At 74.5% G+C, this 57671-nt stretch carries 49 protein-coding genes (2 of these 49 only partly in view); 30 read left to right on the forward strand and 19 right to left on the reverse strand.

Annotated elements, in window-relative coordinates; genetic code table 11:
• Positions 1 to 1252, reverse strand: the 5' portion of a protein-coding gene (locus ACFY2K_RS27350; RefSeq protein ID WP_380524435.1) for a TolB family protein. 137 nt of this gene lie to the left of the window's left edge; 1252 of the gene's 1389 nt are visible here — the first part of the coding sequence; it begins with the start codon at positions 1250 to 1252; the stop codon falls past the left edge of the window.
• A 269-nt stretch (positions 1253 to 1521) separates the two neighbouring features.
• Here ACFY2K_RS27350 and ACFY2K_RS27355 point away from each other — a divergent pair, with 269 nt between their 5' ends.
• Positions 1522 to 2433 (forward strand): LysR family transcriptional regulator, encoded by a 912-nt coding sequence (locus ACFY2K_RS27355; protein WP_375886478.1) that lies wholly within the window; start codon positions 1522 to 1524, stop codon positions 2431 to 2433.
• 69 nt (positions 2434 to 2502) lie between these two features.
• Here the strand turns inward: ACFY2K_RS27355 and ACFY2K_RS27360 are convergent, their stop codons facing one another.
• Positions 2503 to 2919: a GntR family transcriptional regulator gene (locus ACFY2K_RS27360; RefSeq protein WP_375886481.1), complete on the reverse strand. Its 417-nt coding sequence runs from the start codon at positions 2917 to 2919 to the stop codon at positions 2503 to 2505.
• 425 nt (positions 2920 to 3344) lie between these two features.
• Between ACFY2K_RS27360 and ACFY2K_RS27365 the strand changes: the two genes are divergently transcribed.
• From ACFY2K_RS27365 to ACFY2K_RS27395, 7 genes are all read left to right on the forward strand, one after another.
• Complete coding sequence (locus tag ACFY2K_RS27365; RefSeq protein WP_375886482.1) at positions 3345 to 3638, forward strand: helix-turn-helix transcriptional regulator; 294 nt, start codon at positions 3345 to 3347, stop codon at positions 3636 to 3638.
• A 145-nt stretch (positions 3639 to 3783) separates the two neighbouring features.
• Positions 3784 to 3978, forward strand: a complete 195-nt coding sequence (locus ACFY2K_RS27370; RefSeq protein ID WP_375886484.1) for an FDLD family class I lanthipeptide — start codon at positions 3784 to 3786, stop codon at positions 3976 to 3978.
• 200 nt (positions 3979 to 4178) lie between these two features.
• Complete coding sequence (locus tag ACFY2K_RS27375) at positions 4179 to 5516, forward strand: lanthionine synthetase C family protein (protein ID WP_387714846.1); 1338 nt, start codon at positions 4179 to 4181, stop codon at positions 5514 to 5516.
• A 5-nt stretch (positions 5517 to 5521) separates the two neighbouring features.
• Positions 5522 to 8638: a lantibiotic dehydratase gene (locus ACFY2K_RS27380; RefSeq protein WP_387714849.1), complete on the forward strand. Its 3117-nt coding sequence runs from the start codon at positions 5522 to 5524 to the stop codon at positions 8636 to 8638.
• Positions 8635 to 10419: an ABC transporter ATP-binding protein gene (locus ACFY2K_RS27385; protein WP_380524432.1), complete on the forward strand. Its 1785-nt coding sequence runs from the start codon at positions 8635 to 8637 to the stop codon at positions 10417 to 10419. The genes ACFY2K_RS27380 and ACFY2K_RS27385 overlap by 4 nt, the downstream gene beginning before the upstream one ends.
• Positions 10420 to 10517: 98 nt before the next feature.
• Complete coding sequence (locus ACFY2K_RS27390; RefSeq protein ID WP_380524431.1) at positions 10518 to 11459, forward strand: LLM class flavin-dependent oxidoreductase; 942 nt, start codon at positions 10518 to 10520, stop codon at positions 11457 to 11459.
• Positions 11460 to 11547: 88 nt separating this feature from the next.
• Positions 11548 to 12819, forward strand: a complete 1272-nt coding sequence (locus ACFY2K_RS27395) for an erythromycin esterase family protein (protein WP_380524430.1) — start codon at positions 11548 to 11550, stop codon at positions 12817 to 12819.
• A gap of 15 nt (positions 12820 to 12834) precedes the next feature.
• On the opposite strand, the gene ACFY2K_RS27400 is transcribed toward ACFY2K_RS27395, so the two are convergent.
• Complete coding sequence (locus ACFY2K_RS27400) at positions 12835 to 13338, reverse strand: hypothetical protein (RefSeq protein ID WP_387714854.1); 504 nt, start codon at positions 13336 to 13338, stop codon at positions 12835 to 12837.
• Positions 13339 to 13590: 252 nt separating this feature from the next.
• Here ACFY2K_RS27400 and ACFY2K_RS27405 point away from each other — a divergent pair, with 252 nt between their 5' ends.
• The gene (locus ACFY2K_RS27405; RefSeq protein ID WP_387714857.1) at positions 13591 to 14907 is read left to right on the forward strand and encodes a sensor histidine kinase; all 1317 of its coding nucleotides are present in this window, start codon (positions 13591 to 13593) and stop codon (positions 14905 to 14907) included.
• The gene (locus tag ACFY2K_RS27410) at positions 14895 to 15575 is read left to right on the forward strand and encodes a LuxR C-terminal-related transcriptional regulator (protein ID WP_387714859.1); all 681 of its coding nucleotides are present in this window, start codon (positions 14895 to 14897) and stop codon (positions 15573 to 15575) included. Before ACFY2K_RS27405 ends, ACFY2K_RS27410 begins: the two co-directional genes overlap by 13 nt.
• On the opposite strand, the gene ACFY2K_RS27415 is transcribed toward ACFY2K_RS27410, so the two are convergent.
• Positions 15553 to 16713 (reverse strand): glycosyltransferase family 4 protein, encoded by a 1161-nt coding sequence (locus ACFY2K_RS27415; protein WP_387714862.1) that lies wholly within the window; start codon positions 16711 to 16713, stop codon positions 15553 to 15555. The two genes, ACFY2K_RS27410 and ACFY2K_RS27415, sit on opposite strands and share 23 nt — an antisense overlap.
• A 36-nt stretch (positions 16714 to 16749) precedes the next feature.
• Positions 16750 to 18039, reverse strand: coding sequence for a hypothetical protein (locus ACFY2K_RS27420; RefSeq protein WP_387714864.1), 1290 nt, complete (start codon positions 18037 to 18039; stop codon positions 16750 to 16752).
• Positions 18040 to 18281: 242 nt separating this feature from the next.
• On the opposite strand from ACFY2K_RS27420, the gene ACFY2K_RS27425 reads away from it, so the two are divergent.
• The 3 genes from ACFY2K_RS27425 to ACFY2K_RS27435 all read left to right on the forward strand — a co-directional run bounded on the left by ACFY2K_RS27425 (position 18282) and on the right by ACFY2K_RS27435 (position 21888).
• Entirely contained in the window at positions 18282 to 19178 is an 897-nt protein-coding gene (locus tag ACFY2K_RS27425) for a Gfo/Idh/MocA family protein (protein ID WP_387714919.1), read from the forward strand.
• A 251-nt stretch (positions 19179 to 19429) separates the two neighbouring features.
• Positions 19430 to 21307, forward strand: coding sequence for an endonuclease/exonuclease/phosphatase family protein (locus ACFY2K_RS27430; RefSeq protein WP_387714867.1), 1878 nt, complete (start codon positions 19430 to 19432; stop codon positions 21305 to 21307).
• Positions 21308 to 21381: 74 nt separating this feature from the next.
• Positions 21382 to 21888 (forward strand): GNAT family N-acetyltransferase, encoded by a 507-nt coding sequence (locus ACFY2K_RS27435; RefSeq protein ID WP_375886519.1) that lies wholly within the window; start codon positions 21382 to 21384, stop codon positions 21886 to 21888.
• A 48-nt stretch (positions 21889 to 21936) separates the two neighbouring features.
• Here ACFY2K_RS27435 and ACFY2K_RS27440 read toward each other — a convergent pair whose 3' ends face one another.
• From ACFY2K_RS27440 to ACFY2K_RS27465, 6 genes are all read right to left on the reverse strand, one after another.
• Positions 21937 to 24297 (reverse strand): ATP-binding cassette domain-containing protein, encoded by a 2361-nt coding sequence (locus ACFY2K_RS27440; RefSeq protein WP_375886521.1) that lies wholly within the window; start codon positions 24295 to 24297, stop codon positions 21937 to 21939.
• A 148-nt stretch (positions 24298 to 24445) separates the two neighbouring features.
• A complete protein-coding gene (locus tag ACFY2K_RS27445; protein WP_350503315.1) occupies positions 24446 to 24859 on the reverse strand; it encodes a VOC family protein in 414 nt (137 codons plus the stop codon).
• 152 nt (positions 24860 to 25011) lie between these two features.
• Positions 25012 to 25755 (reverse strand): class I SAM-dependent methyltransferase, encoded by a 744-nt coding sequence (locus ACFY2K_RS27450; RefSeq protein WP_387714872.1) that lies wholly within the window; start codon positions 25753 to 25755, stop codon positions 25012 to 25014.
• 88 nt (positions 25756 to 25843) lie between these two features.
• Positions 25844 to 26614: a class I SAM-dependent methyltransferase gene (locus tag ACFY2K_RS27455; protein ID WP_387714875.1), complete on the reverse strand. Its 771-nt coding sequence runs from the start codon at positions 26612 to 26614 to the stop codon at positions 25844 to 25846.
• Complete coding sequence (locus ACFY2K_RS27460) at positions 26607 to 27110, reverse strand: N-acetyltransferase (protein WP_380524416.1); 504 nt, start codon at positions 27108 to 27110, stop codon at positions 26607 to 26609. Before ACFY2K_RS27460 ends, ACFY2K_RS27455 begins: the two co-directional genes overlap by 8 nt.
• A 121-nt stretch (positions 27111 to 27231) precedes the next feature.
• The gene (locus ACFY2K_RS27465) at positions 27232 to 27738 is read right to left on the reverse strand and encodes a nuclear transport factor 2 family protein (RefSeq protein ID WP_380591675.1); all 507 of its coding nucleotides are present in this window, start codon (positions 27736 to 27738) and stop codon (positions 27232 to 27234) included.
• 136 nt (positions 27739 to 27874) lie between these two features.
• Here ACFY2K_RS27465 and ACFY2K_RS27470 point away from each other — a divergent pair, with 136 nt between their 5' ends.
• From ACFY2K_RS27470 to ACFY2K_RS27505, 8 genes are all read left to right on the forward strand, one after another.
• The gene (locus ACFY2K_RS27470) at positions 27875 to 28771 is read left to right on the forward strand and encodes a LysR family transcriptional regulator (protein ID WP_387714879.1); all 897 of its coding nucleotides are present in this window, start codon (positions 27875 to 27877) and stop codon (positions 28769 to 28771) included.
• Between the two features lie 147 nt (positions 28772 to 28918).
• Positions 28919 to 30643, forward strand: a complete 1725-nt coding sequence (locus ACFY2K_RS27475; protein ID WP_387714882.1) for an acyclic terpene utilization AtuA family protein — start codon at positions 28919 to 28921, stop codon at positions 30641 to 30643.
• A complete protein-coding gene (locus ACFY2K_RS27480) occupies positions 30640 to 32238 on the forward strand; it encodes an acyl-CoA carboxylase subunit beta (RefSeq protein ID WP_380524412.1) in 1599 nt (532 codons plus the stop codon). The genes ACFY2K_RS27475 and ACFY2K_RS27480 overlap by 4 nt, the downstream gene beginning before the upstream one ends.
• An 8-nt stretch (positions 32239 to 32246) precedes the next feature.
• Entirely contained in the window at positions 32247 to 34193 is a 1947-nt protein-coding gene (locus ACFY2K_RS27485; RefSeq protein WP_387714885.1) for a biotin carboxylase N-terminal domain-containing protein, read from the forward strand.
• Positions 34194 to 34248: 55 nt separating this feature from the next.
• The gene (locus ACFY2K_RS27490) at positions 34249 to 35421 is read left to right on the forward strand and encodes an acyl-CoA dehydrogenase family protein (protein WP_380524410.1); all 1173 of its coding nucleotides are present in this window, start codon (positions 34249 to 34251) and stop codon (positions 35419 to 35421) included.
• Between the two features lie 229 nt (positions 35422 to 35650).
• Entirely contained in the window at positions 35651 to 37237 is a 1587-nt protein-coding gene (locus tag ACFY2K_RS27495; RefSeq protein WP_380524409.1) for a 4-coumarate--CoA ligase family protein, read from the forward strand.
• A gap of 185 nt (positions 37238 to 37422) precedes the next feature.
• The gene (locus ACFY2K_RS27500) at positions 37423 to 38043 is read left to right on the forward strand and encodes a TetR/AcrR family transcriptional regulator (RefSeq protein ID WP_375886544.1); all 621 of its coding nucleotides are present in this window, start codon (positions 37423 to 37425) and stop codon (positions 38041 to 38043) included.
• 145 nt (positions 38044 to 38188) lie between these two features.
• Positions 38189 to 40654: a SpoIIE family protein phosphatase gene (locus ACFY2K_RS27505; protein WP_375886546.1), complete on the forward strand. Its 2466-nt coding sequence runs from the start codon at positions 38189 to 38191 to the stop codon at positions 40652 to 40654.
• Positions 40655 to 40716: 62 nt separating this feature from the next.
• Here the strand turns inward: ACFY2K_RS27505 and ACFY2K_RS27510 are convergent, their stop codons facing one another.
• From ACFY2K_RS27510 to ACFY2K_RS27525, 4 genes are all read right to left on the reverse strand, one after another.
• Positions 40717 to 42312: an MFS transporter gene (locus ACFY2K_RS27510; protein WP_380524405.1), complete on the reverse strand. Its 1596-nt coding sequence runs from the start codon at positions 42310 to 42312 to the stop codon at positions 40717 to 40719.
• Positions 42313 to 42385: 73 nt separating this feature from the next.
• The gene (locus tag ACFY2K_RS27515; RefSeq protein WP_380524403.1) at positions 42386 to 43036 is read right to left on the reverse strand and encodes a TetR/AcrR family transcriptional regulator; all 651 of its coding nucleotides are present in this window, start codon (positions 43034 to 43036) and stop codon (positions 42386 to 42388) included.
• Positions 43037 to 43194: 158 nt separating this feature from the next.
• Positions 43195 to 43587 carry a cell division protein SepF gene (locus ACFY2K_RS27520; protein ID WP_375886552.1) on the reverse strand — a complete coding sequence of 131 codons (393 nt, stop codon included), beginning with the start codon at positions 43585 to 43587 and terminating at the stop codon, positions 43195 to 43197.
• A gap of 269 nt (positions 43588 to 43856) precedes the next feature.
• A complete protein-coding gene (locus tag ACFY2K_RS27525) occupies positions 43857 to 44372 on the reverse strand; it encodes a DinB family protein (RefSeq protein ID WP_375886553.1) in 516 nt (171 codons plus the stop codon).
• Between the two features lie 253 nt (positions 44373 to 44625).
• On the opposite strand from ACFY2K_RS27525, the gene ACFY2K_RS27530 reads away from it, so the two are divergent.
• Positions 44626 to 46182, forward strand: a complete 1557-nt coding sequence (locus tag ACFY2K_RS27530) for a TolB family protein (protein WP_387714892.1) — start codon at positions 44626 to 44628, stop codon at positions 46180 to 46182.
• A gap of 118 nt (positions 46183 to 46300) precedes the next feature.
• Here ACFY2K_RS27530 and ACFY2K_RS27535 read toward each other — a convergent pair whose 3' ends face one another.
• The 4 genes from ACFY2K_RS27535 to ACFY2K_RS27550 form a co-directional block, all read right to left on the reverse strand.
• On the reverse strand, positions 46301 to 46552 hold the full coding sequence (locus tag ACFY2K_RS27535; protein WP_375886557.1) for a hypothetical protein: 252 nt from the start codon (positions 46550 to 46552) through the stop codon (positions 46301 to 46303).
• Between the two features lie 221 nt (positions 46553 to 46773).
• Complete coding sequence (locus ACFY2K_RS27540) at positions 46774 to 47541, reverse strand: TVP38/TMEM64 family protein (RefSeq protein WP_380594489.1); 768 nt, start codon at positions 47539 to 47541, stop codon at positions 46774 to 46776.
• Between the two features lie 9 nt (positions 47542 to 47550).
• Complete coding sequence (locus tag ACFY2K_RS27545) at positions 47551 to 48114, reverse strand: HEAT repeat domain-containing protein (RefSeq protein WP_380402986.1); 564 nt, start codon at positions 48112 to 48114, stop codon at positions 47551 to 47553.
• 115 nt (positions 48115 to 48229) lie between these two features.
• Positions 48230 to 49462, reverse strand: coding sequence for an MFS transporter (locus ACFY2K_RS27550; protein ID WP_387714897.1), 1233 nt, complete (start codon positions 49460 to 49462; stop codon positions 48230 to 48232).
• Between the two features lie 83 nt (positions 49463 to 49545).
• On the opposite strand from ACFY2K_RS27550, the gene ACFY2K_RS27555 reads away from it, so the two are divergent.
• The 8 genes from ACFY2K_RS27555 to ctaD form a co-directional block, all read left to right on the forward strand.
• A complete protein-coding gene (locus ACFY2K_RS27555; RefSeq protein ID WP_380524393.1) occupies positions 49546 to 50730 on the forward strand; it encodes an ROK family transcriptional regulator in 1185 nt (394 codons plus the stop codon).
• A 161-nt stretch (positions 50731 to 50891) separates the two neighbouring features.
• Positions 50892 to 51308, forward strand: a complete 417-nt coding sequence (locus ACFY2K_RS27560) for a molybdopterin-binding protein (protein ID WP_375886570.1) — start codon at positions 50892 to 50894, stop codon at positions 51306 to 51308.
• A 27-nt stretch (positions 51309 to 51335) separates the two neighbouring features.
• Positions 51336 to 51773 (forward strand): hypothetical protein, encoded by a 438-nt coding sequence (locus ACFY2K_RS27565; RefSeq protein WP_380594493.1) that lies wholly within the window; start codon positions 51336 to 51338, stop codon positions 51771 to 51773.
• The gene (locus tag ACFY2K_RS27570) at positions 51770 to 52537 is read left to right on the forward strand and encodes a glycerophosphodiester phosphodiesterase (RefSeq protein WP_387714902.1); all 768 of its coding nucleotides are present in this window, start codon (positions 51770 to 51772) and stop codon (positions 52535 to 52537) included. The genes ACFY2K_RS27565 and ACFY2K_RS27570 overlap by 4 nt, the downstream gene beginning before the upstream one ends.
• Entirely contained in the window at positions 52534 to 53679 is a 1146-nt protein-coding gene (locus tag ACFY2K_RS27575; RefSeq protein ID WP_387714905.1) for a winged helix DNA-binding domain-containing protein, read from the forward strand. Before ACFY2K_RS27570 ends, ACFY2K_RS27575 begins: the two co-directional genes overlap by 4 nt.
• Positions 53680 to 53858: 179 nt before the next feature.
• Entirely contained in the window at positions 53859 to 54887 is a 1029-nt protein-coding gene (locus ACFY2K_RS27580; protein ID WP_375886578.1) for an AI-2E family transporter, read from the forward strand.
• A 78-nt stretch (positions 54888 to 54965) separates the two neighbouring features.
• Positions 54966 to 55838: a virginiamycin B lyase gene (locus ACFY2K_RS27585; RefSeq protein ID WP_387714908.1), complete on the forward strand. Its 873-nt coding sequence runs from the start codon at positions 54966 to 54968 to the stop codon at positions 55836 to 55838.
• 356 nt (positions 55839 to 56194) lie between these two features.
• A protein-coding gene (ctaD, locus tag ACFY2K_RS27590) for a cytochrome c oxidase subunit I (protein ID WP_387714922.1) crosses the window boundary here: on the forward strand, positions 56195 to 57671 show its 5' portion. 173 nt of this gene lie beyond the right edge of the window; the window shows 1477 of its 1650 coding nt (coding positions 1-1477); its start codon is at positions 56195 to 56197; its stop codon lies beyond the right edge, outside the window.

A 57671-nucleotide genomic window follows, 5' to 3' on the forward strand; every position in this document is an offset into this window, starting at 1 on the left:
CGTCCGAGGCGAGGCTGACCCGCTCGATCCGGCCGGTCCACAGGTCGCGGCGGAACACGTCGGAGGACTGGTTGGTGTCGTCGGCCACCAGGTCGTCCGCGGCGGAGTCGAAGTAGACCCAGCGCCCGTCGGCGGTGATCGCCGGGTCGTAGGAGCCGTCGGTGGGCGTGGTGCCGGGCAGCGGGGTGTTGACCAGGGTGACCTTGCCGGTGACCAGGTCGTGGACGTACAGGTCCATCCGGAGGCCGTGGTTGCCGGGGCGGGGGCCGACGCCGTAGGTCGGCATGCCGTACAGCGCGTAGCGGCCGTCGGGGCTGATCCGGGCGTCCATCAGGCCGACGCCGCGCTCGGCGCCGGTGGTGTCCACACCGGCGACGACCGTCCGGCCGGTGGCGGCGGACCAGACGTAGTACGGGTAGAAGCGCGGGCCGGCCAGCTCGGCGTCCGCCGCCGCCGGGGCCGCGGGGGTGCCCGGGGCGGGGTCGGTGAGGTTGTAGGCCCGGGAGACGAAGCCGACCGTGCGCCCGTCCGCGCTGATGGTCGGACGGTAGGAGTGGTTGTCCGCGCCGGTGCCGCCCGCCGGGCCGGTGGTGACCAGCCGGGTGGTGTGGGTCCAGCGGTCGGTGACGTAGATGTTGATCTTCCCGCGGCGGATGCCGGTGGTCAGGTCGGTGCGGTTCGAGGCGTAGGCGACGTAGCGGCCGTCCGCGCTCAGCGTGGGGTTGTCCGCGCTGCGGATCGTCTCGTCGTCCGCGGTGGCGAGCAGGCCGCCGGTGATCAGCTCGGTGCGCCCCGTCCAGCGGTCGCGGACGAACACGTCGTTCTCGTGCTTCGCCTGGCCCGGGACGACGTTGGTGGCGGCGGTGCTGAACGCCACGAACCGGCCGTCCGCGCTGATCGAGGCGTCCGTGGTGGGGGCGTTCAGCTGCGAGCCGTCGTCGGCGACGCTGACCCGCTCGATGTGGCCGTTGCGCAGGTCGCGGACGTAGACCTCGCCGGAGTTCGGGGTGCCGGTGGACGGCAGCAGGTCGGTCGCGGCCGACGAGAACAGCGCCGAACGGCCGTCCGCGCTCAGCCCGAGCCCGGTCGAGGCGCCGTTCAGCTGCTCCCCCTTGAAGCCCTCGCTGACCCGGGCGGTGTCGCCCTTGGGCGGCCGGGCCTCGGCGGCGGGCATCACGGCGCCGACCGCGAGGGCGGCCACCAGGACGCAGCCGGCGCGGGCGAGCCGGCGGCGGGAACGGGCGGTGATCATGGACATCCTCCCCAGATGACGAGTACCGGGCCCCGGAGTCCCCGGCCCGGTCCGTTCCCGAGCCAAGCGCCGTGCGGACCGGGCGGTCAACGGGCCGAGACGATCTCGGGCCGAAATACGCCACCGGTGGTACTGCCCCGGAAACCGCCCTGCGAGCGGCCCTGCCGGCGGCACCCCGCAGGCCCCGCAGGCGGCGTCCCGGAAGCCCCGGACGGCCTTGGGAGCGGCACCCCGGACGGCCCGCTCCGCCGCGCTGGCAGAATTGACGTGTGATCGACGCACGACGGCTGCGGACCCTCCGGGCCGTGGCGGACCACCGCACCGTGACCGCCGCGGCGGCCGCCCTCTACCTGACCCCCTCCGCGGTCTCCCAGCAGCTGGCCGCCCTGGAACAGGAGACCGGCCACCACCTGCTGGCCCGGGAGGGCCGGGGCGTGCGGCTGACCGCCGCCGGGGAGATCCTGCTCGGCCACGCCGACGCGGTGCTCGCCCAGCTGGAGCGGGCCGAGGCCGACCTCGCCGCGTACAGCGCGGGCGTCGCGGGCGAGGTCACCGTCGCCTCCTTCGCGACCGGCATCTCGCACGTGCTCGCCCCGGCGATCGGCCTGCTGGCCGGTCGCGCCCCCGGCCTGCGGCTCAAGGTGCTGGACGCCGAGGGCGACGCCAGCCTCCCGATGGTGCTGGACGGCCGCGCCGACCTCGCGGTGGCCGTCGAGTACCGCGGCGCCCCGCGCGCCGACGACGCCCGGCTGACCAGGGTCCCGCTGTACGCCGAACCCTTCGAGGCCGTGCTGCCGCTGGCCCACCCGCTGGCCGCCGAGGCCGGGCCGCTGGCGGTGGCCGCGCTGGCGGACGAGCCGTGGATCGGCCCCTACCCGGGCAACCCCTGCCACGACGTGGTCCTGCTCGCCTGCGAGCACGCCGGCTTCCAGCCGCGCCTGCTGCACTCCTCCGACGACTTCCGCGCCGTCGTCGCCCTGGCCTCGGCGGGCGCCGGTGTCGCCCTGGTGCCGCGCTCCGCGCTCCGCGGGGTGGACCTGGCCCGGGTGGCGGTCCGCCCGGTCGACAGCGACCTCGCCACCCGCCGGGTCTTCGCCGCCGTCCGGGCCGGCGCCGACGGGCACCCGCTGCTCCGCCCGGTCCTCGACTCCCTCGCCGAGGCCGCCGCAGCCGGCGCCTGACCCGCCGACGGAAGCCCGCTCACGGAAGCCGCCACAGGGCCCGTCTCGGGGCCCGTCTCAGGGCCTGTCTCAGGGGCGTCCCGGCGGGCGGTGGCCCGCCCGGCGCGGTGCCGTCGCGCCCTCGGCCGGGCGGGGCATGCGCTCGATGGCGGAGATCAGCGAGGAGCGGGCCACGCCGTGGGCGTCGGCCACGGCGACCAGCTGCCGCAGTTGTTCGGACAGACCCGCGACGTCGCCCTGCGCGGCCCCGGAACGCGCCACGACGATGATTCCGCGACCGCGGCCGAAATCGATGAGTCCTTTGGCGCGCAATTTCCGCAGCGCGCGCAGAACGGTGTTCCGGTTGGCCCGGAAATTCGCGGACAAGTCGCTCGCCGGGGGCAGCGACTCGCCTTCGGCATATTCCCCCCGCTCGATCGACCACTGGATCTGACGCTCGATCCGGACGTGGAGTGGCGATGGTGAGCCCGGCATTGCAATGCTCATGTCGGCAATGTTAACCGACTTGGTCAACGGGGAGTCAAGCTTCGGCTGTGTCAGGATCGCCGGAAGGGGGTCCGCCCGGTAACCGGCGGGTCGAATTCCGGATTCCCCGCGCCGGTTTCCGCCGATCGCCGCACCGGGCACCGCCGAAGGCCTCCACGGACGGTGAGAATGGTGCCAATGGAACCATCCCGCCGAATGGCGGGGGTTTCGCCGGAGCGCCGCCTTCCGCCTGTGCGGGGAGTCCCCCGGTGCCACCGGACACCGCCGCCGGAGGCCCGGACGCCACGGTCCGGCGCCGTCCTGACGCTCCGTAGCCAACGGCGGAACACGGTTGCTTCCGGTTCGAACAGTGCCTACGTTCTGTCCTGTGCGGCCCGGACGGAGCCGCCCCACCGAATCCGTCGGATGGACAACGGGGAGATGACGTGAATGACTTCGCGACCACGACGGCGGCCGCCTCAGGCGGACCCGCCTGGACCCACGCACTGGACCGTGTCGGCCGACTGACACCCCGTGAGCGCGAGGTTTTCGTGATGCTCGCCGAAGGCCTGACCAACCAGCAGATGGCCGCCCGGCTACAGGTCACCGAACGCACCGTGCGGGCCCATCTCACGGCCGTCCTGGAGAAACTCGAACTCGAATCCCGGCTCTCCGGCTGCCTGGCCTCCTACGCCCACCTCATTGCGCCGGACCGCACCCCCAGGGCGCCCGCCGCCTGAATCACGGAAGGCCGCCGGACCGTCGCCGGACTGTCGCCCGCGACAATAGGCACGGAAAGCCCGCCGGGACATCATCGAATCACGGGGGAGGCACCCCCGAACCCGCCCGGGAAACCGGAACGGGACGATTCGAAGGGAATTCGCGATGTCCGACAACGCATTCGACCTGGACGCCCGCATCAGCTCGCCGGTCCAGGGCGGCGGCCAGCTGCCGACGCCGTCGATCAGCACCCTCGCCACCCGCACCATCTGCACCCGGATCGGCTGCAAGGTGACCTCGACCTGTGTCTGCACCACCCTGTGCACCTCGGGCATCTGCTCGAACCCGCAGCAGGACTGACCTCCGGTGAGGTGACGGGTGCTGCCGTGGATACAGGACACGGCAGCACCCGTCCGCCCATTCTCGCGCCGGGCCGCCGCGAACTCCACAGCCGCCGCGAACTCCAGGGCCGCCGCGGACCCCCGGCCCGCCGCGAACTCCGGGACCGTCACCAGGCCGGGGCCGCCACCGCCCCGGCGCCACCCTCCGAGGGAGAACACATGCACACCGTCCGGGAAACCGGCGAACCGTCCGTCCGCACCCCTGACGCCCCGCTCGCCGAACGGGTCCGCGACACGGTGCGCCTCGTGGTGTCCCGGACCGCGACGACCGAGCAGTGGACCGAACTCGCGCTCCGCGCCGCCGACCAGGCCGCCGTGCCGATGGGCTGGTACCCGCCGAGCCTGAGCCACGGCCAGGCCGGCCTCGCCCTGCTCCACCTGTACGCCGCCCGGGCCGGCCTCGGCGACCGCGAGCACGCCCACGGCCACATCCGCGAGGCGGTGCTCGCCACCCAGGTCGAACCGCTCTCCGGCCCCGGCCTGTTCGGCGGCACCGCCGGCCTGGCCCTGGCCCTGGCCGACTGCGCCGAGGACGAACCCCGGTTCCGGCCCAGCCTGCTGCGCCTGTACGACCAGCTCGCCGAGCAGGCGATCGCCACCCCGTGGCCGGAGGACGGGCAGCCGATCAGTGACACCGACTACGACCTGGTCAACGGCGCGGCCGGCGTGCTCACCTGCCTCAGCGCCCTGCCCGAGCCGGGCCCGCGGGTCCGGGAGGCCGCCGCCGTGCTGCTCGACCGGCTGATCCGGCAGGCCGGGCCCGCCGAGCCGGCCGGAACCGCGCGGGGCTGGCTGCTCCGTCCCGAGGTCTACCCGCCGGTCGGCGACCACCACCGGCAGTACCCGCACGGCTACCTCAACCTCGGCGTCTCCCACGGCGTGCCCGGGGTGGCCGTCGCCCTCGCCGCCGCCTGGGCCGCCGGCCACCGCCGCCCCGGCCAGCGCGAGGCCCTCACGGCGCTCACCGGCTGGCTGCTGGGCCACCGGCTGACCGACGACCAGGGCCCGCTGTGGGCCAACGGCGTCCCGGTCGACGAGCTCGGCGCCGAGCGGCCCGTCGCCCACTGCCACGACCAACTCGCCTGGTGCTACGGCAGCGCCGGGATCGCCGCGGCCCTGCTCGCCGTCGCCGACTGCACCGGGGACGACGGGCTGCGCGTCAGTGCCGTCGAGGCCTTCGAGGCCGCGCTGCGCCGGGCCGCCGGCGCCGAGCCGCGCACCCCCACGCTCTGCCACGGCCTGGCCGGACTCGTCATGCTGGCCGAGGAGTTCGGCCCGCACAGCGCGGCGGCCGCGCGGGCGCTGCCCGGACTGCTGGAACGGCTGCTGGCGTACGCCGACCCCCGGCACCCGGTGGTGTTCGCCGACGAGGACCTGCCCGGCAACACCGTCGACGATCCGGGGCTGCTCTCCGGCGCCGCGGGCGTCGCCCTGGCGCTGCTGGCCGCCCTCGCGGACGAGCGGCCCGCCTGGTTCCGCGTCTTCCTGGGGCGGTGAGCCGGGTGTCCCGGTACGTCCCCGCCGACTTCTTCCTGCTGCGCGCGCCCGCGCTGCCGGTCGACGCCTACCACCGGATCAACGCCGACCCGGCCCGCACCCGGGCCGAACTGCTCGCCCTCGCCGAGGACCCGGAGGTCCGCCGGGCGCTGCTGGTGGCCAGCGAGGACCTGGTGGCCGCCCTGGAGCGGCCCGACCGGGCGGACGGGCGCCGCACCCGGCGCCTGCACTCCACGCTGCTGCGCTACCTCACCCGGATGTCCACCCGCCCCACCCCGTTCGGGGCGTTCGCCGGGGTCGCGATGGGTGAGTTCGGCGACCGCACGACCGCCCGGCTGGGCAGCCCGGCGGTCCGCGCCACCCGGGTCCGCAGCGACCTGGAGTGGCTGTTCGCGCTCGTCCACCGGCTGGAGGGCGACCAGGCCCTGCTGCCCCACCTCGACGTGGTCGCCAACTCCACCGCGCACCTCGCCGGGGACCGGATGGTGCTGCCCTTCACCGAGGTGCACGGCGAGCAGGACAAGCGGGCAGTCCGGATCCGGGCCACCGGTCCGGTCCGGCTCGCGCTGGGGACCGCGGCGGCGCCCGTCCCGTACCGGCGGCTGGTCGCGGAACTGGCCGAGGCCTTCCCGGAGGCCGGTGAGGACGCCGTCACCGGTCTGGTCCGCCAGTTGTGGGAGCTCGGCTTCCTCGGCAGCGACCTGCGCCCGCCGCAGACCGAGGCCCGGCCCGACGAGTACCTGCTGAAGAAGGTCGCCGGGCTGCCCGGGGCCGAGGACGTGGCCGAGGGCCTGCGCGCGGTCGTCGACCTGACCCGGACCGCCCACGACGTCGCGGGCCTGCGCGCGCTGGCCGCCGCCCAGACCGCGCTGGTCCCCGAACACCGCGGCCGCACCTACCAGTTGGACGCGGCCCTCGACCTGCGCACACCCACCCTGAACCGTGCCGTCGGCGAAGCCGCCGCCGACGCGGTCGACGTACTGCTGCGGCTGGCCGCCGCCTCCGGCACCGACCACCAGCACCTGGCGCGCTACCGCGAGGAGTTCGTCGAACGCTACGGCGCCGGCGCCCGGGTGCCCGTCCTGGAGGTGCTCGGCGCCGACACCGGCCTGGACGCGCCGCCGCTCTACACCCAGCCCGGCCGCGCCTTCGACCTGCCGCCCACCACCACCCCGCCGGACACCGCCCGGTTCGACGCCGCCCTGCTCGACCTCGCCCAGGAGGCCTGGTGGGAGCGGGCGTTCGAGGTCGAGCTGACCGACGCCAGACTGGACCGGCTCGCCCCGCCCGGCAAGCCCGGCACCGCACCCGTCCTGCCGGTGGTCGACGCCTACCTGAGCATCGAGGCCGCCGACCGGGAGGCGATCGACCGCGGCGAGTGGCGGGCCGTGCTGCGCTCCGACGGGATGGCCCAGGGCGGGCGCACCTTCGGCCGCTTCTTCGACCTGCTCGGGGACGGCGCCGTCGAGCGGCTGCGCGCGTACGCCCGGCGCGAGGAGGCGCTGTTCCCCGACGCCGTGCACGCCGAACTCGCCTTCCGGCCGACCTGGGGCCGCGCCGCCAACGTCGCCGTCCGGCCGCGGATCCGGCCGTACGAGATCCCGGTCAACAGCACCCCGTCGGTGCCGCCGGACCGGGTCGTCCCGCTCGACGACCTGCTGCTCGGCGCCACCGAGGGCCGGCTCTACCTGTGGTCCCGGCGGCTCGGCCGGGAGGTGGTCGTCGCCCAGCACCACATGCTCAGCCCGCTGGTTGCCCCCGACACGGCCCGGTTCCTGCTGGAGGTGTCCTACGACGGGTACGTGCTGCCGGTCGCCTTCGGCTGGGGGCGGCTCGCCCGGGCGCCGTTCCTCCCCCGGGTGGTCCGCGGCCGGGTCGTGCTCCGCCCCGCCCAGTGGCGGCTCACCGCGCCCGACCTCGCCGACCCCGCCGCCTGGCGGGCCCGCTGGAACGTCCCCCGGCACGTCTACCTGGTCGAGGACGACAACCGGCTGCTGCTCGACCTCGACCACCCGCAGACCCTCCCCGAACTGCGCGAGGCGCTCGGACCGGGCGCGGCGCTGACCTTCCAGGAGCTGCTGCCCGTCCACGACCGGCTCTGGCTGACGGACGGGCACGGGCGGCGCCACCACGAGGAGGTCGTCGTCCCGCTGATCGTCCGGGACGCCGCCTCGGCCGCCCGCCACCCGGCCGGCGGCCGGACCACCGCCCCGGTGCCGCGGCACCTGCCCGGCGGCGAGTGGTCGTTCCTCCAGGTGTACGCCGGCCCGGAGCGCCAGGACGAGATCCTCACCGGCCCGCTGCCCGACCTGCTCGCCGAGCTGCGTGCCGAGGGCCTGCTGGACCGCTGGTTCTACCTCCGCTACGCCGACCCCCACCCGCACCTGCGGCTGCGGGTGCGCAGCGCCGACGCGCCGCGCACCCTGGCCCGGCTGCTCGCCTGGGGGCGTGACCTGGCGGGCCGGGGCCTCGCCCGGGACCTCACGGTGGCCTCCTACGCGCCCGAGGTCGCCCGCTACGGCGGCGCCGACTGCTACGACGCCGTCGAGCGGCTCTTCGAGGCCAGCAGCGAGGCCTCGGTCGGGCTGCTCGCCGGCCGCCCCGACCTGCGGCCCGAGCCGCTGCTGGTCGCCGCCGTCGACCTGCTGTACGCCCAGTGGGGCGTCCCGCTGCCGGACCGCGCGGACCTCGCCCCTGGCGGCCGGGCCGACGACGAGGCCGTCCGCCGGTCCTTCCGCGCCGACCGCGACTATCTCTGCGAGCTGCTGCGGCCCTGGCCGCGCCGCCCGCACGAGGAGGGCGCCCGGCACCGGCTGCTGCTCGCCGAGGCCTTCGCCGCCCAGCGGCCCGCCGCCGGTGCGGCCGCGGCGGCGGTCCGCCGGGCCGCCGGGGCCGGGCGGCTGGTCGGCAGCGAGCGGCAGGTGCTCGCCAGCCTCGCGCACCTCCAGGTCAACCGGCTGCTGCCGATCGACCTGGCCCGCGAGGAGCGCGCCTACGGCCTGTGGCGGCACACCCTGCGCGCCGTCCGCGGCCGGCTCGCCGCCGAGGCCGCTGCCGAGGACGCTGCCGAGAACGGCGCCGAGAGCGGCGGCCGCGGCACCGGACGGGAGGGCGGACGATGACCTGGCTGCGCGTCATCGCGCTGTTCTGGCGGCTCAGCCCCGGCAAGGTCACCGGCTACGCGCTCTGCACCGTGCTGAACGCCGCCGTCCCCGGCCTGCAGATCGCGCTCACCGCGCAGGTCGTGCAGAGCGTCGCGGACGCCGTCGGCGGCGTGGCCGGGGCCCGCGACGACGCCCTGCGGGCCGGCTACCAACTGCTCGCCCTCGCCGTGGCGGGCCACCTGCTCGGCATCGCCGTCCAGTACCTGGACTCGCTGCTGCGCCTGGAACTCACCACCAGCATCGGTGAGCAGGTGATGCGCAAGGGCATCACCCTGGATCTCCAGCAGTACGAGGACGCCGACGCGTACGACAAGCTCCAGCGGGCCTTCCAGGAGAGCAACGGCGGCCGCGTCTACCAGCTGTTCGCCGAGATGCTGGAGGCCGCCCGCGAACTGGTCACCCTGCTGTCCGTCAGCGCGGTGCTGTTCGCCTGGAGCCCCTGGGTGGCGCTGGTCATCCTGGCGGCCCCGGTCCCCTCGGTGATCGCCCACATGGCGTTCGGCCACAAGGTCTTCGAGATCGAGTACGCCCGTACGGCCGACCGTCGGCGGCTGTACTACTACCAGTACCTGACCACCACCGACCACTCCTTCAAGGAGGTCCGGCTCTTCCAGCTCGGCCCCTACCTGCTGGACCGCTACCGGGAGCTGGTCCACCGCTTCTTCCGGATCGACCGCGGCGTGGCCCGCCGCCAGTCCGTCACCGTCGGCGGCTTCGGCCTGCTGAGCGTGCTCGCCTCCTCCGGCGCCCTGCTGTGGGCGATCCGGGACGCCGCCGACGGCAGCCGGGTGGGCGAGCTGGCCGGCTACCTCCAGGCCATCGGCACGGTGCAGGTGGCCGCGCACGGACTGCTGCTCGGCGCCGCCGCGCTCTACAAGGACACCCTCTTCCTCGGCAACCTGTTCGGCTTCCTCGACCTCCCGGAACGCCGGATCGCCGGCGGCGACCGGCCCTTCCCGGCCACCCTGCGCGAGGGCATCGAGTTCCGTGACGTCAGCTTCCGCTACCCCGGCACCGACCGGCCCGTCCTGGACCGGCTCAGCTTCCGCATCCCGGCCGGCGCCTGCGTCGCCCTGGTGGGCCAGAACGGCGCCGGCAAGACCACCGTCGTCAAGCTGCTGACCCGGATGTACGAGCCGACCGGCGGCCAGATCCTGATCGACGGCGTCCCGATCGAGGAGTACGACATCGACGGGCTGCAACGGAACATGGGCGTGATCTTCCAGGACTTCATCCGCTACGAGATGAGCGTGCGGCACAACATCGGCTTCGGCCGGGTCGAGTCGCTGGACGACCTCGACCGGGTCCGGCAGGCCGCCGGGTCGGCCGGCGCGGCCCCCGTCGTGGACGCCCTGCCCGGCGGCTACGACACCATGCTCGGCCGGCACTTCGAGGAGGGCCACCAGCTCTCCGGCGGCCAGTGGCAGAAGATCGCCCTGTCCCGGGCGTTCATGCGCCGGGCCCCGATCGTCGTCCTCGACGAACCGACCGCCGCGATCGACGCCGAGGCCGAGGCCGAGATCTTCGGACGGCTGCGCGAGATCGCGGGCGAGTCCACCTCCCTGGTCATCGCCCACCGCTTCTCCACCGTCCGGATCGCCGACCGGATCGTCGTCGTCGCGAACGGCCGGCTGGCGGAGGAGGGCACCCACGACGAACTGCTCCGGGCCGAGGGCGTCTACGCCCGGCTCTTCCGCCTCCAGGCGGCCGGCTACCTCGCCGACAGTGCCCCGCACTGACCGTCCCGTACTGACCGTCCCCGTACTGCCCGCGACGCACCGACTGCCGCCGTGCTGCCCGTCCCGGTTCCGACCGTCCCCGCACCGAAAGCCGACCCGTGCCCATCTCCGTCGTCCTCCCGGTCATGCCCAGCGACCCGGCCCAGCTCGTCCCGTACGCCGAACTCGTGCGGGAGGGCCGGGCGGCGCGGCTGTGGCAGGGCCAGTCACTGCGCCTGGAGACCCACCAGGCCTTCGCCTACCTGGCCGGGCTCGGCCACCGGGTGCCGGTGGGCACCGCCGTCGCGCTGATGCCCCTGCGGCACGAGCTCGACGCCGCCCTCCAGGCCCGCTCGCTGGCCCGGCTGACCGGCCACCGGACCGTCCTCGGCCTCGGGCCGGGCGCCGCCGACTTCGTGGCCGAACTGCGCGGCGCGCCCTACCCGCGCCCCGGCGAGGCGGCCGCCGGGTACCTGCGCACCGTCCGGGCGCTGCTCGCCGGGGCCGCCCACGGCGGACTGCCGGACGAACTCGACCACCCCGGTGTGGAGCTGGGCCTCGGAGTGCTCCGCCCGGCGCTGGCCCGGGTGGCCGGGCGGGAGGCCGACGCGGCCATCACCTGGATGACCCCGCCCGGGTACCTGCGGGACGTCCTCACCCCGGCGCTGGCCCGGGGCGCGGCCGAGGCGGGCCGGCCGGTGCCCAGGCTGGTCACCGTCGTCCACGCGGCCCTGGACCGCCCGGGGCGCAACCCGTACCGGCTCGCCTACGACGCCGCCCACGCGCACCTGGCCTCGCCGCACTACACCGACATGCTCCGCCGGGCCGGGCTGCGGGTGCACCCGTCCAGCCCCTCGCTGGGCGCCCGGGCCCTGGTCGACTCCGGCACCTTCGTCCACGGCGACGCCGACGCGGTGGCGGCCGGCCTGGCCGCCTACGGCCGGGCCGGGGTCGACGAGGTGGTGGTCAACGTCGCGGGCGTGGCCGTCGCCGAAGGGGCCGGGGCGGCGCTGGCGGACCTCCGGGAGATCCTCGACGCCGTTCGGAGGAAAGACTGTTGATCAGGCGTCAGATCCCGGGCTCCCGTGGTCGGACCCGCCCACTCGTTCGCGTAGGATCGGATGCCGGGGCGGCGCGGAAGGGGCGGACATGGGCGATGACGTGACGGACTGGCTGGCGGCGAACGCCGTCCCGCTCGACAGCCTGGATGCCGGGGCTCCGGCCGGCGACCTGGCTCCGCTGCGCCGGGTGCTGGGGGAGGCCCGGGTCGTCGGGCTCGGCGAATCCACCCACGGGACGGCCGAGTTCTTCCGGCTCAAGCACCGGCTGCTCGAATTCCTGGTCCGCGAACTCGACTTCGGGGCCCTGGCCATGGAGGCCAGCGCGGCCTCCGCCGGGGCGGTGGACGCCTACGTCCGGTACGGCACCGGCGACCCGGTCACCGCCCTGGACCGGCTGGGCTTCTGGACCTGGAAGACCTACGAAGTGCTCGCCCTGGTCGAATGGTTGCGCGAGCACAACCGGGCGCTGCCCGAGGCCCGGCGGGTGCGCTTCGTCGGCGTCGATCCGCAGCGCAGCGCCGGATCGGCCGAGGAGGTCCACGCCTTCCTCCGGCAGGTGGCGCCCGAGCGGGCCGCCGCCGTGCACCGCACCCTGCGGGCGATCGGCGACAGCACACCGGCCGGGGACCTCGAAGGCGGCGGTGAACTGCACGCCGGTGCCCGGCAGTTGCTCGACGAACTGGTGGACCGCCGGGAGGACCATGCGGCCCTGGCCGGTGCCGCCGCCACCGACCGGGCGATCGCCCACGCCCGCAACCTGGTCCGGGCCGCCGACCTGGCCCGCCGCCCACCGCTGGGCACCGACGGCAGGACCGAGGAGGGATCGCTCGCCGCCCGGGACCGCCACATGGCCGAGGCCGTCGCCGAACTCCACGACGGCACCGGGCTGCGGACGGCCGTGTGGGCCCACAACAGCCACGTGATGACCGGCCGTTACGCGGCCGGCGTCCCCGCCATGGGCCGCCACCTCCGGGAGCGCTACGGCGACGGCTACTACGCCCTCGGCCTGCTCCTCGGCAAGGGCGCCTTCCGGGCCCGCACCGGCTCCACCCGGGCCCGCCCGCCGCGCCGGCACGGCATCGGCGGCGGCGGACCGAAGTCCGTCGAGGGCCGGCTCGCCGCCGCCCACCGCGACGACCACCTGATCGACCTGCGCGCCGCCCGCGGCGAGCCCGCCGTCGAGGCCTGGTTGGCCGAACGCCACTACCTGCGCAGCTTCGGCGCGGGCGTGCCCCGCTTCAGCTACCGCTTCGAACTGGCGCCGACGGTGCTGGCCGAGGAGTACGACGGCCTCGCCTACGTCCGCCGCTCCACCTGCACGCGGCCCCTGCCACTGCCCCCGGAGCCCGGCAGCCGCTGACCGGTAGCCGGCGGATCAGCGCTGGATCTCGACCCGGGCCCGCTCGTCCGGCGTGCCGATGTCCCAGAAGCGGACCGTGCCGCGCGCGCCGCCGTAGGCGCCCGTACCGCCGGTGACGGCCATGTCGAGCGGGGCGCCCGAGCCGTTCGTCCAGAGCGACTGCATCGTCAGCGAGCCGCCCTCGACCTCGATGGTGAGCAGGCAGTGCTTGGTGACCTCCGCGCCGTGGACCTGGACGACCTGGCAGCTTCCGCCCCCGCGGCCGACGGTGCGGCCGTCCTGGACGGTGCCGCCGGAGTAGACGTCCTGGTCGCCCAGGCTCGGCCCGGCCGGGCCGACGTCCACGGTCTCGTACTGGTCGTTCTGGAGCTTGAGTTCGAGCACCTCGACGCGGCCCGGCCGCGGGGCGTCGGCGTCCGCGCTGCCCACGGCGGCGAGGCCGATCGCGGCGGTGGCCAAGGAGGCGGCGACGATCCTCCTGGCCGTCAGGTGCCTGCTGCTGCGTGCGGTGGTGGCCATGGTGGACCCTTTCGTCGAGAACCCTGGTGTGCACTCCCTCGACGCTATGACCTGCGGGCCCGTCCCTTCCAAGACCGATTCCGCTATCACGCCATGCCCTCGCGGGCATGATCGGCAGGGGCGGACCGCGGCCGCACCCGTCCCGGTGGCCCCCGACCCGGAGGCCCCCGAACCGCCCCCGAACCGCCGTCGGCCCGTCGCCCGGTAGGGTCGGGCCGCAGGGTTCGTACGCGTCCGGGGAGGGGGAGTGCCGTGAGCGCCGTGCCGGTCACCGTCCGGTCGGTCACCGTCCGGACAGTCACCGTTTGGGCGGAGCTGCGACGGCGGCCGCTGGGCTTCCTGTGGTCGGCGTGGCCGCTGCGCGTCTGGGCGTTCCTGCTGACCGGCACCCTCCAGGGCACCGCCGTGCTGGTGCTGCTCGCGGTGCTGCTGTTCGTCGGCCTCGGGCTGTCCGTGGTCGGGATCGGCCTGCTGGTGCTGGCCGGGACGGCCGTGCTCGGGGTGCCGCTCGGCGCGCTGGAGCGGCGGCGGCTGCTGCTGGTCGAGCCGGTGCCGCTGGCCGACCCGCACGGTGCGCTGCCCGGCGCGGGGGCGGCCGTCCGGCTGCGGAGCAGGCTCAGGGAGCGGGCCACCTGGCGCGAACTGGCGTACCTGCTGGTCCAGGCCGTGCTGTTCACGGCGAGCGGCCTCGGCTTCGTCGCGCTGTTCGGGTTCTCGCTGCTGCTGTCGGCGGCGCCGGTGTTCGTGTGGGCGGTCAGCCCGGACACCGTGATGCTGATCCCCGGTCAGCCGATCTCGCAGCCGCTCGCGGCCCTGCCCGGCACCGCCGCCGGGCTGCTCGGCCTGGTGCTCTGCGCCTACACCGGGGCCCTGCTGGCCGGGGCGCAGGTGTGGACGGCGCAGCTGCTGCTCGCGGCGCGGGACGAGGACCTGAGCGGCCGGGTCACCGAACTCACCCGCTCCCGAGCCCGGTTGGTGGACGCCTTCGAGGCGGAGCGGCGCCGGATCGAGCGCGACCTGCACGACGGCGCCCAGCAGCAGCTGGTGGCCCTGAGCATGACCCTGGGCCTGGCCGAACTGGAGCTGCGCGGCCGGGAGCCGGCCGCCGCCGAACTCGTCACCCGGGCCCGCGGCGAGGCCCGGCGGGCGCTGGAGCAGCTGCGCACCCTGGTGCGCGGGATCCACCCCCAGGTGCTGACCGACCACGGACTGCCCGCCGCCGTCGCCGAGTTGGCGCTGCGCCACCCCGTCCCGGTCACCGTCGACATCGACCTGCCGCACCGGCTGCCCGGCCCGGTGGAGACCGCCGCGTACTTCACCGTCACCGAGGCGCTGACCAACGCCGCCAAGCACAGCGGCGCCGGCGAGGTCGACGTCGCGGCGCGCCTGGAGGACGGGAAGCTCGTGCTGCTCGTCACCGACAACGGCCGTGGCGGGGCCGATCCCGCCGCCGGCGCCGGCCTCCAGGGGCTGGCCGACCGGGTGGCCATCCTGAGAGGACGACTCATCGTGACCAGCCCCGTCGGCGGACCGACCCGACTGCGCGTGGAGGTCCCGTGCTCCGGGTAGTGCTCGCCGAGGACGCCGTACTGCTGCGGGCCGGCCTGGTGGAGCTGCTCGGCCGGGTCGGGCACCGGGTGGTCGCCGCGGTCGGCGAGGCCGGGGAGCTGGCCCGGGCCGTCGACGCCGAACGGCCCGACGTCGTCATCACCGACGTCCGGATGCCGCCGGACTTCCGCGACGAGGGGCTCCGGGCCGCCGTCGAACTGCGCGCCCGGCACCGGGGGTTGCCCGTCCTGGTGCTCTCCCAGTACGTGGCGACGGCCTACGCGACCCGGCTGCTCGGCGAGGACTCCGCCACCGGGGGCGGCCTCGGCTACCTGCTCAAGGACCGGGTCGGCGAGGTCACCGACTTCATCGACGCGCTGGAGCGGGTGGCGGCCGGGCAGACCGTGCTGGACCCGGAGGTGGTCCGGGTGCTGCTCGGGCAGCGCACCGCCGACGAGCCGTTGAAGCGGCTCACCCCGCGCGAGCGGGAGGTGCTGGGGCTGATGGCGGAGGGGCTCAACAACCAGTCGATCGCCCAGCGGCTGACCGTCACCGAGGCCTCGGTGGTCAAGCACGCCGGCAACATCTTCATGAAGCTGGACGTCGACCCGGTGGAGGGCAACCGGCGGGTGCTGGCGGTGCTGGCGTACCTGCGGGGGCGGCCGGTCATCCCGCCGGCGGGGCGGTGACGGGGCGCAGCTCCGCGCCGGGGGTGAGCAGGTGGGTGAGCCGCTCGGCCGAGGCCTCCCAGGACCACTGGTCGGCCACCCAGCGGCGGCCCCGCCGCCCGAACTCCCGGGCCCGGTCCCGGTCCAGCAGGGCCGCCGTGACGGCGTCGGCCACGGCCGGCACGGACCGGCCGTCCACCACGCTCCCGGTCCGGCCGTCCAGGACGGCGTCGGGCGCGCCGCCGGAGCGGCCGGCCACCACGGGCAGGCCGCCGGCCGCGGCCTCCAGCAGGACGATGCCGAGGCCCTCCGCCTCCAGGCCGGCCCGCCTGGTCCGGCACGGCATGGCGAAGACGTCCGCCGCCGCGTAGTACCGGGCGGTCGCGTCGTGCTCCAGTCCGCCGGCGAACACCACGGCGCCCGGCGCGAGCCGGTCCGCCAGCCCGCGCAGCCGCCGCTCGTCGGGGCCCTGCCCGACCAGCAGCAGGACGGCGTCCGGGACACTCCGGCGGATCAGCGGCAGCGCCCGGATCAGGGCGTCCTGGCCCTTGCGGGGCACCAGCCGGGACACGCAGAGGACCACCGGGGCGTCACCGAGGCCGTACTCGGCGCGGACCGCCCGGCGGTGCTCCGCCGAGGGCCGGAACGTCCCCGCGTCCACACCGGGGACGAGCCGTTCCAGCCGGGCCCGCGGCCCCAGCGCGGGGGCGATCCGGCGGCGGGTGTACTCGCCGAGGTAGGTGACCACGTCCACGTGGTCGCCTATCCGGCGCAGCAGCCGGCGGGCCAGCGGGGCGCGGGCCCACCAGATCTCGTGGCCGTGGGTGGTGGCGACGCTCCGTTCGATCCCGCCGCGGCGCAGCGCGGGCGCCATCGCGGCCAGCGGCGCGGCGGCGCCGAACCAGACCCGGTCGCAGCCGTGGGCGCGGGCGATCTCCAGCGTCCGGCGGGTGACCCGGGCGGTGGGCAGCAGGGTGCGGGCCGGGTCGCGGACCACCGGGAAGGGCAGGGTGGCGTCGTACCGGGCGGCGCCCGGTTCGGCGGAGGTGTGGACGACCACGTCGTGGTCCGGCACGCGGACGGCCATCGCGTGCACGAAGGTCTCGATGCCGCCCTGCCGGGGCGGGAAGTCGTTGGTGACGATCAGGGTGGTGCCCATGGGTGTCGGTGCCTCGTATCCGGGAGGGGTGGTCGGTCAGACGAAGAGGGGGTTCGGGCGGTCGGCGCCGGTCCGCGGGGCCGGGGCGGAGGCGGCGGCGGGAACCGGGCGAGCCCCGGGCACGACGCGGGCCCAGAGCGCCAGCACGACGGGCAGCGCCAGGTAGCCGAAGCGGCCGGCCGGGGCCAGCAGGAAGGCGGCGCCCAGGCCGAGGGCCAGCCGGTCGGCGGCGGCGACCAGAGAGCGGGGCGGCCGGCGCACCAGGGAGACGGCGACGGCCAGGCCGGCGGCCAGCAGCAGGGCGAGCGCCGCCCACCAGCCGGCCGGGCCGAGGTCGGCGAGCAGCTTGCCCGGCAGCGGGCTGGCGGCCTCGGTGCGCAACTCGCCGCGGCCGAGCGGGAAGGCCAGCACCTGGGCGACCATCGGTCCGGGGGCGAGCAGGGCGGCGGGCAGAGCCAGGGCGGCGGTGCCGAGCAGCGCCGTGCCGCAGCCGCAGGCGGCGGCTCGCCGGCCGGCCGTGGCGGCCAGCAGGGCGACGGCGACGGCCACCGCGGGCCAGGCCGTCCACTTGAGCGCACAGGCCGCGGCCAGCGCCAGCCCGGTGGCGGCCGGGCGGCCCGCCGAGGCCAGCGCGAGGGCCAGGCAGAGCAGGCCGGTCAGCGGGAGGTCGACACCGCTGACCGCGAGCGGCAGCGCCACGACCGGCGAGGCGACCAGGGCCGCGAGGGCCGGGAGGGCCGCCCCGGCCGGTACCGGGCCCCGGTTCCGTCCGGTGCCCGTTCCGTCCTCCGGCGCGGCGGCGCGCAGCACCCGGTGGGCGAGCCACAGGCCGCCGAGGAACACGGCGGCGCACCACAGCCGGGGATCGCCCGCCAGCCGGGCCGGCAGGCCGTCGGCGCCGAGCACCGCGCGCGGCACGCCCAGCAGGGCCATCGCCGGCAGGTAGGGCGTCACCTCGGCCACCGTGCGCGGCTCGTCGAGGTACGGGGAGCCCTGGTGCAGCAGCAGCGAGCCGGACCGTTCGATCACCCCGACCTCGCTCTGCCCGGCCCCGGAGAGCACCAGCAGCAGCAGCGGCAGGACGACCGCCCCGGCCAGGGCCAGCGCGGTCGAGCGGGCCGGGGCGTCCCGCCGCGCGGGCAGCAGGACGGCGACCGCCGCGAGGAGGTAGCCGACCGCGGCGACGGCGCCCCAGGTCCGGTGCGGCCCGAGCGGCGAGACGAGGGGGAACACGGCGGCCCAGGCGGCGCAGGCGAGCCAACCGGCGCACCAGTACCACCTGCGCCCGTCCGCTCCCGGAGCCCGGCGGGGCTGGTGAGTGAGCACCTCACCATTGCAGCCGCGGCGGGTGGGTGACGTCATGACAGCCAGGTCGAGGAACGGTGGTCGGGTTTCCCCTACCGTCCCGGCCCCACCGACCGGCCCCGCCGAGCCCCGCCCGCACCCACCCGACCCCGGCCGGGGATCGTGCCCGAACCGCCGTACGACGGACCGCGTAGGGTGGCGGAACCATGACCGGCCGCACCCCAGGAGCCCCCATGACCTCGACCGTCGTCCCCGCCGGCCCGCTGCCGGTCGGGGTGATCGGCCTCGGCGACATCGCGCAGAAGGCGTACCTGCCGGTGCTCACCGCCCTGCCCGGGCTCGACCTGCGCCTGATGACCCGGGACCGGGCCAAGCTGGACCGGCTGGGGGAGACCCACCGGATCGACGCCGCAAGCCGGTTCACCGACCTGGGCGCGCTGATCGACAGCGGCATCCGGGCCGCCTTCGTGCACGCGGCCACCGACCAGCACGTGCCGATCGTCGAGCGGCTGCTCGGCGCCGGGGTGGACGTGTACGTGGACAAGCCGCTCGACTACACCGTGGACGGCGCCCGCCGGCTGGTCGACCTCGCCGACCGCACCGGCCGCTCGCTGATGGTCGGCTTCAACCGGCGCCACGCCCCCGGCTACGCCCAGGCGTTGGAGCGCCCGCGCGACCTGATCGTGCTGCAGAAGAACCGCGAGGGCCTGCCCGAGGCCGCCCGGACGCTGGTCTTCGACGACTTCGTGCACGTGGTGGACACCCTGCGGTTCCTGGTCCCCGGCGAGATCGAGCAGGTGGACGTCCGGGCCCGCAAGGACCGCGAGGGCCTGGTGGAGCACGTGGTGCTGACGCTCGGCGGGGAGGGCTTCACCGCACTCGGCATCATGAACCGGGTCTCCGGCTCGACCGAGGAGGTGCTGGAGGTCTCCGGCGGCGACTCCAAGCGCGAGGTGCGCAACCTCGCCGAGGTCATCGACCACCGGGGCCAGCCCACCGTCCGGCGGCGTGGCGACTGGGTTCCGGTGGCCCGTCAGCGCGGGATCGAGCAGTGCGTGCTGGGCTTCCTGGACGCCGTCCGGGCCGGGAAGACCCTGGACGCCCACGACGCGCTGCGCACCCATGAGTTGTGCGAGCTGATCGTGGAACGGATCGGGTAAAGCCGGGCAAAGGCACGGTCAAACTGGGGAATTGCTGGGCGGCTGCTGGAAGGAGCCTGGGAAAGAGCCGAATCGACGCTTCCGCACGTCACCGGGCCGGAACCGACAGTTCATTGACGAGGTCTTGTCGGGGCATTTTCTACGCGCGTATCTTGAGGGCGCCGCGGGGGAACGGGAGCCGTCCCCCGCTCTCTCCCGACCTTCCTTCTACGCGAGTAGCGTCCGCTGCCCGAGCTAGGAGCCATGCCCCGGTGACCACCGCCTCCGCCCCCCGCCCCCGCAGAGCCGCCCTGTTGCGCGCCGCCGTCGCCCCGGCCGCACTCGCCGTCTCGCTGGTGCTCGTCCCGCTGCCGTCCGCCGTCGCCGCCGGTGCGGCCGCCGCCCCGCCCGCGCCCACCGAGGCCGGTCCGCTGCGGATCCACGACATCCAGGGCACCACCCGGGTCTCCCCGCAGGCCGGAAAGCCGGTCACCGGCGTGCCCGGAATCGTCACCGGTGTGCGCGCGTACGGCAGTTCCAAGGGATTCTGGCTGCAGGACCCGAACCCGGACGCCGACCCGGCCACCAGCGAGGGCATCTTCGTCTTCACCGGCGGAAACCCGACCGTGAAGGTCGGCGACTCGGTGCTGGTCAGCGGAAAGGTCACCGAGTACTACCCGAACTCCTCGGGCGGCTCGCAGTCCGTCACCGAGCTCACCGGCCCCGCCGTCACGGTGCTCTCGGCCGGCAACCCGCTGCCCGCCCCCGTGGTGGTGGACACCCGCAACATCCCCGGCACCTACGCCCCGCCGGCCGGGCCCGACGGCAGCATCGACGCCGGTCGGCTCGACCCGGAGAAGTACGCCCTGGACTTCTACGAGTCGCTGGAGGGCATGCTCGTCCAGGTCAAGGACGTCCGGGTGATACAGGCGACCGACAAGTACAACGAGCTCTGGGTCGCCGCCGACCGCCAGGACCAGCGCAGCAAGCGCGGCGGCGTGCTCTACGAGTCCTACCGCGAGCCCAACGTCGGCCGCCTGATGGTGCAGCAGCAGGCCGCCGTCACCCAGCAGCCCTTCCCGGTCGCCAACGTCGGCGACGAGCTGACCGGCACCACCACCGGCCCGCTGGACTACAACTCCTTCGGCGGCTACACCCTGGTGGCCGGCACCCTCGGCACCCTCAAGGACAACCACCTCCAGCGCGAGGTCACCCCGCAGGCGGGCGAGCGCGAACTCACCGTCGCCACCTACAACGTGGAGAACCTGGCCGCCACCAACCCGGACGCCAAGTTCGCCGAGCTGGCCCAGGGCATCGTCACCAACCTGCGCTCGCCCGACATCGTCGCCCTGGAGGAGATCCAGGACAACAACGGCGCCAAGAGCGACGGCACCGTCGACGCGAGCCAGACCGTCGCCAGGTTCCTCGCCGCGATCAAGGCGGCCGGCGGCCCCGCCTACGACTGGCGCTCGGTCGACCCCCAGGACGGCAAGGACGGCGGCGAGCCCGGCGGCAACATCCGCCAGGTCTTCCTGTTCAACCCCCAGCGGGTCTCCTTCACCGACATCCCCGGCGGCAGCGCCACCGCCGCCGTCGGCGTCACCGGCAGCGGCGCCGCCACCGCGCTCACCGCCTCGCCCGGCCGGATCGCGCCCACCGACGACGCCTGGACCAACAGCCGCAAGCCGCTGGTCGGCCAGTTCGCGTTCCGCGGCCAGAAGGTCTTCGTGATCGCCAACCACTTCAACAGCAAGGGCGGCGACCAGGGCATCGACAGCCGCTTCCAGGCCCCGACCCGCAGCTCCGAGGTGCAGCGGGTCAAGCAGGCCACCGTCGAGCAGGCCTTCGTCGCCGGGCTGCTGGCCGCCGACAAGCAGGCCAGGATCGTCTCGCTCGGCGACTTCAACGACTACCAGTTCTCGCCCGCGCTGGCCGCGCTCACCAAGGGCGGCGTGCTGCGCGACCTGGTGAACGAGCTGCCGGAGACCGAGCAGTACTCCTACGTCTACCAGGGCAACTCCCAGGTGCTCGACCACGTCCTGGTCAGCCCCGAGCTCGGCTACGCCAAGTACGACGTGGTGCACATCAACGCCGAGTTCGCCCAGCAGGCCAGCGACCACGACCCGCAGGTGGTCCGCCTCAAGCCGTGACCTGAGCTGCGGTTATCCTGCCTCCGTCGTCGGCGACCGCCGACGGCGGAGGCTTTTCGCCGACGGGGGACGACGTGCAGTACCGGATCGAACGGATCGGCCGCGACGACTGGGAGCGGCTGCGCACCATCCGGCTGGCCCAGCTCCTCGACACCCCGCTGGCGTTCGGCGAGACCCACGCGTACGCGCAGCTCCAGGGCGAGGGCAACTGGCGGGCCCGTACGGACTGGCTGAACGAGCCCGGCCGGATCGGCCTGGTCGCCGTGGACGGCGACGACCGGTGGGTCGCCACCATGCTCTCGATCCCCAGCCGCAAGACCGCGACCGTCGACCTGATCGGCGTCTGGGTCGACCCGGCGCACCGCGGCCGCGAGCGCGGCGTCGCCGACGCCCTGCTGGACGCGGTGATCGCCTGGGCGCGGGAGGGCGGCGCCGAGTGGATGCTGCTCGGCGTCCACGAGGCGAACGACCGCGCCGCCGCCTTCTACCGGCGGCGCGGCTTCACCTGCACGGGCGGCGAGACGCCGTACGTGCTGGACGAGCGGGCCCGGATCCTGGAGATGGTCCTCCCGCTCGGGTAGCGGGCGCCCCGGCGGTTCGCCTCACCTGATCCTCGCTTCACGGACGTCTCACTTCACGTACTCCGCGAGGTGCTCGCCGGTCAGTGTCGAGCGGGCCGCGACCAGCTCGGCCGGGGTGCCCTCGAAGACCACCCGGCCGCCGTCGTGCCCGGCGCCCGGCCCGAGGTCGATGATCCAGTCGGCGTGCGCCATCACCGCCAGGTGGTGCTCGATCACGATCACCGACTTGCCGGAGTCCACCAGCCGGTCCAGCAGGCCGAGGAGCTGCTCGACGTCCGCCAGGTGCAGCCCGGTGGTCGGCTCGTCCAGGACGTAGACCCCGCCCTTGTCCGCCATGTGGGTGGCCAGCTTCAACCGCTGCCGCTCACCGCCGGACAGCGTGGTCAGCGGCTGCCCGAGGCTGAGGTAGCCCAGGCCGACGTCGGCGAGCCGCTCCAGGATCCGGTGCGCGGCCGGCAGCTTCGCCTCGCCGTCGCCGAAGAACGCCTCCGCCTCGCCCACCGACATCGCCAGCACCTCGCTGATGTCCCGGCCGCCCAGCCGGTACTCCAGCACCGAGGCCTGGTAGCGCTTGCCCTCGCAGTCCTCGCAGGTGGTGGCCACCCCGGCCATCATCGCCAGGTCGGTGTAGACCACGCCGGCGCCGTTGCAGGTCGGGCAGGCGCCCTCCGAGTTGGCGCTGAACAGGGCCGGCTTCACCCCGTTCGCCTTGGCGAAGGCCTTGCGGATCGGCTCCAGCAGCCCGGTGTACGTCGCCGGGTTGCTGCGCCGGGAGCCCTTGATCGCCCCCTGGTCGACCGAGACCACGCCCTCGCTCGGCGGGATCGAGCCGTGGATCAGCGAACTCTTCCCCGAGCCCGCCACCCCGGTGACCACGGTCAGCACCCCGAGCGGGACGTCCACGTCCACGTCCCGCAGGTTGTGGCTGTCCGCGCCGCGGATCGCCAGTGAGCCGGTGGGCTTGCGCACCTCCGCCCGCAGCGCCGTCCGGTCCGCCAGGTGCCGGCCGGTGACGGTGCCGCTCTTCCGCAGCCCGGCCACGCTGCCCTCGAAGCACACCGTGCCGCCCGCCGCGCCCGCCCCGGGACCGAGGTCCACCACGTGGTCGGCGATCGCGATGGTCTGCGGCTTGTGCTCCACCACCAGCACCGTGTTGCCCTTGTCCCGCAGCCGCAGCAGCAGGTCGTTCATCCGGCTGATGTCGTGCGGGTGCAGCCCGGTGGTGGGCTCGTCGAAGACGTACGTGGTGTCGGTGAGCGAGGAGCCCAGGTGGCGGATCATCTTCACCCGCTGCGCCTCGCCGCCCGACAGGGTGCCGGAGGGGCGGTCCAGCGAGAGGTAGCCGAGGCCGATCTCCACGAAGGCGTCCAGCGCCTGCCGCAGCGCGTCGAGCAGGGGCGCCACCGAGGGCTCGTCCAGTGCCCGGGCCCAGTCCGCGAGGTCGCTGATCTGCATCGCGCAGGCGTCGGCGATGCTGACACCGCCGATCTTCGAGGACCGGGCGGCCTCGCTCAGCCGGGTGCCCCCGCACTCCGGGCAGGAGGTGAAGGTGACGGCGCGCTCCACGAAGGCCCGGATGTGCGGCTGCAGCGCCTCCTTGTCCTTGGACAGCATGGACTTCTGGAGCTTGGGGATCAGGCCCTCGTAGGTCAGGTTGACCCCGTTGACCTTGACCTTGGTGGGCTCCCGGTGGAGGAAGTCCTGGAGCTCCTTCTTGGTGTACCTGCGGATCGGCTTGTCCGCGTCCAGGAAGCCCGAGTTGGCGTACACCCCGACCGTCCACCAGCTGTCCGGCTTCCAGCCGGGGATCAGGATCGCGCCCTCGGCGAGCGACTTGGTGTCGTCGTACAGCTGGGTGAGGTCGATGTCGGTGACGCTGCCCCGGCCCTCGCAGCGCGGGCACATGCCGCCGGTGATGCTGAAACTGCGCCGCTCCTTGACCGTCCTGCCGCCGCGCTCCACCGTCACCGCGCCGGCGCCGCTGATCGACGGGACGTTGAAGGAGAAGGCCTTGGGGGAGCCGATGTGCGGGGTGCCCAGCCGGCTGAACAGGATCCGCAGCATCGCGTTGGCGTCGGTCGCGGTGCCGACGGTGGAGCGCGGGTCGGCGCCCATCCGCTGCTGGTCGACCAGGATCGCCGTGGTCAGGCCCTCCAGGACGTCCACCTCGGGGCGGGCCAGGGTCGGCATGAAGCCCTGGACGAAGGCGCTGTAGGTCTCGTTGATCAGCCGCTGCGACTCGGCGGCGATGGTGTCGAAGACCAGCGAGCTCTTGCCGGAGCCGGACACCCCGGTGAACACCGTCAGGCGGCGCTTGGGGATGTCGACGCTGACGTCCTTGAGGTTGTTCTCGCGTGCCCCGTGCACGCGGATCAGGTCGTGGCTGTCGGCGGCGTGCGGCTCGGCCATCGTGGTCTTCGCTCCGTGTCTCGGTGGCTTCTCGGCGGTACTTCGGTGGGTCTTCGGTGGGGCGTCGGTGGGTCTTCGGTGGGGCGTCGGGCGGCGCCCCGGGCCCGCTCCGGCCGGTCGGTCCCGGCCGGGGCGGGCCCGGGAGGGGTCAGCGCACTTCGTTGAAGCGGACCATGTTGCCCGCCGGGTCGCGGAAGGCGCAGTCGCGGACGCCGTACGGCTGCAGGGTCGGCTCCTGGACGAGCTCGGCGCCGCCGGACTTCAACCGGTCGAACACGCCGTCCAGGTCGGCGGTGGCGAGCACCACCCGGGCGTACGTCCCCTTGGCCATCATCTCGGTGATGGTACGCCGCTCGTCCTCGGTGATGCCCGGGTCCGCGAAGGGCGGCTCCAGCACCAGCGACACGCCGGGCTGGCCGGCGGGCCCGACGGTGATCCACCGCATCGGGCCGCCGCCGACGTCCTGGCGGACCTCGAAGCCGAGCAGGTCGCGGTAGAAGGCGAGCGAGGCCTCGGGGTCGGTGTGGGGGAGGAAGGTCCAGTGAATGCTGATGTCGTTCATGACTGCAACGCTAGGCGCGGCCCCCGGGCGGGCGCTTCTCGAAAACTGATCGCCTCCCCGGGAAACCGATCGACCCCGGGGAGCGGCGGGTGTGGTCGCCGTCCCCCGGGGTCGATGGTCACGCGCAGCGTGCGGTGCTCAGCGCTTGCCGCTCAGGTGCGGCAGCGCAGCATCTCCAGCGGCGGGTGGGCGAGGACGTCCGCCCAGAACTCCTCGCCGTACTCGCGCAGGCCCTCCTCGGAGATCCCCAGCGGCACCCACTCGAGATCGGAGAACCCGGCCCCGCGCAGCGCCTCCTCGTAGACCTCCCGGCGCGGGACGGTGCCGAGGATGCTGATCGGCCGGGGGTCGAGCAGCGCGGTGACCCGCACCCGCGGGCCGGTCTCGACGTGGTCCCCGGTCGGCTCGCAGCGGAACCCGTACTGCTCCAGGCTGAGACAGTCGAAGGCGTAGTCCGGCTTCTGGGCGAAGACGAAGAGCTCCCCGCCCGGCACCAGGCTGCGGTGGACGGTGCGACACATCCGGTCCAGCGACGCGCGGTCCTCCGCGTAGTTGAGGCACTGCACCGCCAGGACCACGTCGAACTTCCGCTCCAGTTCGCGCAGTTCGGCCACATCGCCGACCTCGTAGCGCACCCCCAGCGGGTCGCGCTCCTCGAACGACTCGGCGGCGGCGATCATCTCGGTGGAGATGTCGATCCCGAGCACCTCCGCGGCGCCGCGCCGACGGACCTCGCGACTGTAGAAGCCCGTTCCGCACGCCAGGTCGAGGACGGCCTTGCCGCGGACGTCCCCGACCATCGCGAGGAAGCTCGGCACCTCCCCGAACCGCGTCAGCGGCAGGGCCTTGAAGCCCTCGAACGCCTCGCCGATCCCGTCGTACTGCCGCACGCTCATCGTGTCGTCCTCCCGTGTGCGCAGCCCAGTGCTGTGCTGGGAAGTCTGGCGCAGCCCGACGTGCCGTCGTACTGGCAGAAGCCACGAATCAGCGGCGCTGAGCGAGGTGGACGGTGATGTCCGCGTCCAGTCCGACGCGCTCCGGCAGCACCGCCAGGATCCGGCGGAACACCTCCGCCCGGGCGTCCTCCGGCAGCATCAGATAGGCCGAGACCGTCGACAGATGGCCGAGGTACTCCTCCGGACCGATCGTCAACCGCCGTGGCAGCAGGAGCTGTTGCACCTGGTCGAACCGCTCGGAGCGCTGCAGTTCGGTGCCCGGCCACTGCAGCTCCTGCTCCGGCGGCGTGCCGTCCGGGGACGGCACGTCATCGCTCGCCAGGAACGGCGCCCGCACCACCCTTACGGCTTCGGCCAGTTCGGGGTCGGCCAACTGGACGGGCCCGCCGAAACAGGCGAACACGCCGCCCGGGCGCAGCAGTTCGGCCACCCGCTGCCAGCGGCCCGCCGGGCTGGTCCAGTGCAGTGCCGCCGCCGCGTACACCAGGTCGTACGGCCCGTCCGGCGGCAGCTCCTCGAACGCGGCGCGCACCGTCCGGACGCTGCCCGGGGTGTGCCGGCGCAGCTCGGCGAGCATGGCGGCGTCCGGCTCGGTCGCGGTCACGGCGACGCCGTGCCCGGCGAACAGCCGGGTGGCCTTGCCCGTCCCGGCCCCGATCTCCAGCGCCGTCCGCACCGGCCCGCCCGCGTGCTCCGCGGCGTATCCCGCGACCAGGTCGAAGAGCTCCACCGGATACCCGGGCCGGTACCGCTCGTAGGACTCCGCGACCGTTCCGAAGCTCAGCGCGCGCTCAGGCACCCGGAGCCTCCGGCAGGGCCAGCCACTCCTCCCAGCTGAGGTCGCGCCCCAGGAACCGCGGCTGCCGGAACGGCCACTCGGCGGCGATCCACCGCGGCACCAGCGCGTCGAAGGCCCGCTCCACCGCGCTGCCGACCAGGCCGTCCACCACCCACCAGGAGACCTCGCCGTCCGCCCCGGCCCGCTCGGGCGGGTCGATGTACACGCACCCGTGCACGGCCGTCTCGGCGGCGTCCAGCAGCACGTAGTTGAACGACTGGTGGGCGGCGATCTCCCGCTCGTGCCGGGCGAGGTCGATCCGGTTCGCCTCGGCCGTGATCGTCGCCGCCGGCCACCCCCAGGCCGGCCCGAAGATCCCGAACAGCCGCTCCCGGGAGCCCATCACCGCCGGATAGTCCATCGGCGCGTCCGCCTCCCGGATCGGCCGCAGGTGGTACGCGCCGTCGAGCAGCGGCACGTGGACGGGATGGACGAAATCAGCAGGAAGCCAGGTCATACCCCCGAGGCTATCCACCGCCACCCCGCAGCCCCACCCAATATCCCGGGCCACCGAATGTCCCGCCCCGCCGGAGAGCCGCCTGCCTGCCTGCCCGCCCGGGCGCCCGGTGCCGCTCGGTTCAGCCGAAGATCGCCTCGGGCTCACCGGTGAGCCACACGTTGTCGATCCGCACCCGGTGCATCAGCCAGCGCCCGCCGTCCCGGTGCAGCTCGACGTCGTAGCGGTTCTTCAACAGCGCGTGCGTCGCCGGGGCGGCCGTCAGCAGGTGCTGGGCCTCGACGAGGGCGGTGAGCCGGGCGCGGTCGCCGTCCACGGTGATCCGGGGGTTGGTGATCTGGTGGGTGGTGGTCACCCGCCCGGCGAACATGCCGAGGATGGTCGTGACGATGTGGTCCCGGCCGGTCATCAGGGGCGGCTCGGCGCCCCACGCGGCGGCCGCGGGGCGGAAGTCCAGTTCGGCGTCCGGGGTGAAGGAGGAGGCGAAGAGCTCGCGGTCGTGGAGGTCCTGGCCGAGGCCGAAGCGGAGCAGGGCGTCCAGGATCTCGGTCCGGTCGCGCAGCTCGGTGGCGACGGCGGCCGGGTCGTCGGCGGGTGCGGTGAGGGCGCGGTCGGTGGTGATGTACACGGTGGAACTCCCGGTCGGGTGGCTGTTGTTCGGTGACGGGTCCACCCTCCCGCCGGAACGGCCGGACGATCAACGGGTGACTGTGCAACGATCGTGAACCGAGACTTAACGAAGTGGTGGGGGAGAGGCGGCAAGGGTGCTGGAGCGGCACGAGATCGAGGCGTTCCTGGCGCTCTCCGAGGAACTGCACTTCGGGCGGACGGCCGAACGGCTGCACGTCTCCACCGCACGGATCAGCCAGACCGTACGGAAGCTGGAACGCCGCGTCGGCGCACCGCTGTTCACCCGGACGAGCCGCCGGGTGGAGCCGACCGCGCTCGGCGTCCAGCTGGCGCAGGAGCTGCGGCCCGCGTGGGAGGCGGTGGGCGCCGCCGTCCGGCGGGTCGCCGACGCCGGGCACGGCCGCACCGGAACGCTGCGGGTGGCGTTCGCGGGCCCCGCGGCGGGGCAGCTGCTCATCGGCGTCGCGGAGCGCTTCCGGGAGCGGCTGCCGGGCTGGGAGGCGACCCTCCGGGAGGCCGAACTCGTCGACCGGATCCGCCTGTTGCGGGCGGGCGAGGTGGACCTGGTGTTCGCGGAGTACCCGCTGCGCGAGCCCGACCTGGTGCCGGGCCCGGTCCTGGTGAGCGAGCCCCGGATGATCGCCCTGCCCGCCGGCCACCCGCTCGCGCAGCAGGACGCCGTCACACCGGAGGAGCTGGCCGGGATCCCGCTCGTCCGACTGCCCGCCGCCGTGCCGGAGTCCTTCCGGGCCGACCGCACCCCGGCCCGGACGCCGGCCGGGCGGCCGATCCCGTCCGGCCCGGAGGGCGGCACCCTGAACGAGATCCTCACCCTCGTCGGCGCGGGCCGGGCCGCCTTCCCGCTCGGCGCCCAGGCCCGCCGCTACCACCCCCGCCCCGACGTCACCTACCGCCCGCTGACCGGCGCACCCCCGGTCCGGTGGGGCCTGCTCCACCACCGCGACCGCGCCACCCAGGCCACGGAGGCCTTCCACCACGCGGCCCAGGACCTCCTCGGCACCGCGGACTGACCCCTGGGCCCCGCCGGCCGGTCGGAGTGATGCCGATGGCGGGAAAACAAGCAGGCATGATTGCTTTTTTCTGCGGCCGGTGCCACGCTGCTGCGCGGCGCCGCTCGTGCGGGGCGGCGCCAACAGGCCGGTAGGGGAGGCGCTTTGGTGCGCGGAGGATCGGTGCTGCGGGTCGGCAATGCCTCGGGGTTCTACGGGGACCGGTTCGCGGCGGTGCGGGAGATGATCACGGGTGGGCCGTTGGACGTGCTCACCGGGGACTACCTCGCCGAGTTGACCATGCTGATCCTGGCGCGGGACCGGCTGCGGGATCCCTCGCTCGGGTACGCCCGGACCTTCCTGCGGCAGATGGAGGAGTGCCTCGGCCTGGCCCGGGACCGCGGTGTGCGGGTCGTGGTGAACGCGGGCGGCCTCAATCCGGCCCGGCTCGCGGACCGGTTGCGGGAGCTGGCGCAGCGCCTGGGAGTGCCGACCGTCGTCGCGCACGTCGAGGGGGACGACCTGCTCCCGCGCCGGGAGGAACTCGGCCTGCCCGAGGGCCTGTTGGCCGCCAACGCCTACCTGGGCGGGTTCGGCGTCGCCGCCTGCCTGACGGAGGGGGCGGACGTGGTGGTGACCGGGCGGGTGACGGACGCCGCACTGGTGGCCGGGCCGGCGATCGCCCACTTCGGCTGGGGCCCGGACGAGCTGGACGCCCTCGCCGGGGCGGTGCTGGCCGGGCACGTGCTGGAGTGCGGGGCGCAGGCGACCGGCGGCAACTACGCCTTCTTCGGCGAGCACGACGTGGACCGCCCGGGCTTCCCGCTGGCGGAACTGCACGCCGACGGCTCCAGCGTGATCACCAAGCACCCCGGGACGGGCGGGGCCGTCACGATCGGCACGGTCACCGCCCAACTCCTGTACGAGACCGGCGGAGGGCACTACCTCGGCCCCGACGTGACCGCCCGGCTGGACTCCGTGCGGCTCACCGAGGAGGGCCCGGACCGGGTGCGGATCGACGGCGTGCGCGGCGAGGCCCCGCCGCCGACCCTCAAGGTCGGCCTGAACCGGCTCGGCGGCCACCGCAACGAAGTGGTCTTCGTCCTGACCGGCCTGGACATCGAGGCCAAGGCCGCCCTGGTGCAACGCCAGTTGGCCGCCGCCCTGCCGCCCGAGGTCCGCCCGGCCGAGCTGCGCTGGACCCTCGCCCGCACCGACCACCCGGACGCCGACACCGAGGAGGCCGCGTCCGCCCTGCTCCGACTGACCGCCCGGGACCGGGATCCGGCCAAGGTCGGTCGCGAACTCGGCAGGGCCGCCGTGGAGTTGGGCCTCGCCGGCTACCCGGGCTTCCACCTCACCGCCCCACCCGGCCCGGGCGCCCCGTACGGGGTGTTCACCGCCGCGTACCTGGACGCGAAGCTGGTCGAGCACACCGCGGTGCTGCCGGACGGCCGCCGGATCACCGTCCCGCCCGCCGCAGGCACCGGCCACGTCGCCGCCGTCACCGGCCACGTCGCCTCCGTCGACGCCGAGTTGCCCGAGCCCCTGCCGCCGGGCCCGACCCGTCGCGCCCCGCTCGGCCTGGTGCTCGGCGCCCGCAGCGGCGACAAGGGCGGCGACGCCAACCTGGGCGTCTGGGCCCGCACCGAGGACGCCTGGCGCTGGCTGGCGCACACCCTCACCGTCGACCGGCTGCGCGCACTGCTCCCCGAGGCCGCCGACCTGCCCGTCACCCGGCACCTGCTGCCGAACCTCAAGGCCGTCAACTTCACCCTCACCGGCCTGCTCGGCGAGGGCGTCGCCGCCCAGCACCGCTTCGACCCGCAGGCGAAGGCCCTGGGCGAGTGGCTGCGCTCGCGCCACCTCGACATCCCGGAGGCCCTGCTGTGACCGTCCTGCCCACCCGCGTCGACCCGGCCGGGCCCGAGTACGCGGAGCACCGTGCCGCGATGGTCGCCAAGTTGGCCGAGCTGGACGCCGAGCACGCCAAGGCGCTGGCCGGCGGCGGCCCCAAGTACGTGGAGCGCCACCGCAAGCGGGGCAAGCTGCTGGCCCGGGAGCGGATCGAGCTGCTGGTGGACCAGGACTCGCCGTTCCTGGAGCTGTCCCCGCTGGCGGCCTGGGGCAGCGACCACCCGGTGGGCGCCGCGCTGGTCACCGGCATCGGGGTGGTCGAGGGCGTGGAGTGCGTGATCACCGCCAACGACCCGACGGTGCGCGGCGGCGCCAGCAACCCGTGGACGCTGCGCAAGGCCCTGCGGGCCAACGAGATCGCGCTGCAGAACCGGCTCCCGGTGGTGAACCTGGTCGAGTCGGGCGGGGCGGATCTGCCCAGCCAGAAGGAGATCTTCATCCCGGGCGGCGCCCTGTTCCGCGACCTGACCCGGCTCTCGGCGGCCGGGATCCCCACCGTGGCCGTGGTGTTCGGCAATTCGACGGCCGGCGGCGCCTACGTGCCGGGGATGTCGGACCACACCGTGCTGGTCAAGGAGCGCGCCAAGGTGTTCCTCGGCGGCCCGCCGCTGGTGAAGATGGCGACCGGCGAGGAGGCCGACGACGAGTCGCTGGGCGGCGCCGAGATGCACGCCCGCAGCTCCGGCCTGGCCGACCACTTCGCGGTGGACGAGGCGGACGCGCTGCGGATCGCCCGCCGGATCGTCGCCCGGCTGGAGCACCGCAAGCCGGGCCCCGGCCCGGACCGCTGCGCCGCGCCTCCGGCGTACGACGAGGAGGAGCTGCTGGGCATCGTCCCGGGGGACCTCAAGGTGCCCTTCGACCCGCGCGAGGTGATCGCCCGGATCGTCGACGGCTCCGACTTCGACGAGTTCAAGCCGCTGTACGGCGCCAGCCTGGCCACCGGCTGGGCCCGGCTGCACGGCTACCCGGTCGGCATCCTGGCCAACGCCCAGGGCGTGCTGTTCAGCGCGGAGTCCCAGAAGGCCGCCCAGTTCATCCAGTTGGCGAACCAGCGGAACACCCCGCTGCTGTTCCTGCACAACACCACCGGCTACATGGTCGGCCGGGACTACGAGCAGGGCGGCATCATCAAGCACGGCGCGATGATGATCAACGCCGTCTCGAACTCCAAGGTCCCGCACCTGTCGGTGCTGCTCGGCGCCTCCTACGGGGCGGGCCACTACGGCATGTGCGGCCGGGCGTACGAGCCGCGCTTCCTGTTCTCCTGGCCGAGCGCCAAGTCCGCGGTGATGGGCCCGCAGCAGCTCGCCGGGGTGCTCTCGATCGTGGCCCGCCAGTCGGCGGCGGCGAAGGGGCAGCCGTACGACGAGGACGCGGACGCGGCGATCCGGGCGATGGTCGAGCAGCAGATCGAGGCGGAGTCGCTGCCGGTCTTCCTGTCCGGCCGGCTGTACGACGACGGCGTGATCGACCCGCGTGACACCCGTACGGTGCTGGGCCTGTGTCTGTCCGCGATCCACAACGCGCCGGTCGAGGGCGCGCGTGGCTACGGCGTCTTCCGGATGTGAGAGGTCAGATGATCACCAACCTGCTGGTCGCCAACCGCGGCGAGATCGCGCGCCGGGTGTTCCGCACCTGCCGGGAGCTCGGCATCGCGACCACCGCCGTCCACTCGGACCCGGACACCGGCGCCCCGCACGTCCGGGAGGCCGACGCGGCGGTACGGCTGCCCGGCGCCGCGCCCGCCGACACCTACCTGCGCGGAGAGCTGATCGTCCGGGCCGCTCTGCGGGCGGGGGCGGACGCCGTCCACCCGGGGTACGGATTCCTCTCCGAGAACGCGGAGTTCGCCCGGGCCGTGCTGGACGCCGGCCTGCTCTGGGTCGGTCCGCCGCCGGCCGCGATCGCCGCGATGGGCTCCAAGACGGCCGCCAAGCGGCTGATGGCCGAGGCCGGGGTGCCGGTGCTGGGCGCGCTCGCCGAGCCGACCGAGGCCGACCTGCCGGTGCTGGTGAAGGCCGCGGCGGGCGGCGGCGGCCGCGGCATGCGGGTGGTCGAACGGCTGGCGGACCTGCCCGGCGCACTGGCGGCGGCCCGGGCCGAGGCGGCCAAGGCCTTCGGCTCCGACGAGGTGTTCTGCGAGCGCTACCTGCCCAGCGGCCGGCACGTGGAGGTGCAGCTGCTGGCCGACGCCCACGGCACGGTGTGGGCGGTGGGCGACCGCGACTGCTCCTTGCAGCGGCGGCACCAGAAGGTGATCGAGGAGGCCCCGGCCCCCGGCCTGGCGCCGCAGGTGCGGGCCGCGTTGCACGCCGCGGCCGCGGACGCCGCCCGGGCGATCGGCTACGTCGGCGCCGGCACCGCCGAGTTCCTGCTCACCGGGGACGGCCGGTTCTACTTCCTGGAGATGAACACCCGGCTCCAGGTCGAGCACCCGGTCACCGAGGCGGTCACCGGCCTGGACCTGGTCGCGCTCCAACTCGCCGTCGCGGAGGGCGAGGAGCTGCCCGCGGGCGGGCCGCCGCCGAGCACCGGCCACGCGATCGAGGCCCGGCTGTACGCCGAGGACCCGGCGAAGGACTGGCAGCCCGAGACCGGCACCCTGCACCGCCTCGAACTGACCTCGGAGCACAAGGAGTTCAGCGGGCCCGGGGTGGGAACGGACTCCTGGCTGCGGCTGGACTCCGGGGTGGCGGCCGGCAGCGAGATCAGCCCGCACTACGACGCGATGCTCGCCAAGGTGATCGTCCGGGCGCCGACCCGCGCCGCCGCCGCCCGGAAGCTGGCCGACGCGCTGGCCCGCGCCCGGATCCACGGGCCCTCCACCAACCGGGAGTTGCTGGTCCGCGCACTGCGGCACCCGGCCTTCCTGGCCGGGCGGCTGCACACCGGCTTCCTGGCCGAGCATTCGGCCGAACTGCTCGCCCCTGACACCAGGAGCACCGGGCGGGCCGCCTTGGCCGCCGCCCTCGCTGACGCGGCCGCGCGCGGCACCGCGCTGCCGTCCGGCTGGCGCAACCTGCCCTCCCAGCCCCAGTCCAAGCGCTACCGGGCCCCCGACGGCGTCGAGTGGGAGGTCCGCTACCGCCGGACCAGGGGCGGCCTGGAGGCCGTCGACCACCCGGACGTCGAACTCGTCGAGGCCGAGGCCGGGTTCGTCCTGCTGCGCGAGGGCGAGGTGCAGCGGCGCTACGACGTGGCCCGCTACGGCGACCGGGTGTACGTCGACTCCCCGACCGCCAGCACCGCGCTCACCGCGCTGCCGCGCTTCCCCGACCCCACCGCCCAGCGCGACCCCGGCGCCCTGCTCGCCCCGATGCCCGGCACCGTCCTGCGCACCACCGCCGCCGTCGGCGACACCGTCACCGCCGGGCAGCCGCTGCTGGTGCTGGAGGCGATGAAGATGGAGCACCGGGTCACCGCCCCGGCCGACGGCACCCTGGTGGACCTGCGCGTGACCCCGGGGCAGCAGGTCCGGCTCGGCGCCCTGCTCGCCGTCGTCAAGTCGCCCGAAGAGTCCTGATCCCCCGAAGAGTCCTGAGCACCGCCCGACCACCCGCCCAGCGGAAGGACCACGCATGTCGTCCATCGGCAGTCAGCTCCTCGAAACCCCCGAACGCACCGCCCTGCGCCAGGCCGTCGGCGACCTCGGCCGCCGCTACGGCTCCGCCTACTACCTGGCCAAGGCCCGGGCCGGCGAGCCCGCCGAGGAGCTGTGGGCGGACGCGGGCAAGGCCGGCTACCTGGGTGTCAACCTGCCCGCCGAGTACGGCGGCGGGGGCGGCGGCATCAGCGACCTCGCCATCGTCCTGGAGGAACTCGGCACCGCGGGCTGCCCGTTGCTGCTGCTGATCGTCTCCCCGGCGATCTGCGGCACGGTGATAGCCCGGTACGGCACCGAGGAGCAGAAGCGCCGCTGGCTGCCCGGACTGGCCGACGGCAGCCGCAGGATGGCCTTCGGCATCACCGAGCCGGACGCGGGCAGCAACTCGCACCGGATCTCCACCGTCGCCCGCCGGGACGGCGAGGACTGGCTGCTGACCGGCCGCAAGGTCTTCGTCTCCGGCATCGACCACTCCGACGCCGTGCTGTTCGTGGCCCGCACCGAGGACGCCCGCACCGGCAAGCTCAAGCCCTGCCTGTTCGTCGTCCCCCGGGACACCCCCGGCTTCGAGTACCGGGCGATCCCGATGGAGCTGGTCGCCCCCGAGAAGCAGTTCCAGGTCTTCCTGGATGACGTCCGGCTGCCCGCCGACGCCCTGGTGGGCGACGAGAACGCCGGCCTGCTCCAACTGTTCGCGGGCCTCAACCCGGAGCGCATCCTGACCGCCGCCTTCTCCCTCGGGCTGGCCCGGCAGGCGCTCGGCAAGGCCGTGGAGTACGCGAAGACCCGCACGGTCTGGTCCACCCCGATCGGCGCCCACCAGGGCCTGGCGCACCCGCTGGCCCAGTGCGCGGTGGAGGTCGAGCTGGCCCGGCTGATGACCCAGAAGGCCGGGCTGCTCTACGACGCGGGCGAGGACCTGGCGGCCGGGGAGGCCGCCAACATGGCCAAGTACGCCGCCGGGGAGGCCGCCGCCCGGACGGTCGACCAGGCGGTGCAGACCCTGGGCGGCAACGGCCTCACCCAGGAGTACGGCCTGGGCGCCCTGCTCGCCGCCACCCGGGTCGGCCGGGTCGCCCCGGTCAGCCGGGAGATGATCCTCAACTTCGTCGCCCAGCACACCCTGGGCCTGCCCAAGTCCTACTGAGCCCCCGGCGCCGAGGGGCGCGCGGCCGCCACCGCAGCGCGCAGGTCGTCACCGCACGCCGGTCGGGTCGTCCGAACGCCCTTCGGAGCGGCTGCGCCACGCCTGCCCCGCCCCCGGTTTCCCACAATGGCCCAGCCCCGCCCGGACTGTCCGTATGCTCCTGAACACGCCCCGTGCCATCCGCTCGCCGATTTGGTTGCTGCGTCAACTTCCTTACTGGAGGCATGCCTTGGTGTTCCGTAGCGAGTTCCCGGACGTCCCCGTCATCGACCTGCCGATCCATGACGCGGTGCTCGCCGCCGCCGCCGGGTACGGCGAGCGGCCGGCGCTGATCGACGGCCTCACCGGGGAGGAGGTCAGCTACGCGCGGCTGGCCGCCTCCGTCGAGCGGGTCGCCGCCGCACTGGCGGAGAGCGGGGTGGGCAAGGGCGACGTGGTGGCCCTGTTCAGCCCCAACTCGGTCACCTATCCGATGGCCTACTACGGTGCCAGCCGGGCCGGTGCCACCGTGACCACGGTGTCCTCCCTCAGCACCGCCCGCGAGCTGGCCGGCCAGCTCGCGGACAGCGCCGCCCGCTGCCTGATCACCGTCTCCCCGTTCCTGGCGACCGCCCGCGCCGCCGCCGAGCTGCTGGCCGCCGACGGCCGCCCGCCGGTCGAGGTGATCGTGCTGGACGGCGCCGAGGGCCACCGCTCGCTCGCCGACCTGCTGGCCGCCACCGGCCCCGCCCCGGAGCCCGCGATCGACCCGGGCGAGGACGTCGCCGTGCTGCCGTACTCCAGCGGCACCACCGGACTGCCCAAGGGGGTGATGCTCACCCATCGCTCGATCGCCACCAACCTGGCCCAGACCGACGCCCTCTACCGCCCCTCCGTCGGCGAACGGGTGCTCGCGGTGCTCCCCTTCTTCCACATCTACGGCCTGACGGCGCTGCTCAACCAGCCGCTGCGGTGCGGCGCCACCGTGGTGGTGCTGCCCCGCTTCGACCTGGAGCAGTTCTGCGGTGCGGTCGAGCGGCACCGGGTGCAGGGCCTGGTGGTCGCCCCGCCGATCGTGCTCGCGCTGGCCAAGCACCCGGTCGTGGCCGACTTCGACCTCTCCTCGGTCGAGTACCTGCTGTGCGCGGCCGCCCCGCTGGACCAGGAGCTCGCCGAGGCCTGCGCCCGCCGGCTGGGCCTGCCGCACCTGCTCCAGGGCTACGGGATGACCGAGCTGTCCCCGGTCACCCACGTCGTCTCCCCGACGGAGAGCGACCCGGTGCCCGGCTCGGTCGGCCGGATGGTCCCCTCCACCGAGCTGCGGGTCATCGCCCTGGACGGCTCCGGCCGGGACCTCGGGCCGGGGGAGCCGGGCGAGCTGCTGATCCGCGGCCCCCAGGTGATGAAGGGCTACTTCGGCCGCCCCTCCGACACCGCCGCCATGGTCGACGCCGAGGGCTGGCTGCACACCGGCGACATCGGCCACGTGGACGGGCGCGGCTACCTGTTCGTCGTCGACCGGGTCAAGGAGCTGATCAAGTACAAGGGGTACCAGGTCGCCCCCGCCGAACTGGAGGCCGTCCTGCTCGGCCACCCGCAGATCGCCGACGCCGCCGTCATCGGCGTCCGGGACGCCGACGGGACGGAGTGCCCCAAGGCCTTCGTGGTCCGCGCCCCCGGCAGCGGGCTCACCGCGGAGGAGGTCACCGGGTACGTCGCCGGGCAGGTCGCCCCCTACAAGAAGGTGCGCGCGGTGGAGTTCGTGGACGCCGTCCCCAAGTCGGCGGCCGGCAAGATCCTCCGCCGCGAACTGCGCGCCCGCGAGGCCGCCCGCTGAGACCCGTCGGCCGGGACCCCGTCGGCCGGCGCCAGGGCGGCCAGGTCCAGGGCGCCCAGGACCCCGCAGCCCGGGACCCGGGCGGCCGGAGGACGCGGCCCGTCTGTGAGGATCGACCCGCGGCGCCCCGATCCGCCGCGCCCCGACCGGAGCAGACCCCATCGACACAGGAACCGCCACCCGCCATGACCAGCCAACCCGCCGTCCGCACCCCCCAGCAGGACCGCAGCCGAGCGACCCGGGCCCGGTTGCTCGCGGCCGCCGTGGACTGCCTGGCCGAGCTCGGCTGGCAGGGCTCCACCGTCACCGTGGTCGCGGAACGGGCCGGCGTCTCCCGGGGCGCCGCCCAGCACCACTTCCCGACCCGCGAGGACCTCTTCACCGCGGCCGTCGAGCACGTCACCGCCGAGCGGCTGGCAGCCGTCCGCGCCCACGCGGACGAGCTGCCGGCCGCCGGCCCCGACCGGACCCGGGCCGTGGTCGACATGATCGTCCGCCTCTACACCGGCCCGCTGTTCCGGGCCGCCCTGCACCTGTGGACCGCCGCCGCCACCGAGGACGGCCTGCGCGAGCGGATCGTCGCCCTGGAGGGCCACGTCGGCCGGGAGGCCCACCGGGCCGCCGTGGAGTTCCTGGACGCCGACGAGACCCGCCCGGGCGTGCGCGAATCGGTGCAGGCCACCCTGGACCTCGCCCGCGGACTCGGCCTGGCCAACCTGCTCACCGACGACAGCCTTCGACGTTCCGGAGTGATCCGGCAGTGGGCGGGCGTTCTGGAGAGTACGCTGCGGCCGGTACGCCCATGACGCCCGTACAACCGAGCGACCGGACGGCCCCTGACCAAGGGGTCGCCGGGCGGCCGATGTCCGTGCAGTCTGGAGAAGAACCCCGGCCGGCACCGACCGCGAGGCCCACCCGGCCGGGCACGAGCCGAACCGGGGTGCTGCCTGAATGCACGGACACGAGTGGGACGCGACCGCCGCCGCCGGCCCCGCGCCGAGCGGCGATCCCGTACGTCCGGACGGCCACCGCCTCGTCCCGCTCGCCACGGCCCTGCTGCAGAGCGACGGTCTGATCCTGCACTGGAGCGAGGACGCCGAGGCGCTGCTCGGCTACTCCGCCGAGGAGGCCGTCGGCAGCTACGCCGCCCGGCTGCTCACCGACGAGACCGACCGGCCCGCGGTGCTCGGCCTGTTCCAGCGGATCATGTCCGGCAGCGGCGCCTCCTTCGTCTTCCCGGTCCGTCACCGCGACGGCCACCGGGTCGAGCTGGAGTTCCGCACCTACCCGATCGCCGGACCGGCCGGCACCCTGCTGCTGCTCGCCACCGCCTCCGACACCCGGGCCCTGCACGCCGTCGAGGCCGACCTCGCGGTGCTGGACGGCGTCTTCGGCCGCTCCCCGATCGGCATGGCCGTCTACGACAGCGACCTGCGCTACGTCCGGATCAACGAGGCGCTGGCCCGGATGAACGGCGTGCCGGTCTCCGCCCACCTCGGCCGCCGGATATCCGCCGTCCTGCCCGGCATCAACAGCGGCGAGATCGAACAGACCATGCGACAGGTCCTCAAGACCGGCAAGCCCGTGGTGGACGCCCGCTCGCACGGCCGCGTCCCGGGCGACCCCAAGCGGGACCGCGCGTGGTCCGCCTCCTACTTCCGGCTGGAGGACTCCACCGGCCGGGTCTTCGGCGTCTGCTCCTCCATCATCGACGTCACCGAACGCTTCCAGGCCGAGGCCCGGGCCGCCCGGGCCCAGGAGCGGCTGGCCACCATCGCCGAGGCCACCGCCCGGATCGGCACCACCCTCGACCTCCAGCGCACCGCCGAGGAACTCATCGAGGCCGTCGTCCCCCGGTTCGCCGACTTCGCCACCGTCGACCTGCTGGAACCGGTGCTGCGCGGGTCCGAGCCCACCCCGATCCCCTCCGACCGCTCCGTCACCCTGCGCGCCGTCGCGGTCGGCGAGAACTACGACACCGGCCTGGCGCACGCCGTGGACGTCGTCGGCGAGACCTCCGAGTACGCCCCCGACCGCAGCTACACCCAGTGCCTGCGCAGCGGGCGGCCGCTGCTGCGCGCCCACGTGGACGAGGAGGTGCTGCGCGGCCTGGTGTCCAGCGAGGACCGGGTCGCCCCCGGGATGGCCGCCGGCATCCACTCGTACCTGATGGTGCCGATCACCGCCCGGGGCATGGTCCTCGGCGGCTCCGAGTTCATCCGGATGCGCAACCCCGAGCCGTTCAACGACGCCGACGTCGCGCTCGCCGAGGAACTCGTCGCCCGCACCGCCCTGGCCCTGGACAACGCCCGGCTCTACCGCCGGGAGCGGGAGACCGCCCTCACCCTCCAGCGCAGCCTGCTGCCGCAGGAGATCCACCGCACCCTCGGGCTGGAGATCGCCTACCGCTACCTGCCCAGCAGCGTGGTCAGCGAGGTCGGCGGCGACTGGTTCGACGTGGTGCCGCTGTCCTGCGGGCGGGTCGCCCTGGTGGTCGGCGACGTGATGGGCCACGGCATCCGGGCCGCCGCCACCATGGGACAACTGCGCACCGTCGCCCGCACCCTGGCCACCCTGGACATGCCGCCCGAGCAGGTGCTCACCCGACTGGACGAGACCGCCTCGGGGATCGGCGAGGGCCAGTTCGCCACCTGCATCTGCGCCGTCTACGACCCGCTGGAGCGCACCGTCCAGGTCGCCTCGGCCGGGCACCTGCCGCCGGTCTGGGTCGGCACCGACGGCACCGCCCGCAGGATCGAGGTGCCGCCCGGCGTCCCGCTCGGCGTCGGCGGGGTCGCCTTCGAGTCCATCGGCTTCACCCTCCCCGAGGGCGCCCTGCTCGCCCTCTACACCGACGGACTGGTGGAGCGGCGCGGCCAGGACCTGGACCACGGCATCGACCGGCTGGCCCGCACCCTGTCCGGGCCCGGCCGGACGCTGGAGGAGAGCTGCGACGCGGTGATCGGCGCCCTGGTCACCGACGGCACCGAGGACGACATCGCGATGATCATGGCCCGGGCGCTGCCGGTGCCGGCCGACCGGGTCGCCACCCTCCCGCTGACCGGCGGCGGAAAGCTCCCCGGCAAGGCCCGCCGCTTCACCCGGGCCGCCCTGGACGCCTGGGGCCTGAACGCGCTCTCCGACTACGCCGAACTGCTGGTCAGCGAACTGGTCACGAACGCCCTGCTGCACGCCGAGGCGCCGCGCCGGCTGCGGCTGTTCCGCGACCGGGTGCTCACCGTCGAGGTCTCCGACGCCGGCGGCGCGGCCCCGCAGCTGCGCCCCTTCGCGGAGCAGGACGAGGGCGGGCGCGGGATGTTCCTGGTCAGCGAACTCGCCCAGCGCTGGGGCAGCCGGCTGACCCGGGACGGCAAGGTGGTCTGGGCCGAGCTGGAACTGCCCTTCGGGGTCTCCTAGCCGCCGCCCGACATGCGAGAACGGTCGTTCCCGTCATCGGGAACGACCGTTCTCGCGTCTCCTTACGCGCGCACCTGGGGCTGCTCCGCCTGCTCCGGCTGTCCCGGCCCGGCGGCGACCGGCCCGGCGGTGACCGGCTCGGCCGCCGTCGGCGCGGACAGCCCGCGCAGCAGCAGCCAGGCCAGCACGCCCGCGCCGAGCAGCAGCACCCCGGCCAGCAGCCCGGCGCTGTTCATGCCGTGCACGAAGGCGTCCCGGGCGCTCGCCAGCAGCGGCCGGGCGAGGTCCGGCGACAGCCCCTCCGCCGTCTCCACGGCCGCGCCCAGCGACTCCCCGGCCCGGGCGGCGACCTCCGGGGAGGCCCCGGCCGGTACGGACAGCCCGTTCGCGTAGATCGAGCCGACCACCGAGCCGACCAGCGCGATGCCGAGCGCGGTGCCCAGCTCGTACGCGGTCTCGGAGACCGCCGAGGCGGCCCCGGCCTTGTCGGCGGGCGCGGCGCTCAGCACCAGGTCGGCGCCGAGGGTGTAGACCACGCCCTCCGCGGTGCCGGTGATCAGGAAGGAGACCGCCAGCAGCAGGTAGGTGGTGTCCTGCTGGAGCCAGCCCAGCGCGCCCGCCGCCAGGCCCATCGCCAGCAGGCTGACGGTCAGCGCCTTGCGCGCGCCGAAGCGCCGGGCGATCCGGGCGGTCAGCAGACCGCCGGCCACCGAGCCGGCGAAGGCCGGCAGCTCCGCCAGGCCCGCCTGGAGCGGCTCGTAGCCGCGCACCAGCTGGAGGTACTGCGAGACCACGAAGATCACGCCGGACAGGCCGACCAGGGAGATCAGCGAGGCCGTGACGGCGGCGGTGAACCGCCGGTCGCGGAACAGCCGGACGTCCAGCAGCGGGGTCTCCAGCCGCAGCTGGCGGCGGACGAACAGGGTGAGCGCGGCGGCACCGAGCAGGAAGGTGACCGGGACGTCCCAGCGGGCCACGCCGTGCGCGGCGGCCTCCTTGATCGCGTAGACCACGCCGATCACCCCGGCCATCGACAGCCCGACGCTCAGCACGTCCCAGCGGCCCGGCTTCGGGTCCTTGGACTCCGGCAGCAGCCAGGCGCCGAGCACCAGCAGCAGGAGCAGCACCGGGATGTTCAGCAGGAACACCGAGCCCCACCAGAAGTGCTCCAGCAGCAGCCCGCCCACCACCGGCCCGAGCGCGGCACCGGCCGTGGCGGCCGCGCCCCAGATGCCGATCGCGGTGGCCCGCTCCCGGTCGTCCGGGAAGAGGCTGCGGATCAGCGACAGGGTGGAGGGCATGATCGTCGCCCCGGCGACGCCGAGCAGCGCGCGGGCCAGGATCAGCCAGCCCGGCCCCGGCGCGTACGCGGCCAGCAGGGAGGCCGCGCCGAAGGCGGCGGCACCGGTCAGCAGCAGCTTCTTGCGGCCGATCCGGTCGCTCAGGGCGCCCATGCTGACCAGCAGGCCGGCCAGCACGAAGGAGTAGGAGTCGCCGATCCACAGGAGCTGGGTGCCGCTGGGGCGCAGCGTCTCGCTGATCGACGGAATGGCGAGGGAGAGCACGGTCGCGTCGAGGGCGACCACGGTGACGGCCAGCACCAGGACGGCGAGGCCGGTCCAGCGCTGGCGGACGGTCAGGGCGGGGGTACTGCTCATGCGCCCACCTCGCTGCGCTCGGCAGACGCTTCGCTCAATGCGCTGCCCTTGATGATTCGCTCGCTTCGCTCGCTCATGGTGTATCGGTTTCCGGTTTCCGGTCCGAGGTGCTGTGGGTCGCGGCGACAGGGGTGGCGGCGACAGGGGTGGTGACAGGCGTGGCGACGGGTGCGGCGGCCTCCGGCCGGCGCAGCGCGCCGCCGAGGAACAGCTCGGCGAGCGAGAAGGCGGCGTCGCGCGGGGCGAGCCGGCCGTCCTGGATGGCCCAGCCGATCCCGGCCACCAGGTCGAAGAAGGCCTCGCTCAGCCAGGCGGCGCTCAGCTCGATCCGGAAGACGCCCTCGCGCTGCCCGCGCAGGAAGAGCGCGTGCAGCCGGTCGATCTGGACCTCCCAGAGGTCGTTGATGTCCGCGTGGTCGTAGAGCTGGTTCTCGCCGGCCAGGAAGGCGCAGAGCATGGCGTCCGGGACGGCGGCGTCCACCAGGCGGCGCAGCGCGGCCTGGGCGTCGCCCTCCTCGGTGGCGGCGGTGTCCAGGGCGGCGGCGAAGCGCTGCAGGCCCAGCAGGCCGACCTCGCGGATCAGCGCGTCGCGGCCGGGGAACAGCCGGTGCAGGGTGGCCCGGCTGATGCCCGCGCTGCGGGCGATCTCGTCCAGGTGGGCGGTGGGGCGGCGGGACAGCACGCCGACGGCGGCTTCCAGAACGGTGTCGCGGTCGGTGGCCATGCAACGAGTGTAGGCCAAGTGAGACATGGATGTCTCACTTTTACGGTGCGGATCTCATCTGCGAGGCCGGTGACCGGTCGGCGGGCAGCAAAAACCGGGGACGGCGGGTGCCGTCCCCGGTCGGGGTGGAGCGGGCCGTACGGCCCGCGCCGCTGCGCTCAGCTCTGGTTGTAGAACCCGGTGTCGTCGATCGGCCGGTCGATCACCATCACCTCGACGTCCGCCGGAGTGAGCAGGAAGACCCGGCGGGCGATCCGCTCGATGCCGCCCTGGGTGCCGAAGATCAGCCCCGAGGCGAAGTCGACCATGCGCTTGGCCTCGGCCTCGTTCATCTCGGTGAGGTCCATCACCACCGGGATGGACGCCCGGATGTGCTCACCGACCGTGCGGGCCGCCTCGAAGCCCGTCGGCCGCAGGGAGACGATCTTCGCGGGCGCGGGGACGGCCGGCACCGTCTCCTGATCCACCCACTCGTCGTCGTACACCGCGGCCGGGTAGTTCCCGGAGGGCATCAGCCACCCGTTGTGGTGCTCGTCGCGAAGTGCTCCCATGCCGCGCCTCCCTGCCTCGTCCCGTCTGGTCCCCCGGGGGTGAGTGTCCTTCTTGACACGTCATCCACTCGACGGAACTGTCCGAGTATCGCACTGTTCACCGGTCCCGTGCCCGCTCGCGGCCCCCGTAAGAGTCGTGCCGTGCCGGAAACCCGGGCGGACCCGGGCAAAGAGAGCGACGCGGCGCAGCTCCGTACGGTTGCGCGCGTAGACCATATCGGTAGCGGTCACCGCGCAATTGACCTTCTGTCAACAATGCGGAAACGATTTCACTCGCCGGTCGAACCGTCCACCAGTTCGCGCAACAAATCCGCGTGACCGTTGTGTCGCGCGTACTCCTCGATCATGTGGACCAGGATCCAGCGGAGCGTCACCTCCTGGTCGTGGCGCGGCCGCTTGCCGACGGTGTCCAGCGGCAGACCGGCCGACGCCCGGCGGGCGGCCTCGATCTCGGCGCGCCAGGTGGCGAAGTCCGCCGCGACGTCGGCGGTGGCCACGTTGTCGAAGTCGCCGTCCGGATCCGCCTCGGTCCAGTAGTGACCGGTGGCGACCTCCGCGCCCAGCAGCACGCCCTGGAACCAGTGCCGTTCCACCTCGGCCATGTGCCGGACCAGGCCGAGCAGCGAGAGCGTGGACGGCGGGACGGAGCGCAGCCGCAGCTGGTCGTCGGTCAGGCCCGCGCATTTCAGGGCGAGCGTGCTGCGGTGGTAGTCGAGCCAGGAGGTGAGCATGGCGGCCTCGTCGGCGGCCATCGGCGGGTCGACCCGCGGGGTGAGTTCGGTCATGCCGGACATCCTGGCCGCCGACGGCCCGCCGGTGCGACCGAATTGTCGCCCGGCGGGTGGGTCGGTGGGTGGGGGAGGGCGACGGCGGCGGCCGGCGGGTGTTGGCCTTCTGTCCTGCGGCACGGGCTCGTTGGTGGATTTTCCGCCGAGATCACCCCGGGCCGTTGACCGCCGGGCCTCCCGACCGATTGGCTCGGTCGAGAGCCCGCCGCCGGGAGGGAGCCCGGCCGGGCGAGCAGAGGGGACTGAGCTCATGACACGTACCACCCGGACCACACGTACCACCCGGGGCACCCGCGACCGCCGGCTGCTGGGCGCCGGGAGCGTGCTGGCCGCCGCCGTCGCACTCGCCGTCACCGCCGCCCCCGCCCAGGCCGACCCGGCGCTGCGCGGCACCGTCCGGATCAGCACCGGGGTGAACGGCGCCGCCCCCGACGACCAGTCCTGGAGCCAGGGGGTCAGCGCGGACGGCCGCTACGCCCTGTTCACCTCCTGGGCCAAGAACCTGGTGCCCCAGCCCACCGTGGGCGGGCGCGACGCCTATCTGCGGGACCTGCGCACCGGCCGCACCGAGCGGGTCAACCTCTCCGACTCGGGCGAGGCGCTGAACGGCTGGACCGACCAGGCCGCGATCAACGCCGACGGCCGCTACGTCGCCTTCGAGAGCAACGCCGACAACGTGGTGCCCGGCATGCAGGTCAAGGGCCGCACCGAGGTGTACCTCCGGGACCGCAGGACCGGCCGCACCGAGCTGGTCAGCGGCGGGCTCACGGCCACCGACACCGACCAGTTCCACGCCTCCTACGCGCCGCAGATCAGCGCCGACGGCCGGTACGTGGTCTACGTGTCCTCCCGGACGGACCTCGACCCGACCGTGGTGGACCCCGCGCCCGGAGCCGGAGCCGGTGCCGGTGCCGGGGCCGCACCCGGGGCCGCGCCCTCGCTGGCCAGGCCGTACACCTGGAAGATCAACGTCTACCTCACCGACCGCCGGACCCACACCACCCGGCTGATCTCCCGGGACACGGCCGGCAAGCCGGGCGAGAGCACCTCGTTCCGCCCGACCATCAGCGCGAACGGGCGCACCATCGGCTTCGGCTCGCTCTCCGAGCTGCTGCCGACCGGGCCGACCCCCGCCCCGGCGGCCCCCACCGCCCCCACCGCCCGCGCCGCGGCGCCGGAGCTGGCCCTGGCCCGGCCGACCAGCGCCGTCTACTACACCTGGAACGCGGCCTCCGGGAAGCTCACGCCGGCCAGCTACGACGTCGACGGCAAGGTCGCCGACGCGGACTTCGACGCCACCGTCAGCCCGGACGGCCGGTACGCCGTCTACTCCCTGCCCGAGCCGGGCGGCTCCACCGGCGGCCACCGCTACCACACCGTGCTGCACGTCCGGGACCTGCGGACGGGCGCCGTGCGGACGGTGAGCGGCGGTCTGCCGGGGACCACCTCGGTCGGCTCCTCCGGGCACGGCTCGATCACCGCCGACAACCGCTGGCTCTACTTCGACTCCGCCGCCGACAACCTGGTGCCGGGCCCCCAGCACCCGGGCTGGGACGTCTACCGCCAGGACCTGCGCACCGGCCGCACCGAGCGGGTCACCACCGCGCCGGACGGCTCGGCCGGCAACGGCTCCTCCAACGCCCCGTTCGTGTCCGCGGCCGGGAACACCCTGGTGTTCGAATCGACCAGCGGCAACCTGGTCGCCGGCACCGACGCCCCGGCGGCCGAGGGCTCCCAGGCCTTCGCCCGGCCGACCGGCAGCCGGTCGGACGACGGCGACGACCAGGGCGAGGACCAGGACGACTGACCGGGAGGACCGACCGGGCACCGCGGGCGGGGGCGCTCCCCGCCCGCGGCTCACCGGGCGCCCGGTCGTATTCCGGAATTCGTACACGGAACGATGATCCGCGCGCCGGGATCGGCTCCTAGCAGTTGCCGACCTTCACGGCTCGCCACGGCATTCCGCACGGGTCCTGGGTCGGCCCCTGCGGGCGGACGAATCCCCACAGGGTGCCGTTCTCGCACTTCTGGACCTGGGAGAGGTCCAGGCAGGCGTTGGGGTCGAAGGTCATCGCGCTCGCCTGCGGGGCGTTGACGGTGTTGACGCCCAGCAGCGGTATGGCCATGGCGGCCCCGCCGATGAGCAGGGAGACGGCCTTCGACTTCTTCGACTTCATGAATTGCTGCCTTTCCGTTCGTGCATGAACAGCCGAAAGGCATCGCCCCCCGGCCGGTCGAGAATGGCACGGGCAATTCCGTGAGATCAACAGGGTTCACAGTGGGGCAAGGGTGAGCAAAACGGACATGTGTCCGTGCACCAACTACGGAGCGAAGCGGGCTCGCCGTGGGCGGTGACGCTCCGTTATGTTGTAAATCTCATGGTTTACCGGAGAAGGGGTCAGTCGGTACGCGGACGACGGCGGGCGGCGTAGGCCCGCCAGGCGCCGACCAGGCTGCCGAGCACCAGCAGGGCGATCACCCCGGCCGAGACCAGGAAGGCCGCCGAGCCGGGCTGGTCCGCGCTGGCGGCGGCCGTCACGTAGACGGCGGTGGTCGGGACCACGCCGATCGCGGTGGCGAGCAGGAAGGGGAGGAAGCGGACCCCGGAGAAGGCGGCGCCGTAGTTCCCGGCCTGGAAGGGCAGGCCGGGGAGCAGCCGCAGCACCAGGACGCTGCGGAAGCCCTGGTCGGTGAAGCGCTGGTCGAGGGCGCCCAGCACCTTGCCGCGCAGGTACGGCCTGAGCGCCTCCCGGCCCAGGCCCCGGCCGAGGCCGAAGGCCAGGGCCGCGCCCAGGGTGGTGCCGAGGACGGCGAGCAGCACGCCCTGCTGGATGCCGAGCAGCAGGCCGGCCACGGCGTTCAGCGCGGGGCGCGGGACGAAGGCGAGCGTGCCGACGGCGTAGACCAGGGCGAACAGCGGGGCGAACCAGTAGCCGGGCAGCCGGTCCGCCAGGCCGCCGGAGAGCAGGTCCGTCGGGCTCCACAGCAGCAGCGACCCGGCGCACGCCCCCAGCAGGACCACCAGCAGGCCGAACCGCCACCAGGGCGAGCGGCCCGGGGCCCGCTCGGTGGTCCCCGCGGCCCCTGTGGCCTCGGCGGGTTCGACCGCTTCGGCGGGAGCGGCCGGAGCGGCGGAGTCGGCGGGCGTGGTCAGGGCTGCGGGCACGGGCCGAGCCTAGCCGGTCCCCGCCACGGGCCGGTCCGGGGTGCGCGGGGCGGTCCGCCGGTGGATCGGCCCGCCCGGGGCGTACCACCCCGCCTTCTTCCGGACGGCCGGGCTGCGGTCCCCGGTGCGGGCGGCCGTCAGGGCGTCGGCGGCGCGGGCGTCGGTGTGGACGAACTTGCCGACCAGCTCGGCGGCCCGCGACCGGACCCGGGGGTCCGGGTCGTCGGCGAGGTGGCGGAGGGCGGGTTCGAGGACCAGGCCCGCGCCCGGTGCGCAGGCGTCGTCCTTGCAGCGGTCGCAGGCCAGGGCGTGGAACGCGGCGATCCTGACCTCGGGGTCCGGGTCGTCGGCCATGGTGATCAGCCGGCCCATGGAGTCGGTGTCGACGAGGTGGTCCAGGAGCCGGCAGCAGCCCTCCCGGACGGCCGCGCGGTCGTCGGCCAGGCCGGCCCGGATGGCTTCGAGCGCGTCCGCCCCGCGCCGGAGCAGTTCCCGGTACGCGGCCACGGTGCGTTGTGGGTCGCCCAGGCAGGCGACCAGGGCTTCGTTGTCAGTTCTGACGAATCCGAGCACGGCCCCAGTGTCGGCCCGCAACGCCCGCCCGGGCAAAGGGATTTCGCCCCGGGGAGCGGGTCGGTGGGGTGGCGGCGCGGCGTCCGGGCCGTCGCGCCCGGCGCGGGAATCCCCGTCAGATCGTCGAGAGGTTCTTTCCGGAGGCGTTCTCCGGCGGCAGCCCGGTCACGTTCTCCCCGGCGGAGTTCGGTTCGGCCCGGCGCAGGGCGCCGGCGCTCAGCAGGAGGGCGAGGGCGAGCAGGGTGACCAGGCCGAAGGAGACGGTCAGGGAGGTGGCCTGGGCGAGGGCGCCGATGACGGCGGGGGCGATCAGGCCGGAGGTGTAGGTGACGGTGGCGACGCCCGCGATGGCCTGGCTGGGGTTGCTGCCGATCCGGCCGGCGGCCGCGAAGGCCAGCGGGACGATCACCGCGACGCCGATGCCGATCAGGGCGAAGCCCGGGACGGCCAGCGCCGGGGTGTCGGCGGCCACCACCAGGACGCCGCCCAGGGTGGCGACGGCCCCGCTCAGGCGGCTGGTGCGGACGGCGCCGAGGCGGCGGACCACCGCGTCGCCGGCCAGGCGGCTGACCGCCATGGTGAACGCGAAGGCGGTGTACGAGGCGGCGGCCACGGTGGCCGAGGCGCCGGTGACGTCCTTGAGGTAGACGCCGCTCCAGTCCATCGAGGCGCCCTCGCCGAACACCGCGCAGAAGCCGACCAGGCCGATCACCAGCGAGCTGCGCGGCGGCAGGGCGAAGCGCGGCGGGGCCTCGGACTCCTCGGGGGAGCGGAGGTCGGGCAGTCCGAGGCAGACCGGCTGGGCGAGGGCGAGCAGTACGAGGGCGGTGACGGCCAGCTGGAGCCGGGCGTCCAGGGCGAGGTGGGCGGCCAGGATGCCGAAGCCGGAGGCCACCAGGCCGCCCGCGCTCCACATCCCGTGCAGTCCGGACATGACCGAACGGCCGAGGCGCTGCTCGATCTCCACGCCCTGGGCGTTCATCGCGACGTCCGCCGTGCCGGCCGTGGCGCCGTACACCAGCAGTACCGCGCACAGGGCGGGCAGCGAGGGGGCGAGCGCGGGCAGGGTGAGGGCCAGGCACCAGAGCGAGAGCAGTCCGCGGACCGCCGCCCGGCCGCCGTAGCGGTGGACGACGCGCCCGGCCAGCGGCATCGCGAGGGAGGAGCCGATGGCGGGCATCACCAGGGCGAGGCCGAGCTGCCCGGGGGAGAGGTCCAGGCGGTCCTGGATCCACGGGATGCGGGTGACGAAGGTGCCGCCGACGGCGCCGTGCACGCCGAAGACCAGCGCGATGCTCCGGCGGGCGCGGCGTGGTTCGGAGAGTGGTTCGAGACTGGTGGCGGTCATGCTGCGGTTCCCTCCCGGTCCTGGTGGTCGATAAACTATCAGGAAGGGACCCTGATAGAAACACTCTGGAAGGATGATCCGCCATGACCACCGTGCGTACGGCCACGCCGAGCACCGCCCGGGCCATCAACGACCGGCTGGCGCTCAACCTCCTGCTCGAACAGGGCCCCCTGACCGCGACCGAGCTGCGCGACCTCACCGGCCTCTCCCGGCCGACCGTCGCCGACCTGCTCGACCGCCTCCAGCGCACCGGCCTGGTCGCCGTCGTCGGCGAACGCGGCGAACAGCGGCGCGGCCCCAATGCGAGGCTCTACGCGCTGGTCGCCTCCCGCGCCCACATCGCCGCCTTCGACGTCCGCGAGGGCGGCGTCAGCCTGGTCGTCGCCGACCTCGCCGGGCGCACCCTCGGCACCGCCGAGATCCCCGTCGAGGCCGACGGGCCCCAGGACACCGCCGCGGCGATCGTCCGCACCCTGCGGGAGACCGCGCGCGGCGCCGGCGTCGAGCGGCTGCACACCGTCGCCGTCGGCGCCCCCGGCCTGGTCGACCCCGCCACCGGCCGGCTGCACAGCACCGGCCAGCTCCCCCGCTGGCATGCCGAACTCCTCGCCGCGCTGCGGGAGTTGCCCGACACCGAGGTGATCCTGGAGAACGAGGTCAACCTGGCCGGCCGGGCCGAGTACCGGGTCGGCGCCGCCCGCGACCGCGACACCTTCGTGCTGATGTGGCTCGGCCACAGCGTCGGCGCCGCCGTCATCCTCGACGGGCGGCTGCGCCGCGGCTTCTCCGGCGGCACCGGCGAGATCTGCTTCCTGCCCGTCCCCGGCGCCACCGGACTGCCCAGCGCCGACAGCTGCGAGGGCGGCTTCCACGGCCTGGTCGGCAGCGCCGCCCTGTGCGCGCTGGCCCGCGCCCACGGGCTGCCCGTCGGCCCGGCCGACGACGCGGCCGCCGCCGAAGCCGTCGTGCGCGCCGCCCTGGCCGGCGGGGACGCGGGTGCGGCCTTCCTGGACGAGCTGGCCGAACGGATCGCGCTCGGCGCGGCCAGCGTCTGCGTGGTGCTCGACCCCGGCTGCGTGGTGCTCGGCGGCGAGATCGGCCGGGCCGGCGGCGCCGAACTGGCCCGCCGGGTGGAGCGCTGCCTCGCCCGGCTCTCCCCGCTGCGCACCGAGGTGCGGGCCGGTACGGCGGGCGGCGGCGCCGTCCTCGCCGGGGCGGTGCTCACCGCCGGGGACGCCGTACGGCGGGACCTCTTCGGCGAGCTGTAGGGGGTGTCCTGTGGATCAGGCCGGGACCGCGCTGATCCACAAGACACTTCCTGGGCCTGTTTTCCGTCCGCGTCCCCGGTACGGCAGGATGGCCGCCGGGGGGCGCGAAACCCGCCGGGGGGCGCGTACCCCGTAGCTCGAACCACCGTCAGGAGTCGTACATGGGCCAGCCCGAGGTGCCGGTCAACCCGTACCGGATCGGCGAGGCGGCCGCGCTGCTCGGTGTCAGCGCGGACACCATGCGGCGTTGGGTGGACGCCGGGAGGGTCGCCGCGGTGCGGGACGAGCACGGGCACCGGATCATCCCCGGCGCCGAACTCGCCGCCTTCGCGCGGGAGCTGGCCCGGCCGGAGAACGCCGAGGCCGAGGGGCGCCCCTCCTCGGCGCGCAACCGCTTCCCCGGGATCGTCACCGAGGTGCGGCTCGGCGACGTGGCCGCCCAGGTGGAGGTGCAGGCCGGGCCGTTCCGGGTGGTGTCGCTGATCAGCCGGGACGCGGCGGAGGAGCTGAACCTGGTCCCGGGCGCACCCGCGACTGCCGTCATCAAGTCGACCAATGTGATGATCGAACGGCGCTAGTGCCGGTCTGCTGAACGAGAGGCCCGGATGAACCACCCGAACCTGCCGACCACCCAGGCCGCCGTCCTGGCGATCGAGGCGCTCGCCGCCCGCCACGGCCGCACCGTCCGCGCCCAGCACGACATCGGCAGCGACCGGACCTTCGCCGGGCTGGTCGGCCAGGACGACGAACCGGGCGCCATCCCGCACGAGGCCCTGCTGGAGTTCGACGGCAGCCCGCACACCGCCGTCCGGCTGTTCACCCACGACGAGGCCGCCGTCACCGTGGAGGGCATCGCCTTCGACGTCCCGCGCGACAGCGTCCCGGCCTTCCTGAACTCGGTCTGGTCCGGCCTGGTGCACGTCAAGGTCCGCACCTTCCCGCCGTCCAGCACGCTGATCGTCACCGTCCCCGGGGAGTCCGGCTACCGCGAGGCCCTCGGCGTCCACGACCTCACCCCCTGGCTTTCTGGAAAGATCCGATGAGCATCCCCGCCGCCTCCGCCTCCGCCTCCGCCTCCGCCTCCGCCGCCGCCGTTCCCGCCCCCGCCGACCGCCGCTCGGTCCTCGCCGTCGCCCACCGCGGCGACCCGTACCGCCACCGCGAGAACACCCTGCCCTCGGTGGAGTCCGCGCTCGCCGCCGGCGCCGACGCCGTCGAGGTGGACGTCCAGCTCACCCGCGACCGGGTGCCCGTGCTGCTGCACGACACCACCCTCGAACGCCTCTGGGGCGACCCGCGCTCGATCGGCCGGGTCACCACCGAACAGCTCGCCGAGCTGCGCCAGGGCGACCTGGCCGTCCCCACCCTCGCCGAGGCGATCAAGGCCGTCGCCGCGGCCGACGGCCCCCGGCTGCTCATCGACCTCGACGAGCCCGGCCCGGCCGCCGCCACCTGGTCCGTCGTCACCGGACAGGGCGCCGAGGACCTGGTCGCCTTCTGCGGGCCCGCCACCGCGATGCTCGCCGTCCGCGCACTCAGCCCCGACGCCGAGATCGCGCTCACCTGGAAGCAGCCGCGGATGCCCGCCCCCGCGCTGCTGCGCGACCTGCGCCCGCGTTTCCTCAACCCGCCGTTCGGCCTGGTCACCCCCGACTTCGTCCGGGCCGCCGCCGACGAGGGGCTCGCCGTCTCCACCTGGACCGCCGACCTGCGCCGCACCATGCGCCGACTGCGCGACACCGGGGCCGCCTCCATCACCACCAACCGGATCTCCGTACTGCGCTCGGTCCTGGACGCCCGCCGGTGACGGTGCCCGGCCCCCGGGTGCTCGGCCCCCGGGCCCTGGGCCGCGCCCTGCTGGCCCGCCAGCACCTGCTCGCCCGCACCGACCGGACACCCGCCGAGGTCGTCCACCACCTCGTCGGACTCCAGGCCCAGGCCGTACCGCAGCCGCCCTACCTCGGGCTGCTCTCCCGGCTCGACGACTTCACCCCGGACGGGCTGAGCGACCTGATCGACCGGCGGGCCGCCGTCCGGATCGCGCTCCAGCGCGGCACCATCCACCTGGTCACCGCCCAGGACTGCCTGACCCTGCGCCCGCTGCTCCAGGCCGTCCTCGACCAGGCGCTGCAGACCACCTACGGCCGACGGCTCGCCGGGCTCGACCGGGCCGCGCTCGCCGCCGAGGCCCGCACGCTGGTCGAGCGGGAGCCGCGCACCTTCCAGCAGCTCGGCACGCTGCTGGCCGCCACCCGCCCGGACCGCGACCCGGCCGCGCTGGCCCAGGCCGCGCGCTGCCTGCTGCCGCTGGTCCAGGTGCCGCCGCGCGGGCTGTGGGGGCGCAGCGGCCCGGCCGCCCACACCACTGCCGAGGCCTGGCTCGGCCGCCCGCTGGACCCGGTGCCGTCGCCGTCGCGGGATGAGCCGGACCGGCTGGACGGGCTGGTGCTGCGCTACCTGGCCGCCTTCGGCCCGGCGAGCGCGGCGGACCTGCGGAAGTGGTCCGGCCTCGGCGGCCTCGGCCCGGTGCTGCGGCGGCTCGCGCCGCAGCTGCTCACCTTCCGGGACGAGCGGGACCGGGTGCTGTACGACCTGCCCGGGGCGCCCCGGCCGGACCCGGACGTCCCGGCGCCGGTGCGGCTGGTCGCGCCCTTCGACAACCTGCTGCTCTCGCACGCCGACCGGAGCCGGGTGCTGCCGGAGCGGTACAAGGACCGGGTGATGACCCGGAACGGCCTGGTGCTCGGCACCCTGCTGGTGGACGGGCTGGTCGCCGGGACGTGGCGGTACGCGGGGCCGGCGGAGGGCGTGGTCGTCGAGCCGTTCGTCCGGCTGGCGCGGGCGGACCGCGCGGCGGCGGAGGCCGAGGCGGAGCGGGTGCTGGCCTTCGCGGGCGCGGGCGGTGGCCCGCGTGGAGCGGTGCGGATCGAGGCGGCCGGCGGGGCGTAGAACGGGCGGATCGTCAGATTCTCTGCTGAGCTGGGTCGGGTCCGGACTCGTCGCCGCCGGACCCGATGACGATCCCGGCGGAGGTGGCCGTGTCCGTGGAGCGCCCGTCCGGTGGCCCGCCCGCTGGTCCGTCCGCTGGGCCGTCCGGTGGCCCGCCCGACCACCGCAGGCCGTACCTGATGCTGCCGCCCGCCGTGCGGCAAGCGGCCGCCTGGTCGGTGGCGGTGATCCTGCTGATCACCGTGGGCTCGCTGGTGGTGTTCGCGCTGGTCGAGCTGCGGGCCGCGACCGTGCCGTTCGTCCTGGCGCTGCTGGGGGCCTCGCTGCTGTACCCGGTGGTGCCCTGGATGGTCCGGCGGGGCGTCAGCCGGGGCCTGGCGGCCGGGCTGACCTGCGTGCTGCTGGTCGCGGCGGTGGCCGGGGTGATCGTCCTGCTGGTCAACTCCCTGGTGCACAGCGCCCCGCAGATCGCCGGCTCGCTCCCGGCGGCGGGCCGCCGACTGGCCGAGTGGCTGGGGCCGTTCGGGGCGAAGGTCGAGCACGCGCTGGCCAACGCCAAGGGGGAGACCAACTCGCTGGTCTCGACGCTGACCAACGGCGTGCTGTCCGGCCTCGGCCTGCTCACCCAGTTGATCACCGGCGCGGTGCTGGCCCTGGCCCTGGTGTTCTTCTTCCTGCGGGACGGCCACCGCACCGGCGACAGCATCCGCGCCCACCTACCCGGGCGCGGCGCCGAGACGGTGGTGGCCTGCGCCGAGCGGGCCTTCGAGGCGATGGCCGGCTTCATGCGCGGCACCACCCTGATCGCCCTGATCGACGCGGGCTTCATCACCGTCGGCCTGCTCGCCCTGGGCGTCCCCGGCGCCCCGGGCCTGGGCGCGCTGGTCTTCATGGGGGCGTACATCCCCTTCGTGGGCGCCTTCCTGTCCGGCACCGTCGCGGTGCTGGTGGCCCTCGCCGACGGCGGCCTGGGCACGGCGCTGTGGGCGCTCGGGGTGGTGCTGACGGTGCAGATGATCGAGGGCAACATCCTCCAGCCGATCATCCAGAGCCGGACGGTCGAGCTGCACCCGGCGACCATCATGGTCGCCGTGGTGGCCGGCTCCGGCATCGCGGGCATCCTCGGCGCCCTGCTGGCGGTGCCGGTCTGCGCGGCGGGGATGGGCGTGATCTCGGTGCTGCGGGGGCTGGGCAGCGATCCGGGGTGAAATCGGTTGCCCGGGGCGGGACGGGCGTGCGAGCATCGCTAACGCGACAAAGGTCGCGATAGTTTGAGAGGGGCGCGGGTGGAACTGATCGATGTGGCCGAGGCGGGGGACGGGCCGTACGGGATCACGGTGGGGCCCGACGGCGGGGTGTGGTTCACGCTCATCCGCGCCGGGGAGATCGGGCGGCTGGCGCCGGACGGCTCGGTGCGACGGTTCGGGCTCGGCGCGCCGCGCTGCGCGCCGTCGGTGATCACCGCCGGCCCGGACGGCGCGCTCTGGTACGCCGAGATGAACACCGGCCGGATCGGCCGGATCACGGTGGACGGCGAGGTCTCCTCCTTCGCGCTGTCGGCGATCGGCGTCGGGCCGGGCGGGATCGTCACCGGGCCGGACGGGGCGCTCTGGTTCACCGAGGTGAACGCCGACGTGGTCGGACGGATCACCGTGGACGGGGAGGTGACGGAGTACCCGCTGCCCGTGGAGGGGGCGATGCCGGCGCACATCACCGCCGGGCCGGACGGCGCGCTGTGGTGCGCGCTCAACCAGGCCGCCGCGATCGCCCGGGTGAGCACCGACGGCGACGTGACCGTCCACCGGCTGCCCACCGCGGGCACCGCGCCGGTCGGGATCACCGCCGGCGCGGACGGCGCGCTCTGGTACGTCGGGATCGGCGGCGGACTGGTCGGGCGGATCACCGTGGACGGGGAGGTGACGGAGTACCCGCTGGCCGACCGGGGCGCCAGGCCGCACGCGATCACCGCCGGCCCGGACGGGCGGCTCTGGTTCACCGAGTGGGCCGCCGGCCGGATCGGCGTGCTCACCCCCGACGGGCGGCTGGACGGCCACGCCATCCCCGGCCGGGGCGCCGAGCCGCACGGGATCGCCGTCGACCCGGACGGCACGGTGTACGCGGCGCTGGAGCGCGGACAGCTCGCCCGGCTGAGGGGCTGAGGGGCTGAGGGGCTGAGGGGCTGAGGGGCTGAATCCGCCCGGGTCCCGCCCGGGTCCCGCCCGGGTCCCGGGCCGGTCCCGGTCGGGAGGTCCCGGCCACGGCCGGGAACTCGGGCCCAGCGGCCCCGGGCGGGCGGGCCCAACGGCCCTGGGGTGCACGGGGCGTGCGTTCGGATCATGGATCGCCATCCATTCGCACGACGTTCCGAAGGAGCGCGTCCTTGAGCGCCACCCAGGCACAGGGCGACCCGACCCCACCGCCAACGCCCCTGTCGGCAGGGCCGGTTCGGCCCCGCCGACCCGGCTCGGCCGTGGTCAGGCTGCTGACCACCACCGACCACAAGACGATCGGCACCATGTACCTGGTGTCCTCGTTCGCGTTCTTCCTGATCGGCGGCATCCTCGCGCTGGTCATGCGCGCCGAACTCGCCCGGCCCGGAACGCAGATCCTCTCCAACGAGCAGTTCAACCAGGCCTTCACCATGCACGGCTCGGTGATGCTGCTGCTGTTCGCGATGCCGCTGTTCACCGGCTTCGCGAACTGGATCATGCCGCTGCAACTCGGCGCCCCCGACGTGGCGTTCCCGCGCCTGAACATGCTCTCCTACTGGCTGTTCATGTTCGGCTCGCTGATCGCCGCCGCGGGCTTCGCCACCCCGCAGGGGGCCGCCGACTTCGGCTGGTTCCTCTACGCGCCGCTCTCCGACGCCGTCCACTCGCCGGGCGTCGGCTCGGACATGTGGATCATGGGCGTGACGCTGTCCGGCTTCGGCAGCATCTTCGGTGCCGTCAACTTCATCACCACGATCATCTGCATGCGCGCGCCCGGCCTGACCATGTTCCGGATGTCGATCTTCTGCTGGAACGTGCTGCTCACCTCGGTGCTGGTGCTGCTGGTCTTCCCGGTGCTGGCCGCCGCACTGCTCGCGCTGGAGTGCGACCGCAAGTTCGGCTCGCACGTCTTCGACCCAACCAACGGCGGGGCGATGCTGTGGCAGCACCTGTTCTGGTTCTTCGGGCATCCCGAGGTGTACATCCTGGCGCTGCCCTTCTTCGGGATCGTCTCCGAGGTCATCCCGGTGTTCAGCCGCAAGCCGATGTTCGGCTACTCCGGCCTGATCGCGGCCACCATCGCGATCGCCGGGCTCTCGGTCACGGTGTGGGCGCACCACATGTACGTCACCGGGCAGGTGCTGCTGCCGTTCTTCTCCTTCATGACCTTCCTGATCGCGGTCCCGACCGGTGTGAAGTTCTTCAACTGGGTCGGCACCATGTGGAAGGGCTCGCTGAGCTTCGAGACGCCGATGCTCTGGACGGTCGGCTTCCTGGTCACCTTCCTGTTCGGCGGGCTGACGGGCGTGCTGCTCGCCGCCCCGCCGATCGACTTCCACGTCTCCGACTCGTACTTCGTCGTCGCCCACTTCCACTACACGCTGTTCGGCACGGTGGTGTACGCGATGTTCGCCGGCTTCCACTTCTGGTGGCCCAAGATGACGGGCAAGAAGCTCGACGAGCGGCTCGGCCGGATCACCTTCTGGACGCTCACCGTCGGCTTCCACGCGACCTTCCTGGTGCAGCACTGGCTCGGCGCCGAGGGCATGCCGCGCCGCTACGCCGACTACCTGGCCTCGGACGGGTTCACCACCCTGAACACCGTCTCGACCATCGGGTCGTTCCTGCTCGGCCTGTCGATCCTGCCGTTCCTCTACAACGTCTGGAAGACCGCCAAGTACGGCGAGAAGGTCACCTCGGACGACCCGTGGGGCTGGGGCCGCTCGCTGGAGTGGGCCACCTCCTGCCCGCCGCCCCGGCACAACTTCGTCAAGCTGCCCC

The organism is Kitasatospora sp. NPDC001309, assembly GCF_042896295.1.
Classification (GTDB): domain Bacteria; phylum Actinomycetota; class Actinomycetes; order Streptomycetales; family Streptomycetaceae; genus Kitasatospora.

What these genes read in the sequence shown, in the direction of transcription:
- ACFY2K_RS27550 (WP_387714897.1), bottom strand. Translation starts at nt 49,462, where the DNA reads ATGACCGCCACCAGTCTCGAACCACTCTCCGAACCACGCCGCGCCCGC.
- ACFY2K_RS27510 (WP_380524405.1), bottom strand. Translation starts at nt 42,312, where the DNA reads ATGAGCAGTACCCCCGCCCTGACCGTCCGCCAGCGCTGGACCGGCCTC.
- ACFY2K_RS27450 (WP_387714872.1), bottom strand. Translation starts at nt 25,755, where the DNA reads ATGAGCGTGCGGCAGTACGACGGGATCGGCGAGGCGTTCGAGGGCTTC.
- ACFY2K_RS27535 (WP_375886557.1), bottom strand. Translation starts at nt 46,552, where the DNA reads ATGAAGTCGAAGAAGTCGAAGGCCGTCTCCCTGCTCATCGGCGGGGCC.
- ACFY2K_RS27565 (WP_380594493.1), top strand. Translation starts at nt 51,336, where the DNA reads ATGAACCACCCGAACCTGCCGACCACCCAGGCCGCCGTCCTGGCGATC.
- ACFY2K_RS27400 (WP_387714854.1), bottom strand. Translation starts at nt 13,338, where the DNA reads ATGGCCACCACCGCACGCAGCAGCAGGCACCTGACGGCCAGGAGGATC.
- ACFY2K_RS27560 (WP_375886570.1), top strand. Translation starts at nt 50,892, where the DNA reads ATGGGCCAGCCCGAGGTGCCGGTCAACCCGTACCGGATCGGCGAGGCG.
- ACFY2K_RS27395 (WP_380524430.1), top strand. Translation starts at nt 11,548, where the DNA reads ATGGGCGATGACGTGACGGACTGGCTGGCGGCGAACGCCGTCCCGCTC.
- ACFY2K_RS27520 (WP_375886552.1), bottom strand. Translation starts at nt 43,587, where the DNA reads ATGGGAGCACTTCGCGACGAGCACCACAACGGGTGGCTGATGCCCTCC.
- ACFY2K_RS27440 (WP_375886521.1), bottom strand. Translation starts at nt 24,297, where the DNA reads ATGGCCGAGCCGCACGCCGCCGACAGCCACGACCTGATCCGCGTGCAC.
- ACFY2K_RS27370 (WP_375886484.1), top strand. Translation starts at nt 3,784, where the DNA reads ATGTCCGACAACGCATTCGACCTGGACGCCCGCATCAGCTCGCCGGTC.
- ACFY2K_RS27500 (WP_375886544.1), top strand. Translation starts at nt 37,423, where the DNA reads ATGACCAGCCAACCCGCCGTCCGCACCCCCCAGCAGGACCGCAGCCGA.
- ACFY2K_RS27580 (WP_375886578.1), top strand. Translation starts at nt 53,859, where the DNA reads ATGCTGCCGCCCGCCGTGCGGCAAGCGGCCGCCTGGTCGGTGGCGGTG.
- ACFY2K_RS27460 (WP_380524416.1), bottom strand. Translation starts at nt 27,110, where the DNA reads ATGACCTGGCTTCCTGCTGATTTCGTCCATCCCGTCCACGTGCCGCTG.
- ACFY2K_RS27485 (WP_387714885.1), top strand. Translation starts at nt 32,247, where the DNA reads ATGATCACCAACCTGCTGGTCGCCAACCGCGGCGAGATCGCGCGCCGG.
- ACFY2K_RS27360 (WP_375886481.1), bottom strand. Translation starts at nt 2,919, where the DNA reads ATGAGCATTGCAATGCCGGGCTCACCATCGCCACTCCACGTCCGGATC.
- ACFY2K_RS27570 (WP_387714902.1), top strand. Translation starts at nt 51,770, where the DNA reads ATGAGCATCCCCGCCGCCTCCGCCTCCGCCTCCGCCTCCGCCTCCGCC.
- ACFY2K_RS27445 (WP_350503315.1), bottom strand. Translation starts at nt 24,859, where the DNA reads ATGAACGACATCAGCATTCACTGGACCTTCCTCCCCCACACCGACCCC.
- ACFY2K_RS27505 (WP_375886546.1), top strand. Translation starts at nt 38,189, where the DNA reads ATGCACGGACACGAGTGGGACGCGACCGCCGCCGCCGGCCCCGCGCCG.
- ACFY2K_RS27515 (WP_380524403.1), bottom strand. Translation starts at nt 43,036, where the DNA reads ATGGCCACCGACCGCGACACCGTTCTGGAAGCCGCCGTCGGCGTGCTG.
- ACFY2K_RS27530 (WP_387714892.1), top strand. Translation starts at nt 44,626, where the DNA reads ATGACACGTACCACCCGGACCACACGTACCACCCGGGGCACCCGCGAC.
- ACFY2K_RS27415 (WP_387714862.1), bottom strand. Translation starts at nt 16,713, where the DNA reads ATGGGCACCACCCTGATCGTCACCAACGACTTCCCGCCCCGGCAGGGC.
- ACFY2K_RS27490 (WP_380524410.1), top strand. Translation starts at nt 34,249, where the DNA reads ATGTCGTCCATCGGCAGTCAGCTCCTCGAAACCCCCGAACGCACCGCC.
- ACFY2K_RS27525 (WP_375886553.1), bottom strand. Translation starts at nt 44,372, where the DNA reads ATGACCGAACTCACCCCGCGGGTCGACCCGCCGATGGCCGCCGACGAG.
- ACFY2K_RS27385 (WP_380524432.1), top strand. Translation starts at nt 8,635, where the DNA reads ATGACCTGGCTGCGCGTCATCGCGCTGTTCTGGCGGCTCAGCCCCGGC.
- ACFY2K_RS27375 (WP_387714846.1), top strand. Translation starts at nt 4,179, where the DNA reads ATGCACACCGTCCGGGAAACCGGCGAACCGTCCGTCCGCACCCCTGAC.
- ACFY2K_RS27555 (WP_380524393.1), top strand. Translation starts at nt 49,546, where the DNA reads ATGACCACCGTGCGTACGGCCACGCCGAGCACCGCCCGGGCCATCAAC.